The following is a 57,671-nucleotide window of genomic DNA, read 5'->3' on the forward strand; positions in this document are numbered from 1 at the left end:
GGATGCTGCCGACGGCTGCCGAACAGCCCGCGGCGCTCGGGATCGCGATGTTGATCCACCACGTGAGGAGCGTCGCGACCGGGATGAGGATGAACTTGCTGCGCGTGATCACACCCGAGATGGATTCGACGAGATGGCGGTCGCAGGTCGTGATCTTCATGACGTACGAGAAGCCCATGACCGTACAGATGACGGGCACGAGCGAGCCGTGCACCATCGTCTTGCTGAACGTCGCGACGGCGTTCCCGCCGACGCCGCCGATAAAGCACATCAGAAATCCCGCGGCGAGCAGCACCATGCGGGTCTCGTATTTCTTGATAATAGCGGCAAAGGCGAGGATGACGATAATTCCTCCGGTGATCGCCAATGTAACAACCTCCTTATAGGGTAGAAAATGATTTTAAGACGGATCCTGTGGGATCCGTTCACATCGCTTGTTTTGCGGTTTAGGGAAGCGCTTCGATCATGGCGGCGAAGGCTTTTTCAAGCGCCTCCGCCGACATGGTCGGGTACTGACTCTCCAGTCCCGTGCGTCCCGCCATCTGTTCGGGCAGGAACGGGATGTGTACGAATCCCGCCGGAATATGCGCTTCGCCCCGCTGCGCGAGCATGTGGAGCACACTGTAGAGCAGATGATTGCAGACGTAAGTGCCGGCCGAGTTCGAGACGCTTGCGGGGATGCCCGCGGCCTTCATATGGTCGACCATCTTCTTGATCGGGAGGGTCGCCCAGTAAGCGATCGGCCCGTCTGCCGCAACGGGCTCGTCGACGGGCTTGTTGCCCTCGTTGTCGGGGATGCGAAAATCGTCGACGTTGATGCCGATGCGCTCGACCGTGATGTCCGGGCGCCCCGCCGCCTGGCCGACGATGATGACGGCGTCGGGGCGGATCTCATCCACCGCGCGGCGAAGAGTCTCGACGGATTCGTACCGAACGACCGGGACCTCGCGCGCGACGAGTTCGTAGCCGTTCACCGCCCTGCCCGCGATGCGTTTCACGATCTCGAGCGAGGGGTTGACGGATTCTCCGTCAAACGGCTGAAAGCCTGTGATCAGAAGTTTTTTCATGTGTCGGTGCGCGGGTGCAACATGTGCCCGCGCAGCCTCCTTTCTACGATTCACCGGGGGAATCCGAGGATATACATGAGGAGGATATTTGCGATGAGGAGCGCGGCAGCGAGCGGGATCTGCGCACGGATGACGCCGTATTTGCTCCGCATCTCAAGGAGGGCTGCGGGAACGATGTTGAAGTTCGCCGCCATCGGCGTCATGAGTGTGCCGCAGTAGCCCGCAAGCATGGCGATCGGCCCGACGATGAGGGGATCGGCTCCGTGCATCGTGATGACGAGAGGGAAACCGATGCCGGCCGTGATGACGGCGAACGCCGCGAAAGCGTTGCCCATAATCACGGTAAAGAGCGCCATGCCGACGCAGTAGGCGACGACGACGGCAAGTCTGCTGTCCGTAGGGATGGCGCCCGCGACAATGCCCGACACGACGGTGCCGACACCCGCCTTCGCAAAGAGTGCGCCGAGTGCCGCGAGGAGCTGCGAGAGGATCGCGGCCCAGCCGATCGCATCGATGAGACGCCGCCCTTCCTGAAAAGTCTGCAGCGGGGCGCCGCGGGTGATGAGGAGGGCGAGGATCAGCGCGGCGATGGAGGCGACGCCGAATGCGATGAGCGCGCCGAGATTGGTCGCCGCGGCGATGATAAATGTGATGACGCCGACCGCAAGGACGGGGACGAGCAGGCGGTTGCCGAGGCGCTCCGACGCCGCCCGTTTCATCTCGGGAGACGATTCCCGGTAGTTGCCGGTACCCATCTGTTTTGCCGCGACAATGACGGCCATGAGGATGACCATCCAGCCCGCATTCTCGTTGCCGAGCGACGCGCCGGCAAAAAACGTAATCCCGTAAACCAGCCAGAAGAGCCCTGTGCCGATCTTCTTTGCATGATGCCTGTCGGCGAACGAGAGCGCTCCGAATACTGTGAGATAGATACCGCAGAGGATGTAGACGTGATCCAGTGTCAGCATAGCGTTTCCCTCCTCATTTACTTTCGGCGCCCTTGCCGCTCGTCTGCTCGGCGGCAATCGCCTTCTCGATAGAGCGGTCAAAGAGGAGGAAGCGAACGGAGGTAAAGATAAAGGCCGCGACGGCGGTCGGGATGCAGTAGAGCGCCATCGTAACGAGGTCGACCGCGCAGCCCTCCTCTTCCAGCACGCCCTTGATGAGGAGCAAACCGCCGGAGGCAATGAAGACCAGCTGCGCGAAGAAATTACCGACGTTCTCGCTCGCGGCCGCCTGGCCGCGGATGCGGTCGAGGATGTCCTTGGAGACCGTGCGCCCCTTGAGTGCCGCGGCCTCGCCCATCGGGGAGATCAACGGGCGGATGAAGGTCGGATGCCCGCTGAGCGCAATTCCGAGCGCGACCGTCACCTGCCGCACTAGGAGGTAGAGGATGAAGATCCGTCCCGCCGTCGCCGCCTTGATCTTGCCGATCAAGTATTCGGCGCGTTCGCGCAGTCCAAAGTGTTCGGAGATGCCGATCACCGGGAGCACGAGGATAAAGAGGGACATATAACGATTTTTGATGAACGCCTCGCCGATGACGGCAACAATCTCCTGCAGCGACATACCGGCTGCAAACCCCGTGACGAAACCTGCGACAATGACGACGAGGAGCGCGTTGAACCGCAGCGCGAGCCCCGCCACCATGACTAAAATACCCGATAGAACAAGCATGCGTTTACCTCCTGACCTTTGCTGCGGAAGCCGATCGTATCCGGCTTTTCCGACCCCTGTGCCCGGGCTGACGGTTTATCCGTTGATCTTGAACGGCCGGTCCAAGATATGCTCGTCAAAGCCGAAGTCCCGAAAACCTGCCCGGCACAGGGCTCTATAGGCGTCGTCGGGCGTACCTTCCGGCATTCCCTCCGCCATGATGTAGAGAAAGGCGTCGACATGAGCCGCTCTGCCGGAGTCCCGCGTCTTGAGGCGCACGCGGACGGTTTCCTTGCGGTAGAGCGCCGGATGGTCCTCGTAGCGGTCCAGTGCCGCCTCATCCCGTGCCGTTACCGCCCAGATGCCGAGAGGAATACCGCCGCCCGCCTGCGGTTCGAGCGTTAGAAAGACCCGCGGCGGCAGGCCTTTGCAGACGAGCGCATAGTTCTTGAGCTCCGCTGTGCCGGCGATTTCGGCTTCGGGACAACGGCGGCGCATAGCAGCGATATTTAGGTTGCTCCCGTAGGCGGCATAGTATTTCTTCGTCATATGCCTCGGCTCCTCTCACATAAAATAAATTATACCATAAAATCATCATTTCGACATAATTTACAGAAAAAACAATTTAGGAATGAAAGGGGAAAGCGCATCTTATGATGCGGTCTCATGCTCATTATACGGAGAGTAAAACAAAAAAAGGACAGCCGCAGGCCGGAGCCTGTGACTGTCCTCTTCGATGATGGAGATGCGTTGCGCCGAGGGGCGCGCCTCTCAGTGGATCTCGATCTGCTTGCGCGCGGGTTCGCCGGCGGCCTTCGGCAGGGTTACCTGCAGCACGCCGTCCTTGAACTCCGCGCGGATCTTCGCGTCGTCGATGCCGTCGATGTAGAACGAGCGGCTCACTTCTCCGGTGTGACGCTCGCGGCGTATGTAATTGCCCGCGTCGTCCTTCTCGTCCTTCGACTCGCTGCGCGTCGCCGCGATGGTAAGGTAGCCGTTCTCGTAGTGGAGGTTGATGTCCTCCTTCGTCACGCCCGGCAGATCCGCGGTCAGCTCATAGTGATCCTTTTCATCCTTTACGTCCACCTTGAACGACGAGGCGCCCCAGTTCGCGGCGGGGAACCCATCGTGGAAGAAAGAATCGCGCATCGCGTCGAAAAGAGCGAAGGGATTCGCGTTATCGCTGCGGCTGAGACCGCGCCGCCCGGCAAAAGGTACCAATCCAAACATGATAATCAACTCCTTATGGTTGTTTTATTCCGATGCGCGGCTGTTTGGCGGCCGGCACACCGTTCATTGTCTATCGGTGAGGAGGGCTTTCATTGCCCACCTTCTGATTGTTATTATACAACGAAAAGTCAAAAAGTCAATAGGTCAAAAAGAAAAATATTGAAAAATTTTTGCGCGCCTGTATAATGAAGTGGAATCGCCGAAGGATGAGGGCGATACGGGAACATTGACCGCGACGGCGCGGAGATATTTTCGTTAGAGGAGGAAAATATATGGCGAAGAAAATTTTATTCATCGGCTACCCAAAGTGCTCGACCTGCCAAAAGGCGGAGAAGTTCCTGCGCGCGCACGGCTGCGACGCGCCGATGCGGGACATCAAGGCGCAGCCGCCGACGGCGGACGAGCTGCGCGCGTGGCATGGTCGGAGCGGTCTGCCGCTGAAGCGCTTTTTTAATACGAGCGGGATGCTTTATAAGGAACTCGGGCTCAAGGACAAACTCCCCGCGATGACCGAGGACGAGCAGTACGCGCTGCTCGCGACGGACGGCATGCTCGTCAAGCGGCCGCTGCTCGTGACGCCTTCGCGGATTCTCACGGGATTCCGCGAAGCGGAGTGGGCGGAGCTGTTTGCGTGACGGCGCTTCTCAACGGAAAGGTTTTCGGATGAAACGGGAAGATTGGAAGGGCGTCCTCTATACGCTTGTCTTTGCGATTGCCGCCTACGTGCTCGGGAGCTATTTCCCCATCGTCGGCGGCCCCGTGTTCGGCATTCTCATCGGGATGCTGTTCGCGCGGCGGCGCAGGCCGAAGTCGGTGGAGAGCGGGATTCGCTTTACGGGCAAGAAGATTTTGCAGTACGCCATCATCCTGCTCGGCTTTGAGATGGATCTCTTTCATGTCGCCGAAGTGGGCGCGCAGTCGCTCTATGTCATGATATTCACGCTGATCGCCGCGTTCGGCGCGGCGTTCCTCATGGGGAAAGCACTCGGTCTCGACCGCGATATGACGGCGCTCGTCGGGGCGGGGACCGCCATCTGCGGCGGCTCCGCGATTGCGGCCGTCGCGCCCGTCATCGGCGCGAAGGATAGGGATGTCGTGATCTCGATTGCGACGATTTTCTTCTTCAATGTGCTCGCGGTCTTTATTTTCCCCGCCGTCGGACACAGCTACGGCATGACGGACGCGGGCTTCGGCATGTGGGCGGGGACTGCTATCAACGACACCTCGTCCGTCGTCGCGGCGGGCTATGCCTATAGTCATGAGGCGGGCGCGTATGCGACCATAGTGAAACTCACGCGCACGCTGATGATCGTGCCGGTCTGCCTTTTCTTCGCGCTTCTCGTTTCGCGGCGCAAGGAGGCGCGCGAGGGCTTCTCCCTGCGGCGCATCTTCCCGATGTTTGTGCTCTACTTCGTCGCCGCCTGCGTCGCGAATACGAGCGGCCTCCTGCCGGCGGAGGTCTCGCATGCGCTTGGGGCGCTCGGCAAGTTCGCCATTGTCATGGCGATGAGCGCCATCGGGCTGAACACCGACCTCGCTTCTCTCGTGAAGAACGGTCTGCGCCCGCTTGCCCTCGGGCTCGTCTGCTGGATCGCCGTCGCGGGGACGTCCATCATTGTACAGCGCGCGCTCGGACTGCTTTGATATGAGCGGCGAATTTTGTGCTTGTCAGGGGGCTTCTAAACTGTTATAATAGAAACGGAAAGAACGCCCCCGGGCGGCATCTTTCCAAAATTACAGGTTATTTTTATTTAACCGCTCAAATGGAAGATGGGCGGTTATTTCTTTTTGATTACGAGTAGGTAACCGGTCGCTGCAATCAGTAGTATGATCGCGTCCGCTATGGTCATTGCTGCTCATCCCCTTTCGGGGGAAAGATACCGCCGGTGTCCGGGGAACGTTCCAATGATATTATAGCGAACGTTTGTGTTGTATGCAATAGTTGAGGTGAAACAAAGTGGAAGATATGACGCACGAAGTCGAGCTGCGCCCTTTTCCGCCGTTCCTGCCGAAACATGCGACGGTCATGATGATGGGGAGCTTCCCGCCGCGCGAGGAAAAACGAGCGATGGCGTTCCACTATCCGAACTTCCAAAACGATATGTGGCGCGTCTACGGACTGGTTTTCTTCGGCGACGCGCAGCATTTTCAAGCGGAGGGTGCAAAGGCATTCGATGCCGACCGCATCAAGGCGTTTCTCACGGAGAAGGGCATCGCCTCCTGCCCGACGGTGAAGCGTGCCGTCCGTCGGCACGGCAACGCCTCCGACGCATTCCTTGACGTTGTGGAGACGGTTGACATCACTGAGGTATTGGGGGATATTCCGCAATGCCGCCGCATCTGCACGACGGGCGGCAAGGCAACGGAGATTCTGCTGTCTCTGCTCGACGCCGAGGTCAAGGCAAAGGACGTCAAGACGGGCGAGACGATCCCCGCGCGCTGCGGCGACCGCGATCTTCTCGTCACGCGCCTGCCGTCCACCTCGCGCGCCTACCCGATGAAGCTCGAGAAGAAGGCGGAATACTATCGGGCGTTCTTTGAGGAAGCGGGATTATTGGGGACACCGTGATACGATAAAATCAACATAATAGAAAAAGAGCCGCTCTGTACCGATGCGATTTGAAACTCGGTGCGGAGCGGTTCTTTTTGTTTAGGGGCGGGGGATGAGACACCGGAAAGACTGCCGGGAGAAAGGTGCGTGTCACGCGTGGGAAGCCCCCTCACAGCCTGCGCGGAGCAGTCGCGCGACCGCCTCCTGCAGCTGCGCGACGCTGTGGCGGCGGCTGCGCGCGCAGTCCTGCGCCTGTCTGCCACAGAGGAGACAGCGGCGCGGGATGGGACGCGCGATTTTTTCGCCCGCCGCATCGAGGACATCCATGTCGAACAGTCTGCCGAGCGGGTGCGTCTCCTCCAGGGTCACGGCGACAGACTTGATTTCCTCGGGCGCGGCGCGGAGCGCTAGGATGGCTTCGTCGCCCGTCGCCTCGTGCCGCTCTTCCCGCGCGATGCACGGGATGTTTTGCTCCGCCAGCGCCGCGTTGAGCGCGTCGAGCCCTATGTCAAAGGCGCGGCGAATGGCCGCGGAGGTCTTGACGGGGCCGGGAATGTTGAGCGTGTAGGAGAGCAGCGGCGCGTGAAAGCGCGCCGAGAGATCCCGCTGACGCAGGGCGCGCGCTTCGCGTGCGGCGAGCATAGCGGCGAGGTCGACGGGGGTGCCGTGCAGCATAGGCGTTCCTTTCTCTATATCGGCGTCCGGGCGGGCCGCGGCGCGGATTCAGTAATGCGCGACGTCTTCTGACTGCGCGATGGCACGGCGCACGGGGGCGCTCTCCTCCGACTGCAGATAGGCGAGGGTGGCCGGCGGAACGAGCGCGGCCAGCGCGGAGAGGTTCCCGTCCTTGATACGGCTGCGCACGGTCGACGCGCTGATCGGCATTCCCGCATACTCCTTGCGCGGGATGATTTCGCATGCAATGCCCGCCTGCGGAAGGAGCGTCCGCATGGTCTCGTTGTAAAGGCTTGTCACGCGGCTTGCGCGCTCCGCTCCGACATAGCGGCGCGCGATGCGGAGCGCCGCGGCGATTTTTGTAAAGACGGCGAGATCCAGCCGCGCGTGCCCGCGGATCGCATCGTCCTCATCTTTTTGGAAATAGCTCGGAAAGGTCGCTTGACTGACGATATACGAGCCGCTCTCGTGCAGGACGACGTTCGGCAGGTGCGCGGTCCCTTCGCGCACGAGCCGCATGCGCACATCGTGCGGGAAAAAACTCGTGTCCTCGCTGACGATGAAGAGGTGCACGCGGTCGTTCTCCTGTGCGGCGCGCTCCGCGAGGTATTGGTGCCCGAGGGTAAAGGGGTTCGCGTTCATGACAATGGCGGCGACGCGCGCCGCATCCCCCGCAGGCGTTTCCGCCTGCAATCTTTTTAGATAATCGGAAAAGCCCCAGCGGGTGTTTTCCATAAAGACGACGTGATCCGGCACGCGTGCGATCTCGTAAAAGCCGAGGTCGCCGAAAAAACGGGCGGACGCGCATTTGGTATAGAGAAAGACGTGGCTGTTGCCGCGCGCCTGCTGCACGTCGAGGAGATGGGTCAGCAGCGCGTTCAGCAGACCCTCGCCCTGCCGGGCGCCGTCCACGGCGAGACAGCGCAGCGTATTTCCCGCGCAGCTGCCCGTCGCAATGGCGGCACGGTGCTCGTCGTAGACGGCGCAGGTATAGTCGAGCCGCGGGTCGAGACGCAGACCCTCTTTTGCGAGCAGGGCGCGGACGGCGGCGATGCCCACGCGGTCGGCGGGATAGACGACGGAGATGTCGGGCATATCGGACTCCTTTGCGGATCAGCGGAACATATCGATGAAGGCGCGCACCTGCGGCAGTTCCTCCGCCTGGGCGGTGTAAAAGAGGTAGGTGGCACGCATGAGCGGCGTGCCGTCGGCAAAGTACATCGGGCGGACGCAGCCGTCAAACCGCGCAAGGCAGATCTGCGGCACGATGCTCCATCCGAGCCCCTGCCGCACCATCTCCATGCAGGTGGCCGTGCTGTTCGCGGCGATATGGCTTTTCGCCGGAGGAATGTGGTTTTCTTTCATCCACTGGGTGATGTCGCGCGCCATTTCGATGTCCGTATGGCGCGTGACCTGGCTGAATTCGCGCAGCGGGCGGTTCGCGTCCTCCTTGCTTGTGATGACGCAGATCGGCTCGCGCCCGAGGAGCATGCGCGGTCCGGTCCAGTCGGAGTGCTCGCCGCGCAGGATAGCGACCTCGTCCTTTCCCGCGAGGAACCGCGAAAAAACGTCTTGGCTCGACAGCGTGACGAACTGCGTCTGTACGAGCGGATAGCGGCTCCGGTAGAGCCGCAGCTGGGCGGGCAGGCGGTACACGGCATAGTTGATGGAGACGCCGACGCGCAGCGTGCCGGACACGACGCCCTGCCGGTCCTTGAGCGCGCGGTGCATCGTGTTGACTTCGTGCAGGACGGTGCGCGCGTGACCGAGGACGATTTCGCCCGCGGGCGTGAACTGGATGCCCTGCCGGGAGCGCAGGAGGAGAACGATGCCGAGTTCCTTTTCGATGTGCCGCACGCGCTTGGAGACCGAGGACTGCGTGATGAAAAACTCCTCCGCCGCGTGCGTGATATTGCGTGTGCGTGCAAGCGTTACGAGCAGACTGAAATCCTGAACATCCATACGATCCCCCTCTTCGGCGGCATGACGCGGCGATCTTCGGCTCCGGCACCGCGGTTTACGGGGCGGATGCCCCCGCGTTTTCCTTCATTATACCGCTCGCTCTGACAAAACGCCATAGAAACATTCCAAAAAGGAATGGCGCGAACAGAAAAAGAGAACTTTTACAAGCGCGGGGGATTCGTGGTTTAATGGTATCATAAATGAAAGGAGGAAACGCGATGGAGATTCAGAAATCCGCAATCGCCGGCACGCTCGAGTCGAGCGACGCGCAGGTCACGGTCGGGCCCGGAACGGACGGCATCGAGCTGGCCGTCGAGAGCAGCGTCATGAACCAATACGGGCGCGCGATCCGCCGTACGGTTCTCGCGACGCTCGAACGCCTCGGCGTCACGGCGGCGCGCGTGCAGGTCGTCGATAAGGGAGCCCTCGACTGCACGATCAAGGCGCGCGTGGAGTGCGCCGTCTTCCGCAGCGCGGGCGCATCGGCCAAAGACGTTCCGTGGGGAGGTGTCGTCAGATGATCCCGAGACCGAGACCGCAGCGGTTCCGCCTGCGCCGCACGATGCTCTTCATGAACGCGCAGAAGCCGGGCCTCATCAAGGACGCCTACATCTACGGCGCCGACAGCATCATCCTCGACCTGGAGGACGCGGTCGCGGAGAACCAGAAGGATGCGGCGCGGTTCTCGCTCTACCATGCGCTCAAAAGCGTCGATTACGGCGATACCGAAGTGATTGTGCGCATGAACGGGCTCGAGACGCCGCATTGGCGGGAGGACATCCGCGTGAGCGTCGCGGCCGGCGCGGATGGCGTGCGCATCGCCAAATGCGAGAGCGCGGCGGACGTGCGCCTCGTCGAGGAGCATGTGCGCGCGGCTGAGGAGGAATTCGGCGCAGAGGCCGGCCGCACGCTCCTCATGGCGGCGCTTGAAAGCCCGAAAGGCATCCTCAACGCGGCCGAGATCTGCGCGGCGTCGGAGCGCATGCTCGGCGTCGCCATCTCGGGCGGCGATTTCCGGAAAAGCATGCATGTCCGTCCCGTGCCCGGCGGCGTCGAGATCAACACGGCGCGCAGCCTCATGCTCCTCGCGGCGCGTGCGGCGGGCATCCAGTGCTTTGACACTGTGTTCACGGCGCTCGACGACGAGGAGGGCTTCCGCGCCGAGGTGCGGCTCGATCACGAGATGGGATTTGACGGCAAGAGCCTCATCAACCCGCGTCAGATCGCCTACGTCCACGAGACCTTCGCGCCCACGCCCAAGGAGATCGCGACGGCGGAGCTCTACGTCCGCAGCTACGAGGAACAGTCCAAGCGGGGCGTCGGCGTCTATACGGTCAACGGGAAAATGGTCGATATTCCCTTCATTGAGGACGCGCAGCGCGTTATCGCCCTCGCGAAGGTGTGCGGCGTCTATCACGGCGATTTGTAAAGGAGGCGATTCGATGAAAAACGCAGTGGGCAGAGAGATCCCGGACGCGCTGCTGACGGACGGCAAAGAGGTCTACCGGGGGAAATATCATAAGGACGGCCAATATTTCCGCAGGGCCGGGCCGCGCGTGTGCCGCGCGGAGCGGCCGCAGGCGTCGAAGGTCGTCGGCTCGATCCGCGAAGCATGCGAGAAATGCGGCGCGCGCGACGGGATGACCGTCTCGTTCCATCATTCCTTTCGCAACGGCGACTATGTGACGAGCATGGTCATGAAGGTGCTCGTGGAGGAGATGGGTCTGAAGGATCTGACCGTCGCGACGACTTCGCTCGGCAGCGCGCAGGACCTCCTCGCGGACTACATCGAGCAGGGGAAGATCATCGGCGTGCAGTCCTCCGGCGTACGCGGCCGCATCGGCGAGGTGATCTCCGCCGGAAGCCTCAGGACGCCCGCGATCATCCGCAGTCACGGCGGGCGTCCGCGCGCGATTGAGACGGGCGAGCTCAGCATCGATATCAGCTTCATCGCCGCGTCCGCAGCCGACGACTACGGCAACGCGAACGGCACGGGCGGAAAGAACAACTGCGGTACGCTCGGCTATGCGGTCGCCGATGCGCGCTATGCCGACCGCGTCGTCGTCGTCACGGATACGCTCGTCCCGTTTCCTAATTCGCCCGCGCCGATCGCGGCGATCGACGTGGACTGTGTCGTGGTCGTGGACGAAATCGGCGATCCGAAGAAAATCGGCACGAAAGAGGCGCGCGTTACGGAGGACCCGCGCAATCTGATGATGGCGGAGAACTGCGCGAGGATCATCGCGGCAACCCCGTATTTTAAGGACGGGTTCTCCTTCCAGACCGGCGTCGGCGGGCCGTCGCTCGCGGTCAACCGCTATCTCGAGTCCTATATGCGCGAACGCGGCATTGTGATGGGCTTTGCGCTCGGCGGCATGGGGGGCAACGTCTGCGATCTCATGGACAAGGGGCTCGTGCGCAAACTCCTCGATACCCAGGATTTTGACACAAAGGCAATCGAACATCTCGCGGCGCACCCGGACAAACACCTTGAGATCTCCACGAGCGAGTACGCGAACCCCGCGAATAAGGGGGCGTATGTGAACAAGCTGGACTTCGTCGTGCTCGCGGCGCTCGAAGTCGACACGGATTTCAACGTCAACGTACTGACCGGCTCGGACGGCGTGCTGCGCGGCGCGCCCGGCGGACACCCGGACACGGCTGCGGGGAGCAAGTGCTGCATCATCGTCACGCCGCTCGTGCGCGGGCGCATGGCGACGGTCTGCAAGAAAGTCGTTACGGTGACGACGCCCGGCGACTGTGTGGACGTCGTCGTGACGGATTACGGCATCGCGGTCAATCCCATGCGCGGAGATCTCGTCGCCTGCCTCGACGCCGCGGGCATCGCGCACACGACGATCGAGGCGCTGCAGGAAAAAGCGTACAGTCTCGTCGGCACGCCCGACGAACTCGAATGGGAGGACCGGGTCATCGCCGTGCTCGAGGCGCGCGACGGAACGATCCTCGACGTCGTGCGCAAAATCAAGCCGCTGCAGATCTAAGGATTGCTCGGCGGGGGATGTGCCCGCGGGGGACACGCCGCCGCCAAAGGGGGGCGGCGAGACGCCCTCTCGGCGCAAGCACGGCGTATGTCGGATCAGTTTTCCGGTATCAAGGGAGAGCGAGGTGGCGAAAGGATGGACCGAGCCGCGCAAATCGCGTCGCTCGCGCTCGAGGCCCTGCTCGCGGAGGCGGCGGCAACGCCGAAACCGGGGCTCGTCGACCGCGCGAACTGCGGCGCGCATGCGGACATGGACTTCTTCACCTTTCAGCGGTCGGCGGCGGCGATCGCGCCGTTCCTGCCCGTCTTCGTCCGCACGGGCATAGACCATACGGGCGACGCGTCCGCGCTGCTCGCTCTGCTCCGGCCCGTCGGCATGGAAGCGGAGCGCGCGATGTTCGCGCGTACCGGCGGCGTCAATACGCACAAGGGAGCGATCTTCAGCTTCGGCGTGCTCCTCGGCGCCGCAGGGCTGGCGCTGCGGCGGGATGAAAAATGCACGGCGGAGCACGTACTCGATCTTGTCAAAGAGATCTGTGCGGGAATCTGCCGCCGTCATTTTGACAGCCTGGATACGTGCGGCCCCAAGACGAAAGGAGACGCGGCGTATCTCGCCTGCGGGGCGACGGGCGCGCGCGGGACGGCGGAGGCCGGGTTCCCGCTGGTGAGTCGTATCGCTCTGCCCCTCTATCGCGCGCTGCTGGATAAGGGCATGTCCGTGAACGATGCGCTCGTCGACGTCCTCATCGCGCTCATCGGGCTCAACGACGATACGAACATCCTCAGCCGCCATCACCTCGGCGTCCTGCACAGCGCGCAGGCGACGGCCCGCCGCGCCGAAGCGCTTGGCGGAATGGCGGCGCCCGAAGGCCGCGCGGCGATCTTGCGGATGGACGCGGACTTTATTGAAGAGTGGATCAGTCCGGGCGGATCGGCGGATCTCCTCGCCGTCACACATTTTCTCTATGCGCTCGAACGCGCGGAGGGATAACGTTCCCGCGCGCTGATGAAATACGTAAAAGGAGGGACTTTTATGCTGTTGGCCATCACCGGTTTCGTTATGATTTTCCTGATCATCTACTGCCTGCTGCAAACGAAGGCGCATCCGACGCCCGTGTTTGTCATCGTGCCGCTCGTCTGTGCCGTCGTCTGCGGGTTCGATTTCAAACAGATCGCGGAGTTCGTCAAGAGCGGCGTGACGACGACCATGCCGGTCGCCGTGCTCTTCATCTTCTCCATCGTCTATTTCTCCATCATGTCGGAGGTCGGGCTGTTCGACCCGCTCGTCGACTTCCTCGTAAAACACGCGGGCTCGAACGTCGTTCTCGTCACGGTGGCGACGGCGTGTATCGCCACGATCGCACACCTCGACGGCGCGCTCGCCGCAACGCTGCTCGTGACGATCCCCGCGATGCTGCCGATCTACAAACGCCTGCATATCCGTCCCGTCGTCCTCTGCGTCATCATCGGCGCGGCGATGAGTATCATGAACCTGCTGCCGTGGGGCGGCCCCGTCGCGCGGGTCGGCGTGATCCTCGATACGGATGTCAACGCGCTCTGGCACACGTTGATCCCGCTGCAGATCGTCGGCGTCGGCATGGTGCTCGTCTTCGCCGCGTTCATGGGCGTCTTGGAAAAGCGGCGCGGCGCGGGCGCCGTGCCGACGGGCAAGGCTGCCCGGCTCGACGAGGACGCCTCGTCCGCCAAGCAGGTCACCGCGGAGGAAGCCGCGGCGCTCAAGCGGCCGAAACTCTTTTGGTTCAACCTTATCCTTACGGTCGGCGTGATCGCGCTGCTCTGCTTTACGAAGATCCAGCTGTACGCCGCCTTTATGATCGGTCTTTCGCTCGCGCTTATCGTGAACTTTCCCGACCCGAAGATGCAGGCGGCGCGCATCCGCGCGCACGCGGGCGAGGCGCTCGGCGTGCCGATGATTCTCCTCGCGTCGGGCGTGTTCCTCGGCGTGCTGACGGGCAGCAAGATGCTCGAGGCGATGGCCGAGACGCTCGTCATGATCATCCCGGGCTTTCTCGGCCCGTACTTCCATATCGTCATGGGCATATTGGCCGTTCCCATCGGCATGATGCTCGGGACGAGCCCGTATTTCTTCGGGCTCCTGCCGCTTGCGATCGGCGTCGGCGAGCAGTACGGCATCTCCCCCGAGAACATGTCGCACGCCATGCTGATCGGCAAGAACTTTGCCGTCCTTGTCACGCCGCACGCGGCGACGACGTTTCTCTGCTGCGGCCTTGCGGGCATCTCCATCAAGGACCTCCTGCGGTTCTGCACGCCGTGGCTCTGGCTGCTCTCCATCATTTCTCTGTTCTTTGCCATTCTGCTCGGGATCGTTACGGTTTAGGCAGCGTGCAAATCTATAACGAAGACAAAAACGGCACAGCAGGTGTATGGATTCCTGCTGTGCCGTTTTTCTATGTGCCGCGGTTGTTAGAACAACTTCTCCGCGAGCACAATCGTCTGTTCGCGCGAGGGGCCGACGGAGACGATGCCGAGGGCGATGCTCGTGACCTCCGCCATGCGCGCGAGGTAGCGGCGCGCGTTCTCTGGGAGCGCGTCATAGCTGCGGATGCCGGAGATGTCGGTCTGCCAGCCCGGGAAGGTCTCGTAGATCGGCTCGACCTCGGCGAGGACATTCAGGCTTGCGGGGACGCCTTTGAGGACTTCGCCCTTGTACCGGTAGCCCATGCAGATCTTGATCTCGTCGAATCCGTCGAGGATGTCGAGACGCGTGACCGCCATGTAGTCAATGCCCGAGAGCATCCCCGCGTGGCGGACAACGACGGCATCGAGCCAGCCTGTGCGGCGCGGACGCCCCGTTACTGTGCCGAACTCATGTCCTGCGCGGCGCAGTTCCTCGCCGATGTCGTTCAGCTGCTCGGTGGGGAAAGGTCCCTCGCCGACGCGCGTGCAGTACGCCTTCACGACGCCGACGACGGTGTCGATCCTCTTCGGCGCAACGCCCGCGCCGATGGTGACGCCGCCCGAGATGGGATGCGAGGCGGTGACGTACGGATAGGTGCCGTAATCGATGTCGAGCATCGTTGCCTGTGCGCCCTCGAAGAGGATCTTGCGCCCCTCTGCGATCTCCTCGTTGACGAGGGGGATCGTGTCGGTGACGAAGGGGCGCAGACGCTCGGCGTAGCCCTTGTATTCGGCGAGCAGATCCTCGTAGACGAGCGGCGCGTGGTCGTACGCCGCCGCGAGCTCCGCGTTCTTGCGTTCGAGGTTCTTTTTGAGTTTTTTTGCAAACTCGTCGCCGTCCATGAGATCGCAGACGCGAATGCCGACGCGGTCGTCGCGGTCCATATAGCAGGGACCGATGCCGCGCCCCGTCGTGCCGATCTTGTCCGCGCCGCGCTGCGCGTCGCCGATGCCGTCCATCAGACGGTGATAGGGCATGACGACGTGCGCCCGGTCGGAGATGCGAATATTCGACGCGTCGATGCCGCGCGCCGCGAGGGCGTCCATTTCCTGTAAACATACCTCGGGATCAAAGGCAACGCCGTTCGCGATGATGTTGTGCGTCCCCTTGTAGAGGATGCCGGACGGCAGCAGGCGCAGCTTGTACTCCTCGCCGGCCGCAACGACCGTGTGCCCCGCGTTGCAGCCGCCCTGATAGCGGACGACGGTGTCGGCGCGCTCCGCGAGGTAATCGACGATCTTTCCTTTTCCTTCGTCGCCCCATTGTGTGCCCGTGATAACGATGGTTGACATGATCTCAGTCCCCTTTTTCTAAAAACCCGTTCCCTTACAGGTCAAAACGCTTGAAGATTTCATCCACGTTGCGGAGAAAATACTTATAATCAAAGCAGTCGTCTATCTCCTGCACTGTCAAATACGAGGAGATGTCCGCGTCGTGTTCGATGTTCGTGCGGAAATCCTCTTTTTCGAGCCAGCGTTTCATGGCGTTGCGCTGTACCCATACATACGCGGTCTGGCGCATGACGCCCTTATTCACGAGCGCCGTGAGGATGCGCTGACTGTAGATGAGCCCGCCCGTGCGCCCCATATTGTGGAGCATGGCGTCGGGATAGACGAGGAGCTTGTCGACGATGCCCGTGAGCTTTGCGAGGCAGTAGTCCACGTTGATCGTGCTGTCCGGCAGGATGACGCGTTCGACGGAGGAGTGCGAGATGTCGCGCTCATGCCAGAGCGTCATGTCCTCGAGCGCCGCGACGGCGTTGCCGCGTACGAGACGCGCCATGCCTGAGACGCGCTCGCAGTTGATGGGGTTGCGCTTGTGCGGCATCGCGGACGAGCCCTTTTGCCCCGCCTTGAAGAACTCCTCCGCTTCGCGGATGTCCGTGCGCTGGAGATTGCGGATCTCGGTCGCGATTTTCTCCATCGTGCCCGCGATGATGGCAAGCGTCGTGACGAGCTCGGCATGGCGGTCGCGCTGGATGACCTGCGTCGCGAGGCGGACGGGCATGAGGCCGAGCCGTTTGCAGGTCAGCGCCTCGATGCGCATGTCGATGTTGGAGTAGGTGCCGACCGCGCCCGAGAGCTTGCCGACGGAGACGATCTCCTGCGCGCGCGTCAGCCGTTCGATGTCGCGTTCGATTTCCGCGCTCCAAAGGAGGAGTTTTAGCCCGAACGTCATCGGCTCCGCGTGGATGCCGTGGGTACGCCCGATGCACGGCGTATGGCGGAACTCGTCCGCACGGCGGCGGAGGACGGTGCGGAACTCCCGGAGTCCTTTGAGAATCAGCCCGGCGGCGTCGCGCATCATGATGCAGTACGCCGTGTCCTTCACGTCGCTTGAGGTCAGGCCTTTGTGGATGTATTTGGAGTCTTCGCCGACATTCTCCTCAAGGTTCGTGAGGAAGGCGATGATGTCGTGGTCGGTCGTCTTTTCGATCTCGTTGATGCGGGCGACGTCGAACTTCGCCGTGCGGCGGATGTTCTCCACGGCCGCGGCGGGAATCTCCCCGAGTTCCGCCATCGCCTCGCACGCCGCGATCTCGACGTTCAGGATGGTCTGCCACTCGTTCTCGATCGACCAGAGACGCCCCATCTCCGGCCGCGTATAGCGCTTGATCATCAAAATCCTCCTGCGCGCATGCGCATAGACATAAAACAACACTTATATCATATATCCCCATGCGGCGAATGTCAACGGGCGCGGCGCTCCGTGGGGACGATTTTACAGGAATACGGGCGTAGCCGGCGTTCCATTTCTATTTCAGACGTTCTGCGGTATAATAGAAAAAGAAAGGAGGCGTGTGCGATGGCATTTCGGCGGATCTTAGCCGTGGGGGATGTGCACGGCGACGCGGCGCGGCTGCGGGCGCTGTGGAACGAGATTTCATTTGACGACGCGCAGGATCTGCTCGTCTTTCTCGGGGACTATATCGACCGCGGCCCCGCGCCTGCAGAGGCGCTTGCCTTTGTGCGTATGCAGACGGAGCGGAACGAGAACGTGCACGCCCTCATCGGCAATCATGAGGCGATGATGCTCGCGTATCTCGCCGAGAACGGGATCGACGGTTTCGCCCCGACGCATCTTTGGCAGTGCAACGGCGGCGATGCGACGCTCCGCAGGCTTGCCGCGCTGCCGCGCGCGGAGGCGGAGGAACTGATCCGTTTTGTCAAGGGGCTGCCGCTCTATTTCAGGATGAGCTATGAGGGGCGGAGCATCCTCTTCGTTCACGCGGGCATCGATCCCGCGCGTGAGAAACAGCGCGAACGGGATCTGCTCTGGATCCGGGACGTTTTTTTTGAGCGTTATGCCGGCGAGGAACTCATCGTCGTGGGGCACACGCCGACACAGTTCCTCGGCGCGCGGCGAGATCTTACGCGCACGGCGCCGATCTTCTTTCCGAACAACATCGTCGCCTGCGATACGGGCGGCTTCCTCCCGGGCGGGCGCATCAGCTGCGTGGACGTGCGGCGGTATCTGGATCTGCGCGCACGCGGCGGGATGCCGACGGCGGACGAGATCGCCTCCTGTTATGTGCAGAGCGCGGCAAAAGGCGCCGCCCACACGGCGAAAAATACTTGACTTGGAGCGCACGCGAGGGGGTATCATGTAAATTCGCACGACGCTCGAATCTATCTCTACAGAAAGGAAAACGATATGGGAGATCATCAGCCTATCAGCCGCCGCACATTCATCAAAGCCGCCGCCGTGGTGACCGGCGTAATCGCGGCAGGCGGCGCGGCGGTTCTGCGTCTGGGGGCATTCGGGCGCGTCTTGGATACGGCGCCGCACGAACTGCCGGGGTCGCTCTATGTGGAACGCCTGCGCCAGATCGTCACGCAGGATCCGGGACATACGCGCGTCATTATGTGGGAAGCCGCGCGTGCAGAGGGCCTCGTCGTAGAGGTGTGCGAGGAGGGGGCGGCAGAGGGAAATGCGCGCAGGTTCCCCGCATCCGCGGCCTATTTTTCAGACGACGGCATCGATGTGCGTCAGTATACCGCGGCGGTGGAGGGCCTCTCGCCGGGCACATCCTACCGGTACCGCGTTGCCGCGGGCGATACGGCGACGAACTGGCAGCCGCTTTTTGCGCCCGCCCGGGATGAGACGTATAAAATGCTCATCTTTCCGGATTCGCAGTCGAGCGACTATTCCGATTGGATACGGATGGCGCATCTCGCATGGGCGCGGAACACGGACGCGCAGATCTTCTGCAATATGGGGGATCTGGTGGACAACGGCGAAGACCGTGCGCAGTGGGTCGCTTTTTTCTCCGGGATCGACGAGATGCAGCGTGCGATACCGTTTGTGCCCGTCATGGGGAACCACGAAACGTATGACCGCAGCTGGAAGGTGCGCCTCCCCGCGGCATATCTCAATTATTTTGACGTGCCGAAAAACGGGAGCATGCAGTTCGAGCGCTATTATTATTCCTTTGATTACGGCGACGTGCATTACGTCGTCCTCTGCACGCAGCAGCAGGAGATCGGGGACTTCAAAGACGGACTCGTGGAGGAACAGCTCGCGTGGATCCGCCGGGACATCAATGCGCGGCGCAGGAAATGGAACGTCGTCCTCATGCATAAGGACGTCCTGCAGTACCGTATCAACGGGCGTCCCGAACGAACCGAGGGGTTCAGCGAGGACGGGAATATATGGATGCCGGTCTTTGATGAACTCGGAATCGACATTGTATTTACAGCGCATTTACATACCTACCGCAATCGCGGGCATATCTTTCACTTTGCTAAGACGCCGGACAAGAAGGGACCGCTGTACATCATCACGGGCGTCGCGGGCAACGTCCGCTACCCGAACCTCTGGGTCGATCATGCGATGGACGAGGCGACGCTCCCGCAGCCCGAGACCGACAACTACCTCACGATGGAGGTCGGGGCGGATGCCGTCGAGATCGCGTGCTTCCTGCCCGACGGCACCGAGATGGATCGCGTGCGGGTGGAGAAAAATAAATCGTTGAAAAAACGAGACGGCCGGCAGCGAGGCACGTCTCATTTTTAGCGTTTCGGGATAGAAAAACCGCCCCATCATGGCCGTGAAACCATGATGGGGCGGTTCGTTTTGAGAGACTTGCGTTTAGAAACTCCACCGAACGCCGGCATCCATACGCCAGTCGGTCTTGATGTCTCCGCCGAAGGTTTTCTCGAAATTACCGTAGAGACTCGTCTTGTCGCTGAGCTTCAAGGTACCGCCGAGCTGCGCGCCGACCCACGTATCCTTAAAGTCCTGATGCGTGTGCTTCCACGGATTGATCCCGTCGGAATAATCGGTATGCAGACTGCCGGAGAAGGCGTGGTAGAGCGATACTTTCGCAAACCATGTGCTCCGATTCGTCTCGCGGCCGAATCCGATGCCGAGCCGGCCGATGAGGCTGTTGAACGCGCCCTGCCGCACGTACATCTTCTGGTATACGCCGCCGACCATGTAATCGGTGCTGCCCGCATAATTCGCGCCGTTCAGATGCGTGTAGATCAGTTCGGCCTGCGGCTCGATGAAGCCGCTGTTCTTCGCGCGAATACGCTTGCCGTATTCCGCGGAGAGCGATCCGCCCCATGCGCCGTAGTCGCCTTTGACATAGTGTCCGAAATCGTTGTAGACGGAGTATTCGTTCGTGAGACGCCCCACCTTTGCGATGAGGTCGACATACTGCCCGCCCTTGCCCGTCCACGTGCCATAGACGCCGAGGTTGCCCTCTTTGTTCTTGCCGCTGCCGCTCGCATAGCTCGAAGAGCCCTTCATATAGCTGCCGGCAAGACCGACGCGCCAAGCGGGGGAGACCTTCCAATCGTGCCCGACCTGGATCGTCGTATAGTTCATGTGGAAGTCCGCACGGTCCTTGTCGCTGCTCGCCTTGCCGCGGTAGAAACGCACCCATGTGCCGAGTTTCTCCGGGGAGAGGCGCAGATCGCCGAGACGCTTCATGAGGTCGTTCGATTCCGCGCGCCATGCCATCGTCGAGGCCGTCATCGCCGATTTAACCCCGCTCATGAGCTTCGTCTCGTAGTCGCCGTACTGGATATCCGAGAGCGCAACGCGCGTGACGCCTTGGCTCAGACCGTTGGCACCCAAACGCACGCGATAGGTCTTTGCCGATGTCGTCATGCCGTCGGCGATCGCGGCGTTGAGCCGCAGGCCCTTGACCCCTTCGTTTTCGATATTGCCGCTGTCGCCGCTGTAAACGAACCGCTTTGCGAGTGTCTCGGCGACTTTTTCATCGCCTGCGTCGTTGCCGCTGAACGCGTCGGTCGCAAGCGTCAGAGAATTGTTGGCGCCGATGATGTTTTGAACGGTGAATCGCCCGGTGTTCCCAAGGGTCAGTACGCCGTCGGACGTCGCCGTTCCGCGGTACAGGACTTTAGCGGTCCCTTCGTAGTCGCCGATGCGGACTTCCTGATTCGACTGCTGTACGATGGTGCCTTGTGCGGAGAGTTTCGTCAGATCCGAAGCGCCCGTCACATTCCATACCGCCGTGCGGCCGAGCGTCAGCTCCCGCGTCCCGGTCGGCACTCCCGCGCGGTAGAAGGATGCGCCGCTCTTTGCCGCAGCACCGATACTTCCGGTGAACACGGTGCCCTCGCCGTCGAGGGTGACGGCCAGATTGCCGCCCTTGCTGATAATATCGCTCTTCAGCACGGAGTTCTTGCCGGTCATTCTGAGATTGAACGTCCCGTCATTCTGCGTGATATTGCCGACGAGCGAACTTGTCTTGCCTGTGCCGTCCAGCTTGACGGTGCCGCCGTTGTTCTCGATGGCGCCTTTGATGTCAAAGCCGGAGAGAAGCGTTACGGAGGACCCTGCCGCGGCACGGATGCTGCGGCTGTCTTTCCCGCCCGTTGCATTGATGGCCATGCGGTCGCCTGTGATGTCCACCTTGCTGTTCGCGCCGGCGTCAATGCCGTAGTTCTTGGCATTGATGGTGAGCTTCGTACCGGAGCCGCCCGTGATGTCGATGGGCTTTCCTTGGCTTGCCGTGATGCCGCTGTCCGCGGTGATGTCGGTCGTCTTGCTGAAGTAGTATTTGCCGTTTTTCAACACGCCGCCCGTCGCATAGACTTCATCCTGATCCGCATCGCCGGTGATCCCCTGTGTGAATGCGGTCGTCACCTGCGTATCCGGAATATCGATCGAGGGCTTATAGGCGTAACCGCCTTGTCCCGTCGTCTCGTTGAATGTGATGTTCTCCGAGTGGCTCACGGACGATGTCGTGAGACCTTCGGCGATCTCCGTCTTGCCCGTGAGGTTGCGCTCGCCCGTCGTATACGCTGTGTAGTAGAGTTTGTTCGCAAGGGCGTTCAGCGTTGCGCTGACGAGGTTCCGATCGGCCGCTTTGGTTGAGGCCGTATTGAGACCGTTGCTGTCTGTGCGCAGGGTGATCGTGCTGCCCGCCGCCGCCTTGTTGATCTTGACGCTGCCGCCGTAGATCTTGGTGGGGAAGGCGGCGTCATGCCCGTAGAACACGCGCGTATGACCGCTGTAGTTATCGATCGTGATGTCCTTGTCGTTCTTTTGGAAGATCAGGCCCGCATGCGCCGCGTCATGTCCGCCCGTGAGCTTTGCGAGGCGGCTGCCCGTGAAGCCGTTGGGCATACTGCCGTATGCTTCGTTCGTCCATGCCGCACCATTCTGCAGCCAGAGATTGACGGAGCCGGCGCCGGAGGCAAGTCCCTTCCAGTACGAATTCGTGCCCGTCAGCGCGGCGTCCACACGGCTTACCGCATCCTTTGCGGTAATGCTGCCGTCCAAGGTGACATTGCCGCTGCCGACAGCGCTGTCCTTGACATTGACGCTGATGCGGCCGTCCTTGTCGGCAAAGAGCGCTGCGGATTCCGCCGCGCCTGCCGCGGTCTTTGCATGCAGTCCTTCCAGCGAAATGGTGCCGCCGGAGGCCTGTACCGCTTTGCTGTTCTTCGTGCCGGCGACATCGATCTCCGTCATGCCTGCGATCGTCGTCGTGCCGCCGATATTCCAGATGCCCCATGCGGATTCCGCCGCGGCGTCGTTCGCCAGGAGACGCAGGGTCCCGGCCTTGATGTCAAGGGCCTTTCCGGCGGAACTCTTGATCGCGGCGATTTCCTTGACGCTTGCCGTTTTGCCGCTCGTATTCACGGTCAGCGTGCGGCCCGAGGCGTCAATCTTGACGTCGTGATTCGGCGCGATCGCACCCGCGTTCATGTTTGATCCGCTCTGGTAGTTGATCGTCGAATCCTTCGTGAAGCGGTAGGTGCCGTCGGCCTGCTTGACATGTGCGTCGACATATTCCTGATCCGTCGAGCCGAATATGCGCTTTGTGAACTCGGTCTTGGACTGTTCCTCGGGCTCATCCTGCGCGGGCGTGTAGACGTACCCGCCCTTGCCGGTCGCGCTGTCGAATGTGATATTCTCGACGCGCTTGCTGGCCGACGAAGCGGTCAGCCCCTCGGCAATTTCCACCTTGCCGAGCAGGTTGCGTTCGCCGGAGACGTAGCCCGTGTACCAGAGCTTATTCGCGAGGGCGTTCAGCGTCGCGCTGACGAGGTTCTTGTTCGCAGCCTTTGCCGACTCTGTGTTCAGCCCCGCGTTGTCCGTGACCATCGTAACGCCGCTGTCCACAGTCGCCTTAGCGATCTTTAAATTACCGCCGCTGATCGTCGTGGGGGAGGCGGCATCATGCCCGTAGAACACGCGCGTATGCCCGCTGTAATTGTCGATCGCGATGTCCTTGTCGTTCTTTTGGAAAATCACGCCTGCATGCGCCGCATCGCTGCCGCCTGTGAGCTTTGCGAGGCGGCTGCCTGTGAAGCCGGTCGGCGCGGTGCCGTACGCTTCATTCGTCCATGCAGCGCCGTTTTGCAGCCACAGATTGACGGAGCCGTCGCCGGAGGAAATACCTTTCCAGTACGAATTCGCGCCCGTCAGCGCGGCGTCCACGCGGCTTGCCGCGTCCTTTGCGGTAATGTTGCCGTCCAAAGTGACACTGCAGCTGCCGACAGTATCGTCTTTGACATTGACGTTGATGCGGCCGTCCTTGCCGGCAAAGAGGGCTGCGGATTCCGCCGCGCCCGCCGCAGTCTTTGCATGAAGGCCTTCCAGCGAAATGCTGCCGCCGGAAGCCTGTACTGCCTTGCTGTTCTGGGTGCCGGCGACATCGATCTCCGTCATGCCGGCAATCGTCGTCGTGCCGCCGATATTCCAAACGCCCCATGCGGATTCCGCCGCGGCGTCGTTCGCCAGGAGACGCAGCGTCCCGGCCTTGATGTCAAGGGTCTTGCCGTTCGCACTCTTGATCGCGGCGATTTCCTTGACATTTGCCGTTTTGCCGCTCGTATTCACGGTCAGCGTACGGCCCGAGGCGTCGATTTTGGTATCGTAGTTCGGCGCGATCGCACCCGCATTCATGTTCGATCCGCTCTGGTAGTTGATCGTCGAATCCTTTGTGAAGCGGTAGGTGCCGTCGGCCTGCTTGACATGCGCGTCGACATATTCCTGATCGGTCGAGCCGAATATACGCTTCGTAAACGCGGTCTTGGACTGCTCCTCGGGTTCGTCCTGCGCGGGCGTATAGACGTAGCCGCCTTGACCGCTCGTTTCGTTGAATGTGATACTCTCCACACGCTTGCTCGCCGACGAGGTCGTGAGCCCTTCGGCGATCTCCGCTTTGCCGAGCAGGTTGCGTTCGCCGGAGACGTAGCCCGTGTACCAGAGCTTGTTCGCGAGGGCGTTCAGCGTCGCGCTGACGAGGTTCTTGTCCGCGGCCTTCTTTGACTCCGTATTCAGGCCGATATTGTCCGTGCGCATCGTGACGGAGCTGCCTGCGGCCGCCTTGTTGATCGTGGTCCTGCCGCCGTAGATCGTCGTCGGCGCCGCTGCGTCGTGACGATAGTTGATCGTCGTGCTGCCGCTGAAATTGTCGATTTCGAGGTCGCCCGTCTCGCCGAGGCCCTTTTCTGTGATGGAGGAGCATTTGCTTTGTACCGCCGCGCCGGGGACGCCCGTTTGATCGAGGCTGTTGCCCTCGCCGAGGAAACGGTTCGTTCCCGTCATGTCGATGAACCCGCCGCTGCCGCTGAAGTCTTTGACCCTGCTGATGGCGTCGACGCCCTTCCAGCCCTTCTGTTCCGGCGTGATCGCGTTGTACCACGTCGCGCCGTCATTGAGGCTGAGCTTCAAGCTCTTTTCAACATTAAAACCGATCCACCGCGTATTCGCGCCGGACATCTCGACGTTCATGACGCCGATGGAGAAGCCCTTCCAGTAGGCGCCGTTCTTCATAAAGAGATTGACGACGCCGTCCTGTCCCTGCGTCACGCCGTAGCCGTGCGAATCGACATAGTTGCCGAGCCAGTACGATCCCGCGGTCGAGAGGCCGACGTTGATGCGGCCCTTTGTGCCCATGCCGCCGTTTGTGGAGAAATCGCCCTCGATGACCGCGCGGTTCGTTCCGGCGCCGGTAGCGACGCCGTTCGCGTCCTTCGTAACGTTGAAGTTGACCACGCCCGTATTCTGCGTGACAAACTCGCCGTAGGCGCGGATGGCCGCCCATGCGTCGCCGACCGCCTTGATCGTGCCGCCGCCGATGTCGATCGTCGAGGCGACGGCGCTCACGGCTTCGTTCGCCCCTTTCTTTGTCCCTTTGGCCCCGCCGTCCGCCAGGACGTCAACGAGGCCGTCGATCGTGATGTTGGACCGGGCGCCCGGCACACCGTTCATCGTCTTGATGACGGCGACGTTTGTCTTGCCGTCTGCATTGTTGGCGCGCACCTTGAGCACCTTGGATTCGAGGTCGCCGCCGCCGTTCTTGATGTGCACCTTGCCGCCGCTGTTGGCATAGACCGCGGCCGTTTGGGAGCTGCTCGTGTTTTCCGCATTGACGGTGATCGCGCCGGCGTTCTCGATGTTCAGCTGTGCGCCGTTGCCGATCGCCGTGATCCCCACCGTGCTCATGTCGGTCTTCGTATTGACGGTCAGGTTCCGTCCTCTGAGATCGATGTTCACAGGATTCTTTATGTCAGAATTCGAGACTGCCGCACTAAATGTTCCGAGCCATGCGCCCGCCTTGATTTCGGTGACGCCGGGGGCGATCACGGTGTCCTTTGTAAAGACATAGCTGCCGTCTTCCTGGCGTACGCCGGCTTCCGTATACTCGGCGTCGTGCGCCGCTTCGCCCACGATGCCTGTGGTGAACGTGGTCTTGGTCTGCTCCGTCACGGTCGGCGTGCCGTAGGTGCCCTTGCCGGTCTCCGCATCGAACGTGATGTTTTCGATGCGCTTGCTCGCTGAAGAACCCGTGAGTCCTTCGGCGATTTCCACCTTGCCCGTGAGGTTCCGTTCGCCGTCCTTGTACGCGCGGTACCACAGCTTATTTGCCAGTGCGCCGAGCGTCTCGTCCACGAGCTTCTTCTCGGCCGCCGAGGCTGCGGCGTCCGTATTCAGTCCCGTATTGTCCGTCGCCACGGTGACGCCGCTGCCCGCCGCCGCGTGGTTGATCAGCAGCGCGCCGCCGATGATCTTTTTCGGCACGGCGGCATCATGCTTGTAGAAGACCCGCGTGTAGCCGCTGTACTGATCCGCCACGATGGGATTGGCCTCGTTCTGGAAGATCAGACCGGCGCGGTCCGGCGAGGAGCCGCCGACGAGAGAGGCGACCCGGCTGCCCCAATATCCCTGCGGAGATGCCGCGGCCCCGTTGATGTTGTTCCATGCGGCGCCGTTCTGCAGCCACATGTTGATCGTGCCGTCGCCAAAGGCGAGCCCCTTGAGATACGAAGAAGGCCCTGTGAAAGCGACGTCGATCCGGCCCTGCGCATCCTTCGAGACCACATTGCCGTCCAGTCGGACCGCGCTGTCGCTCGCCGTGCCGTTCTTGACGTTGACGTTGATTCGCCCATAGCAGGCATAGAGCGCGGCGGAGTCCTTCGCGGCGGTATTCACCTTTGCGCTGAGGCCGTCCAGCGTCATCGTGTCGTCATAGGCGTGGACGCCGTGACTGATCTCCGTGCCGCCGACCTCGATTTCCGTCATGCCCGCAATGGACAGCGTCCCCTTATAACCCCGGATGCCGTATGCATTTTCCAAATGGTCCTTGGAATTTTTATCGGTCACCAACAGGCGGAGCGTACCGGCTTTGATATTGAGCTTGTGCGTTGGCGCCAGCATGATGCCTGCGGCTTCTGTGGCCCGTTCCTCTGCGCCGTCAGTTGTGATCGTCAGCACGCGGCCCGAGGCGTCGATGTCCAGGCCCTTTTTGGGCCTGATCACACCATCTCTTGAATTCTTTTGATAGGTGATCGTCGTGTCCTTTGTGAAGCGGTAGCTGCCGTCGTCCTGACGGACCTGCGCATCGACATATTCTTCATCGGCGTCGGCATCACCCGTGAGGGGGGTGGTGAATTCCGTCGCCGTCTGTCCGGGCTGTGCGGGGGTGTAGACATAGCCGCCCCTGCCGGTCGCGCTGTCGAACGTGATGTTCTCGACGCGCTTGCTCGCCGACGAAGCGGTCAGCCCCTCGGCAATTTCCACCTTGCCGAGGAGATTGCGCTCGCCGGAGACGTAGCCCGTGTACCAGAGCTTGTTCGCGAGGGCGTTCAGCGTCGCGCTGACGAGGTTCTTGTCTGCCGCTGTTTCCGACGCCGTATTCAGCCCCGTGTTGTCCGTGACCATCGTGACGCCGCTGTCCGCCGCAGCTTTGTTAATTCTCAGATCGCCGCCGCTGATCGCGGTGGGGGAGTCGGCGTCATGTGCGTAGAACACGCGCGTATGGCCGCTGTAATTGTCGATCGTGATGTCCTTGTCGTTCTTCTGGAAGATCAGGCCCGCATGCGCCGCGTCGGCGCCGCCCGCGAGCTTTGCGAGGCGGCTGCCCTGCCAGCTGGCGTCGGCCGAGGATTTGAGCTCGTTCGTCCACGCCGCACCGTTGGCAAGCGTCAGATTGAATTGCCCGACATCGTGCGCCGTAAAGCCGCCCGTGCCTAAATCCTTGCGGTCGACGGCATAGAGCGCCGCACCGTGCCAGGAGGAATCCGCGGTCGTCAAAGAAGCGGAAAGCGTGCCGCCCGACGAGAAGTCGACCAGCTTGCCGCCGCTGTACTCGGCGACCTTCTTGCCATACTCCCGCGTGAGGTACATGTCGCCCGTGATATTCGTCTTTTTATCGCCGGCCGCGTTGATGTTCACCGTGCCCTTTGTCGCGTGCACGGCGTAGTACTGCTTCGTATGGTCGGCATCCTCCGCCGCGGAGATCGTGCCGCCGCCGACATCGATCACGCTGTCCGCGCCGACCGTCTGCAGTACGCTGCCCTTGATATTCTGAATATCGACATTGCCCTTGACTGTGATCTTAGTCTCATTGCCTGTCGTTTTGAGCGCAGCCAGATTGCGCCCGTCATCCGCCGTATGTTTCGGATCCACGCGATCAGCCCGTATGGACTGCACAGTGAGATCGCCGTCGATCGTGACATCGCTCGGGGAACCAATGGTACCGGATGTCTGAATCGCCGTCGCATTGTATCCCTTTGCATGAACATCCTCGATGACGACAGGTCCCTGAATATAGATATGGGAATTTGCATCCGACTGGATGCCGGTAGCCGCACGCGTATCCGTATTCGATGCCTTGATGGTCAGCGCCTTTTCTTCGCCGCTGTTCACAATTCGGATGCTCTTGTTGTTGCCGCCGTAAATTGCGCTGGAAATCTGGTTCTTACTGTTTGCCTCAAGGTGCAGACTATGACCGTTCATATCGACGACCATCGGATGCTGCTTATCGTATGCAGTATTATCCGTGTAGAGCGCGGAGACAATGCGGTTGCCCTTGGTATTCGGCTGTGTAGCAATCGCCTGGCGATCATAGGTCAGTGTCTCGGATTCCGTAATCGGATCAGTCGTTACTTCCGAAGCCGGCGTATAGACATAGCTGCCCTGTCCGCTTGCCGTATCAAACGTGATGTCCTCGATGCGCTTGCTTGCAGCGGACGTCGTCAAGCCTTCGGCGATCTCCGCCTTGCCCGTGAGATTCCTCTCTCCCGTCGTATAGGCCGTGTACCAGAGCTTGTTGGCGAGCGCATTGAGCGTCGCGCTGACACGGTTCTTATCCACCGCCTTCGTCGATTCCGTATTGAGACCGACGCTGTCCGTCGTCAGCGTAATGGCGCTTCCTGCTGCCGCGTTCTTGATCCGGAAGTCTCCGCCGATCATCGTCGTCGGCGTCGCAGCATCATGCGCATAGAATACGCGCGTATGGCCGCTGTAATTGTCAATCGTGATGTCCTTGGCGTTCTTCTGGAAGATCGCGCCTGCATTGTTGGCATTACTGCCACCCTTCAAAGAGGCAAGACGGCTGCCGGCAAAGGTATAATCATAGTCATACCCAAGCTGGTTATCCTCTTTATCCGGCACGGTGCCGCCATATTGTTCGTTGTTCCAAACAGCACCGTTCTGCAGCCAGAAGTTGATCTTTCCCTTGCCAAAGGCAAGACCGTTCACTCCTGAATCCTTATTCACCATAGCGACATCGATACGGCTCGCTTCGCCCATAGCTCCAACATTGCCATCAAGCTTTACCGTATGGCTGCCTGCGGAACCGTCTTTGGCGTTGACATAAATCTGCCCTGTTGAGCCGGTGAAAAGCGCCGTTGCATCATCGTAGGTCGCCACCTTTGCTTTCAGCCCTTCAAGCGTTACCGTTCCTTCGGTCGCTTCCACAGCACGACTCGATTCATATCCGGTTGCATCTATTTCTGTCAATCCCGAAACATTAGTTGTTCCACTCTCATTCAGGATTCCCCAAGAATTCAAAGCATCGCTCACTTCATTTTTGTTCGTGAGCAATCGGAGCGTATCTGCTGTAATATTGAGTTTTTTACCTGTATTCTTGATGGCTGCCGCTTTTTGCGCCCCGTGCACCTTTGTTTCAACGGTAAGCGTATGAGTTGATGCATCGAGTCTCACATCTTCCGTAGGAGTGATGACTCCGGCATCTTCGTTATCCGTATTGGCATAGCTGATGGTCGAATCCTTCGTAAAGCGATATGTGTCATCTGCCTGCCGGACATGTGCGTCCACATATGCTTTGTCCTTGGATTCGCTCCCGAATAGACGTGTGGTGAACTCCGTCTCCGTCTGTTCCTCGGGCGGCGGGGGAGGAGTTTCGCCATTGCGCGGGTCGTTCGGGTCATATGCTCCTTTTACAGAATTGAACGTGATGTATTGGTTTATCGCCGAGGTCGTTGCGCCCTCTGCAATTTGCAGTTTCCCCGTGAGCTTGTTGTCCTTATAGCTTTTATAGGTCAGCTTTTTCGCAAGTGCGCTGAGGACATCCAACTGATTGGCGGCGGTCACGCCCGCGTGATCCGTGCGCAGCGTCACAAAAGATCCGTCGGCAGCACGGTTAATGATGGTATCGCCCGAAGAGAATGCCGTCGGTGTCGCCGCATCATGCGCATAGTCGATGTTCAGATACCCGCCGTTGTAGTTTTCGATGGTGAGCTGATTGGTATCGTTCTGTCGGATAATGCCGGCTTTGGCCGCATCCTTTCCGCCGGTGAGCGATGCGAGCGTACTCCCCATGAAGGTTGCGTCGCTGAGCGCTTTGTTTGTCGCATTATAGTCCGCATTGTTCCAGACGGCGCCGTTTGCGAGCGTCAGATTGACGCCGCGGGCGGCGCCACTTCGCATGAGAGCCGATGCCGGTGCGGAGTAGAACGCGTCGTATTCGTCATCTTCTTCTTCCGGTACCGCTTGATGAATAACGCCGTTGAGAACGGAGTTCTCCGTCGTCAGCGTCAGGTTCGTATGGCTCTCGGGACCGCTGTAGATATTGCCGTTCAGGATGACGTCGCCCTTGCCGCGCTCGTTCACCGTGATGGTTCCGTCATTGTTGTAAACGGACCATGCGGCGGCGGCATCTTTATTGATATTGACCTCAACGCCGTCGGTCTCAATGGCCGCGCCCCGCGAGGCAAACAAGCCCTGCCCCGTCAGCTTCGCGTTGATGTTCAGCACGAGATTCCCGTTGACGCGAACGGTCGATCCGGACTGGTTGTTCCAGATGCCGTAGGCGCGGAAATTATCGCTGGCTGCATTGACCCGCAGGCGATTCGCCGTAATCGTAATGCCGCCGTCGCTGCTGTTTTTGATGCCGGTTCTTAGGTTTTGCCCGCGCACCGATACGTCCAGATTGTGCCCGCCGGCATCAACGACAAGACCGCTGCCGTCGGTGCTGTTATTGCCGATGCCCTCCCGATCCTTGTCCTTCGTGAGGTTAACCGTTGTATCCTTGGTAAATTTATAGTGATTCCCCGCTTGCGCCACATGATCGTCCACATATTCCTGCCCCGCCTCATGGGTGATCGGTGTGGTAAACTCCGTCTTCGTCTGCTCGTTTGCCGGCGGCTTTGGCTGCGGTTCCTCGCCCTTGTTGCGCGGGTCGCTCGGGTCGTAGGCGCCCTTTTCGCCGCCGAAGGTGATGTACTGGTTGATGGACGACATGGTCAGCCCCTCGCCGATCGCGAGCTTGCCCGTGAGCCTGCCGTCCGTGTAGTTTTTGTACGTCAGCTTGTTGGCGAGCGCGCCGAGCACGTCCTTTTGATTGTCCTTCGTCACGCCGTCCACATCGGTAAAGAGTGTGAACACGTTCTCCGTGCCGACGGCTTTGCCCACGACAATATCCCCGCCGCGGATCACGGTGGGGGAGGCGGCGTCATGCGCATAGATCGCCGCGGTATGGCCGCTGTAGTTGTCGATGGTGAGCGCGTCCGCATCCTTTTGATAAATGATGCCGCGCGACGCCTCGTCCGCGCCGCCGTAGAAGTTCGTTACGCGGCTCCGGCCGACATAGTTCGCCGCGGCACGGGACTTGACCATCGTGCCCGCGCCCATGTCCTCGTTGTCCTGATAGTAGCGCGCGTTGCGGCCTTCGTTGAGCCACTTTGCGCCGTTCTGCAGGTAGAGGTTCGCCGTACCGCCGCTGTCGACGAGACCGTGCAGATATGAATTGTTCGTTGTGAGCGCGACGTTCAGCTTGCCCGTGGACAGCGCAAAAAGATCGCCGTCGAGCCGCACATCCCGCGTCCCCGGCGTCTTGCCGTCCGTGCCCGTATTCATGCTGATCGCGCCCTGGTAGGCGGCGAGCGCATAGTAGCTGTACGCCATGCCTGCGGGCACCTGAATGCTGCCGCCGCCGATATGGACGGTGCTATCCTTCGCATTGGTCGTCACGCCGTTGCCGTAGACGGTCATATCCACATTCCCGTTCACGGTCACGTTGCTCTTTTCGACCTGCGTGAGGATGCCCGCATTGTTAAAGCGCGAGAATACGTTCTCACGGTTGATGGGGATGCCCCATTCGTCCGTGCGCGCGCCCGCGATCTTCAGATCGCCGTTGATAAGGATATTCGAATGGGCGCTCGCTTCGTAGGATTTCTCGCCGAGGCGGTCGCTCTTTTGCACGGCGACGCCGTTGCCGCCGTAGCCGCCCGACATGGAGATGTTGACGGGGGCGTTGATCGTGATCTGCCCGGCCTTGTTCTTCGCTGCGTCGAGCTGGATCGCGTTCGTCAGCGTGTTGCCGTTCTTCCAGCCGCGCGTGATGATGTTGACCTCGGACGCGTTCACGGTGACGTTTTTGCCCTTGCCGGCGTAGATGCCCGTCGGGTTGCCTACGGTGTTCTCCGTCTGCAGCTGCAGGCGGTGGCCCGCGGCGTTGATGTCGATGTTCTTCCCGGCGGCGTAGATACCCGCGAGGACATTCGTCGATGCGTTGCCGATCCGGTCCCTGCCGATATTGATGAGCGTATCGGCACTGTAGTTTTGTGACGCTGTCACGGGAGCCGTCGCGCTGCCGTTCTGCCAAACGGCATGCGGATTCGCCGCCGGTGTGGCCGTGGTGCCGCCAAGCTCTGCGGGCAGGGCGAGGACGACGGACGCCGTCGGGCCGTAGACGTGATCCGGTTCGAGCATGGTGATCTTGTTAAACCTGCTGAACGATTTGTTTTCAGAAAAATCCTTGGCCTGCCATTTGTATTTCTCCACGGCGTCGCCGTCCGTATAGGCACGCAGTGTGTCGCCGAGTTCCAGCCAGAGGCGCTTCGTATAGTACTCGGCGTTGAGCTTGCCGAACCAGCCTTCTTCCTGCGTGACGGAGACGATCTCTGTCCAGTCCTCCGGATGGTCGGAGAGCAGGTTGGATACGGTCGTCTGATAGACCTTCGCGTCGATCTGACTGCCGTTCGGGTTCAGATTGTACGTCATCACATATGCCGTGCCGTTCGGCAGCGTCTTGACGTCACGGAAATCCTGTCCCGTCGCCTTGACCTGATCCGGCACGTTGATGCGGCGCTGCGCCGTGCTCGTCAGCTTGCCGTTCTCATCGACCTGCGCCACGTTGACCGCGGTATAATGGACGTTGCCCTTCCCGTCGTAATGCTGATAGCCGCCGATGCAGGAGACCATGATGTAGTCGTTGAACTTGTTCAGCCGCCCCTGATCGATGTTGCGGCTGATGCGCGTATAGCTGCCGAACTTCAGGCTGCCGTCGTCCTGGATGTCGTACTGCATGAGGAAGCCGTCGTCGTAGGGATCGTAGTTCGCAAGCGGATTGACGGATGTCGCCACATAGAGCTTGCGTCCCACGACGAGCAAAGCCTCGCCGTGCACCCGCGCGAGGTTCGGATCGCCCGTATAGGTCTTGTCGTCGTCCTCGTTGCGGAACGTCTCGTTGAAGTTGTAGCCGCAGTATTTCTTGATATCCTCCTTGAGGTCGACGGCGGCACGTTTGTTTTCCCTCAGGACAGCGCCCCGTTGTTGGGCAACACCGATCTTGCCGAGATCGTAGCCCGTCACATAGATATAGTTGTCGCTCGCCGCCGCGGCGTGGGCATTCGGTACCGCCTCGATCTTACCCGCCGCCTCCATTGCAGCCGCACCTGAGGAATTCGGGTCGAGCAGCATATTCGCCTCGAGCTCGGTCGTACTGTATGTATATTGCCGCATAAAGATTTTGCTCTTGCCGCGCTGGTGGAAATTAAACGAGGCAGGGTCGCGGTTCAGCCCCTTGTACACGCCGACCATCGGCGTGCCGTCAATCTCCGTCGTCACGCGCGAGCCGTTGACCGCGCCCATCTCGCTGTTCCCGTAGTCCGAAGGAATGGTCGAGACGAGCGCCGCCGCCCCCGCGGTCGCGCTCCAGAGGAGACTGCCGAAGACCAGGGCACTGAGCCGCAGCCGGCGTCCCTTACTGAAATAGCTGTTCATCATGTTCCATCCTTTCTCTAAAACTCATAGCGGAAACTCATATAGTAGCTGCGTCCCTGCAGCGGGTACTCAATATTGACGGCGCCGGGGTGACTGCCGAATGCCTGCAGGCTGTTCACTTTCAGCTTCGGCCCGCGGTCGAACACGTCGTTGCAGCCGAGGGTAAGCGTCATATCCTTGCGCGGCGACCACTTCAGCCCCATATTGAAGGTCATATACGGTTCTGTCGGGCGTCCGCTCAGCTCCGGTTCCGAAAAGTCAATCATGTAATGCGTATAGTATTTCGACATATAATGTCCCTCGCCGAAGAACAGCCAGCGCTCCGTCGGGCGGTAGGTCAGACGCAGATTGCCCTCCCATTCCGGCTGGTACGTCGGGTGAACGTCGTACCATGGGTAGTGAACGCCCGGTGAGGAATCCTGCCGCTGCACGGCGATCTTGAGGTGTGTTCCTTCAAGATCAAGGTCAAACTTCTTCCAGTGGAAATTTGTCTGCAGCTCGAACCCGTGTACCTTGCCGCGCACGTCGTTGAAGAACGAACTGTAGGTCAGACCCGCGCGGTAGAGCTGCAGCATGCGCTGTGTGTCCCGCCAGAAATAAGTGATTGTCGTGCGGTTGGTCGCGCCGAGGAATTTCCCGTCCCAGATCGCGCTGAGGTCGAACTGGTTGCCGTACTCCGGCTGCGGGAACACGGATTCCTTGGCCACCCAATTCCGCGGCCGCGGCAGGATGCCCGCGCCGTCGCCCGCAATCTCGTACATGTTGAGCAGGCGGAAATAGGTGCCGCCCGTCATGCGCATGGAGAACCGGTCGTTGAACACGCGCTTGAGGGCGAGCTGCCATGTGACTTTTTGATCCACTTGACTGTCCTTCGGATGGATCCAATGATAGGTCTTGCGCGGGTCGAATCGGCCGAACTGACTGTATCCTATGATCTTCGATCGGTTAAAGCGGACGCTCGGCGTCAGCTGCCAGGAACCCCGGTCGTCGAATGTGATCGTGTCCTGCAGCTGCGCGTTGAAGATTTCCTGATCATACTGATTGCGCATCTGTGCGTAAAAGTTCAGGTATCCGGTCGCGACGTCTTGAATTACCTTATCCAGCCCGTCGCCGTCGATCTTCATGCGTTCGTGCGAGTAGTTCATCTGGAAGTCGAGCAGGTTCCGATTGCTGATCTGGTAGCTGCCGTCGATCTGCATGTTGTACTTATCGGAGTTGTAGCGGCTCCATTCGCGCATAGGAACCATTTCCCAGAATCGGTCGTTGTTGATGTGCTCGGCACGGTAATCTTTATTCTGGTGCAGGTAGTCGAGCATCCAGCCCCAGTCGAGTCGTCCGTGCGAATGCCGGTTCTCCACCATCAGTTCCGAGGCGTTGATCGTTTGATGGCGGCTGTCGAATCTGTATAGATCTCTGTCTAGATCTACCAAGAGCCCGGGGTCGATCAGATCGTGGTAGCTGTTTTGGTAAATCCACAAGCTGTTCGGCAGATGGCGGTTGATGGTCTTGTACGTGCCTTTGATCATCCAGTTCTTGTTCTGCCATTTCAGCATCGCGTCCGTATTTTTGTAATCGTTGTACTTGCGCCAACGCCGTGAATCGTTCGCCGCATCCGCTTTATGTTTATAGTGGGTGTTGATCTCATCCCACCAGTCTGCATAATCCTGCTCCCATGTGAGTCCAAAGTGCGTTGCCGGCCAATTCGCACGTTCCGACGGCGTCGCTTTCTCCATTTCCCTTATGATATTCATTCGCTCTTGGTAGCCTCTGCCGTCGACACTGTTATCCATCCACTGCTCCGCCGCGTAGCTGCGATACGGGAAATCCCCGTCGCGCGACTCGTGGTTGAACCCAAAGAGGAGACTGCCGCTGCCGACGGGCGCGGTGATCTCGACCGACGCCTTCTTCGAGCCGAACGAACCGGGGCCGACCTCCGCCGAGCCGTGCGTGCCCTGCGGCTTTTTCGTCACGATATTCACGACGCCGCCGATGAACGTCCCGCCGAACCGCGCGGGGATGTAGCCGCGGTAGACCTCGATGCGCTCGACGTTGCGGATGGGGATCGCGGAGAGATCGACCGCCGCGTCGCCGCCGAGATTCGTCAGGACGCCGTCGATGAAGACGCCGACCTGCGCCGCCGTCGAGCCGCGCACCGTGACCGTCGTGTACTGTCCCTTGCCGTTGACCTCGCGCACATGTACGCCCGGCACCATCTGGAGGAAGTCGGGCAGGGACTTCTGCTCGCCCTTGAACTCCTCGGGGCGGATGACCGTCACGGTGCCGGGGGAGAGACTCTCCTCCCAGTCGGGCCGCTTTGCCTCGACGGTGATGTCCGGGGTGGTATATTCCTGCGGCGGGTTCGCGGACGGCGCATCTGCGGGCGCGGCATACGCCGTCCGCGTTGCCGCGGCGGCAAGCAGCATCCACAGAACGCCCGCGGTCAATCGTTTTGTGTTCCGATGCTTCGACATGAAAGAGCCTCCAGTCTTTTTAGAAATACAGTGGTATCTTCAAAAAATATAGACAATAGATCCTATACCGAATCCCTTTCCCCAAATAAAAATCCGTCTGTGCCAAACGATCGGCACAGACGGATGTCATGCATATGAAAAGAATATCCGGCGCAGAAAAAATTCCGGCCGGAGACACGTATTCCTTAGGTCATAGACGTGATCCCCTACCCATCGCTCGCAGGTACCGGCTCTTGAAACGGTTCAAAAAACCGACGGTGATGCTGAAACGGGCAAGTCTCCCGGCTCGGAATCATCGCGCGGCTGCGCCTTCCCGGGGGGATTCTCCCCAGTGGCGTTTTTGCAGCGTTGCTCCTCCTTACGGTGGCGGGACCGCTTCGGCTTATACCGAATTCCTTATGAAGTCTTCCGACACCCGTTTCCTTCCATATTTATTTTTTATTCTTATATTAACATCCCGAGTATTATTTCGTCAACAGGAATATAGATTATATTCCGACGATGAAAGAAGCAATATAAATCATGACGGCATGATAAGAGCCCGCCGCATATTTTTACGCGGCGATTGACGGATGAACGGATACACGTTATGGTGTCTATGAGCAAAAAGTGCGGCATGGAACATAAATTGTTCGCAGCAGGGTGAAAGCATGGAAATTAAAAGAGACGATGATATCGATGCGCTGATTCGGAAGAAAGACAACGGGCGCGTTAAAATTATTACGGGCGTCAGGCGGTGTGGGAAGTCGTACTTACTGTTTCATCTATATCAGCGCTATTTACTGGACCACGGAATCCAAGAACATCAAATTATCCATATGCCGCTCGATGAGATTGTAAATATCCGTTATCGCAATCCGTTCGAGCTGAACGATTTTATCGAGGCTAAGATCGCGGACTAGTCGGTACGCTACTATGTCTTTATCGATGAAATACAGTTATCTGCGGAGCTGCCGAATCCGTATGTGGATGACCCGAATGAAAAGATTACGTTCATCGATACTGTGCTTGGGTTGATGAAACGTAAGAATGTGGATATTTATGTCACGGGAAGCAACTCTAAAATGCTGTCAAGGGAAGTGCTGACACAGTTTCGGGACAGAGGCGACGAGATTCATGTGTTCCCATTGTCATTTCGTGAGTTCCTTGCGGCGTACGAAGAAATTCACGCGTCGGGGAATTTTATGGGCGGTACACGCAAAAAAAATGCGTGGCGGGACTACTGTATTTATGGAGGTATGCCGTACGTGCTTTCGCTCAAGACAGCGGAAGAAAAGAGCCGGTACTTAAAAAATCTATTTGAGGAGACGTATCTCAAGGACATCATCGAACGCAATGTAATCCGCAATGACAAGGAAGTTCTGGGGATTTTACTGGATTTTGTTTCCTTCGCGATCGGATCGCTCACCAATCCGCTAAAATTGGCGAACCGATTTCGATCGGAAAAAAAGATCAGCATATCACACAGCACGATTATGAGGTATTTGGAGTATTTTGAAGAAAGCTATATCATTGGCAGCGCGCATCGATATGATATCAAAGGTGCGGCATACTTTGAAACGCCTTTGAAATATTATTTTTCAGACCTTGGGCTTCGAAATACACGGCTGAATTTCAGGCAGATCGAAGAAACGCACATCATGGAGAATATCATTTACAACGAGTTGGTGCGGCGCGGATACAATGTCGATGTCGGCGTCGTTCCATACAGCGGGCGAGAAAGAACCGCAAACGGGCGGGAGAAAAAGATACGCGGCCAACTTGAGGTGGATTTTGTTGTCAACCGAGGGAATCGGAGATACTATATTCAATCGACACTACATATCGATGATCTGCAGAAGAGGGCACAGGAAGTGCAGTCTCTTTGCCGTATTGACGATTCGTTTCAAAAAATCGTCGTGGTGTGGGATGATATTATTCCATGGCTGGATGAGAAGGGGATCCAATATATTGGGGTGGAAGAATTTTTGTTGGATGCGGATGCAATCGATTGGGGGGGGAAATGAAAAGTTTGCGCCGTGAAATATGCGGTTTTTTTCCGATGTACGGGAAACGCCGTGCTGTTGCGTGAGATTCAGGTTCGATGTTATAATAATTACATTGAAATTCATGAAAAGAATCGGAGGACGCGGCGGATGGATGAGTTTGCATGGCGGGTGCGGCTGGCGAGGCGAAGGCGCCGAAACCGCCGGAAGTTCCGCTTTGCGGCGGGCATCATCATTGCGACCGTCGCTCTGCTGGCATGGTACCTCGGCTACTATATTCAGCGTCCCGCCTATGCGCTCGCACAGGCGGCGGAGGCGCTGGAACGGCATGATACGGAGCTCTTCCTGCGGCGCGTGAATTTGACGGAGGTCTGTGACGCGGGCTATGACGACCTCACCTATGTCCTCTTTTCACGCGATACGAATCTAAAAGAAAAGGAGCGTACGGCTTCCGGAAAGTTTTATGAAAATATCAAAGGCTCCGTAGCGGCGGGACTGGCACACTCGATAGAGGAGGGGCTGCGGAGCGGCGCTTGGCCGGATCCGCAGGGCGCCGATGTGCTGAAGGGGCGCTCGCTGGGCATCGATTACGAGTATCTGATGGAGTGCAGTCACCTGCGCGACACATCGCTGCTCGGCATTGGAGAGGTTATACGCGAGGGGAGCGCCGCAACGGCGCATATCACGGTGCGGGATGAGGGGACTGGGCTGGAGTTCCCGTTGGAACTGCGTATGGAGCGCGGTGCGCGCGGCTGGCAGGTCGTTCGTGTGACGAACTATCGTGCGTATCTCGAAGCCGTCCAGAGTGCGGCGAGCGCGGATCTCTCACGCTATATCGAGGCGACGCGTCCGATTGTCGACCGTTACAACGGCGTCTTCCGTTCAACGCAGCGTGCATTCCGGAATCTCACGGAGAGCGCGTATGGGACATATACGACGGAGTACCGCACCGCGCTCATCCGTTTGCTCCGAGAGGATATGATCCCGCTGCTGCGGAAATATCGGAGCGAGCTGGATGCCGTGGAGGTGCCTCTCGGCGCGCAGTATCTCGCGGCGCAGCGCAAGGCATCGGTCGACGCGACCGTCGCCGCGTATGAAAGTTTCGTCCGCGGGCTTGACGACGGACTGCCGGAGGAGTTCGTCCGAGCCGAGACGCTGCATAAGATCGCGCTCACCTACGATCTGCGTGTCGGCGATATGATCCGCCGCGGGGCGGTGAGCAAGGAGACGCCCGCGACGCCGTGAGGGGAAGGAGAGCCGGTGTGCAGCGATGACGCAGATCAAACGATTGGATCACTTTGTCTTAACCACCGCCCGATTGGACGAGTGTCTGCATTTTTACGCGGACGTTTTGGGGATGCGGGTCAGTCATGAAAACGGACGCTATGCGCTGTTCTTCGGCCGACAGAAAATCAACATCCACACGCGGCCGACAGAGTTCCTGCCCGCGGCGGCGTGCCCGCAGCCCGGCGCGCTCGACCTCTGCTTCGTCGTTGACGGCCCGATCGAGGAGGCACGGCGCATGCTGCGCGCGCGGGGGATCGTGCCGGAGACCGAGATTGTAAAGCGCCGCGGGGCGCTCGGGGATATGCGCAGCATCTACCTGCGCGACCCCGACGGGAATCTTGTCGAGTTGTGCAGTTATGAAACCGGGGCAAATGAAAACGCCTGAGCGAGCGCTCGGGCGTTTTGTCGTTTTGAGGGGATATTCCTCCGATCACAGTCGGCCCTCTATGTTCTTACGCCGAGTTTCCGCCGCAGTCCCCGTTTCCACCCCAGGCAGAGCAGGGCGATCATGACGAGGAAGCTTGCGTTGTACGCGTTGTAGACGACGAGCATGGAGTGGATGCCGACGAGATCCCAGGCGTAGCACCACGCGACGCGGAAGATGGAATAGGCGGCGAGCGACGTCAGCATGGGATAGAACGTGTCGCCGAGGCCGCGGATGGCACCGATGTAGACTTGATTGATGCCGTAGAGCCAGTAGAAGGGCATCGTCCAGTAGACCGCCTCGAGACTGTTGCGGACAGTGGCGGCATCGTTGGTAAAGAGCGCGATCAGCTGCGGCGCAAAAAACGACGCGATCGCCGCCATGAGGGCCGATCCTCCCACGACCGCGCGCAGGCTTGCCCGAACGCCCCGGCGCACGCGGTCGAACTGTGCCGCGCCGACATTTTGCCCGATGAAACTCGTGAGCGCGATGCCGAACGCGAACAGCGGATAGTAGAGGAACCCCTCGACGCGCGCATAGACCGTCATGCCCGCCATCGCCGCGTACCCGAACGAGTTGATGTAGCCTTGGATGACGAGGGAGGAGACGCTCATAAAGACGGCCTGCATCCCCGCGGGGATGCTCATGCGGACGATCGGGGCGAGATAGCCCGCGTGAAAGAGCGGGCGGCGCACCGTGAACCGCCACGCGCCGTGCAGGTGAAAGATCTTATGCAGAACGAGCGCGGCGGCGGCATACTGGGAGACGACGGTCGCGATTGCCGCGCCTTTGATGCCGAGCGGGAATACGATGAGGAGCAGAACGTCGAGCGCGATATTGAGGACGACGGCGATGAAGAGATAGCGGAGCGCGCTGGTCGTGTTGCCGAGCGCGCGCAGGATCGCCGTCGCCGTGTTGTAGAAGAGCTGCGCGAGCATACCGAGGAAAGAGACGCCGAGATAGGCCGCGGCGAGCGGCACGATATCCTCCGGCGTATTGAGTCCCGCGAGCATGGCGGGGATTGCCGCCAGCCCGCCGAACGTAAAAAAGATAGAAAAGACGAGGACAACGACAAAGATGGTCTGCACCAGCGTGTTCAGTTTTTCATAGGAATGCGCGCCGTACAGATGCGAGACGAGCACGCTCAGTCCCGCCGAGCAGCCGATGAAGAAATTGACGATGACCGAGAGGATGAGACCGGCCGTGCCGACCGCAGCGAGGGACTCCGCGCCGAGCGTTTGCCCGACGATTGCCGTGTCCGCGATCGTGTAGAACTGCTGCAGCAGCTGCGTGAGTAAAATAGGGAACATGAATACAAGCAGCTGCCGCAGGATCGGGCCGCTCGTAAAATCCTGCTGATCCGCACTCTCAAAGAGCAGAACGTGCAGGTGATGCAGATTGTGATGCAAAAAGTCGTAGGCGAGGGGATTGTGGATGCCGTAGATGCGCTCCTTGCGTTTCATTGCGCATAGGCGATTCTTCATCGTCCGGATGTTCATAATGAAATATTTTAACACAGAAATAGATTCGTTGAAAGAAAAAAGACTGGGGCACGAACGCATTTCAGCGTCGGTGCCTCGGCCCGTTATCATACGCCGGCACGTGTCTGTGCCGTATGCCGATCTTCGATCGCGCGGCAATCGCACGGCGATGCGCCAAAATCCCGTACATAGAACCGTAACCTGAGTGACAGTCAAGCCTCCCTGCACGGCTAGGAATTAGGAGGGCACAAGGGAGTCGTAGTTGTTCGCTACGTCGACCGCAGTATCCGACGCAATGACACCGCCGTGCGCCAAGATTGGCTGTCACGCCGCCGCAGCCCCTCTGACGCGGAAGTTTCGATGCATAGCTAGGAATGAGGAGAATGCGAGCGACGGCGTAGTAAAAAGCTACTCCTAGCGAAGCATTCTCCGAAATGACAACGCTAGGCGCGAAAATCCCGCGTCAGAATCTATAGGTTACCTGCATCCGGAAATAATCCCCCAGTCGGAAGTGTTCGGGCGTGTAGAGCGTGTCGCGCATCTGCGTGCTGCGCGCGCCGAAAGTATACATCGCCTCAAGCATGAGGTCACGCGCGGGGACGAAGGCAATGCCCGTGGTAAAGGAGCGGATGCCGTCGAGGTAGCGGTCGGGCAGATCTGCGCCCGTGCCGCCGAGGAATGCGCCGTGCTCAAAGTTCTTGTAGTCGAGGTAGACACCCCAGCTGCCGGGAATATCCATGTCGGGAATGCCGAAGTCCAGACGCATGACCCAGAAGTACGGCACAGAGCCGCCGCCCGTATAGCGTCCGTAGATGTCCCTGCCGCCGTGGAAGTAACGTCCCGTCGCAGCGCGGTTGATGCCGTAGTCGAAGGAGAACATCGTGCGCGGTCCCAGGACTGCGCGTGCGCCGATGCCGATGACATTCGCGATGGGGAGTTTCTCGCCCTTCACATCCATGCCGTGTCCGAAGGAGTGCAGCGTCCACAGCTCCGCACCGAGGCGGCTGCCGAACTGATGGCGTACCTTGAGGAAGCCCGCACGCTCCATCTTTGGAATCACGTCGTGTTTCAGCAGGAAGCCGGGCTGGCGGAAGGCGATGGGGGCACCGGGGAGAGGGATGGGGGCTCCGTTTACAGGATTAAACTGGACAGAGTTGCTAAGCCTCTCCAAGAAATGAGAAACTCCATTATATGTATGATTTGATCCTGCGTCTGTGCCGCGGATGGTTGCCGTCTCCCCAACGAAATCCGTGAACATACGGTCGATTGCCTGCGCACGCGTCAGCGGCTGCCCGTCCTCCGTCTCGTAGGTGCTGCCTGCATCTTCGACAGACTTTAGGATGTCGTCCATCATCGTCCGGATATTCTCGGAGCGCATCAGCCCCTCGACACCACCATATTTGGGATTATCGAGCAAACTCTGATCGAGTGAATTGTGTGCAGAGACATATTTCAATGCCTCTCTGCTATTATCCCGATAGAGGTCTCGAACAACGCCGTCGCCGCGCCGTACAACAACGCGTGCGCGGTAGAATGTGGTATAGGCACTGGATACCTTGCCGCGACTAGGACCTTCTTCCACGAATTTGTTCCATTGGTTTTCATAGTGTCCGCCCGGCTCGGCATTGGCACGGCGCTGCATCTCTGTATCGATAGATTTGAGGATGCCGACCAGTTCGCGGATGACTTCGAGCTTCTTCTCAGCAATCTGCACATCCGAGAGTGCGGGATCGCGCACCCAGTTGCCATTCGCATCTTGAATCTTGCCCGCGTTGTTATACTTCTCGCGGAAGTTCGCCGGTGCATTCGGGTCGTAGTTCATGGGATAGAGGTGTGCGTTCGTATTGTCGTTCGTATGGGTATAGTAGCCAAGCAGTTCGTTGAGCGTTGGGGCGCGGCGGATGATTGTTGCCTCCTTGTGACTGTAGGCGCTGTCGTAGACACCTGTCGTGCGGGAGAAGTCGCCAAAGCCGGCGGCGACCTGCGTACGGTCCTTCGTATAGAGGACGCGTGCGCCGTCGTACTCCTTGCCGAACCAATAGCCCGTTACGCCCATTGGCTCGTGGATGCGCCCGAACGTCCAGTCCCAGCGTCCCGGGCTGCCCGTGACCTCGGCGCGTTCGATGTGAACACCGCCGAGCCCCTTATTTTCATCTACGGGATTCGCCGCATCGTTTGCCTTGCCCGTTGCGAGCACAGCCTTGACCCCGAGCTTGTCGTCAATGCGGTAGTCCGCGCCGATGCGCAGACGCTGCCCGAAGCCGTGTCCCGGGCGGTCAGCGTAGTTGCGTGCCGCCGCTTCGTCCGCCTGCGTCTCCTTCGTCTCGCGCATCTCCACACGGTCGTAGCCGCGATAGGTGCTCGTACGCATACGGTAGTCGCCGAAGAAGTCGAGGCTGCCCTTTGCCCTGCCGTCCGTCGCAGTCTCGGGACGGCGCAGGAAGAAGTCGTCTCCGTAGAAGTTTTTCAGCGGCACACCGTCCCGATCAACGAGTACGCCGTCCGCATTGCGATGAATTCCCGTGCCGAGGAACGAGCCGAAATCGTCGAATTTCATATTCACGCCGAAGCGGAACGTGCGGTCATGATAGGCGCGATCGTCGTCCTGATGGTTGAAGAGGTTGTCCACCCCTGCGTAGACGGTGAAGTCCTTGCGGATGTCCTTCTCGACGAGCAGGTTCCAAATGCCGAAACTCTTTTCACGGTACTCGCCGCGCTTGCGGGTGTAGTTGCCCGAGCCATCCTTTTCAAACAGGTTGTCTGTCTTAACGGAGTTGCTGTCGAGCATCCGGCTGAAGAAGCTGCCCCAGAATGCCGCACGCCAGCCGTGTGCATCGTCCTTGTAGTTGACACCGACATCGAATTTATGCGTCGGGCGATCGAGCAGGCGGCGCGGCAGCTCGTCGTCGCTCGCGTTGATTGCGTGCAGGTAGGTATAGCCGAGCTTTGCACTCCAGTTCTTGTTGAACTTGTGCTGGACCTCTGCCTCGATCCCCGTGAGCTTTGCCTTGCCGATGTTGCGGAAGCTGTAGATGCGGTCGGGGACGTTGCGGAAACTCTTGCCGTGGAAGTTGAAGTCCACGAGCTGACCCGTGAAGTAGTGGGTCATATAGTCCGAGATCTCGTTGTGGAACACACCGACCTTGCCGTAGGTGTGTTCGTTCTCTCCCTCGAGTGCGAGATCGATGTTGAACGATTTCTCGGGCTTCAGATTCGGATTGCCGATCCAGTACCAGCCGAGATGATTTGCACCCGTACCGCCGTACATCTCCCAGTTGTAGAACAGCTCGCCGAGCCCCGGCTCGCCGTAGCCCGTGCCGATGTTCGCCTTGAGCCGTCGGTGTTTCGCAAGCATGTGTGTCATGCCGAGGTTAAACGTTGCGTGCGACCCGAAGCGGTTGCTGTGATCGATGCGCAGGATGGGCGTGAGGATGGTCTTCGGCGTGACCTGCCAGCTGTCCTGTACATAGGCGTAGGTCTTTGTGAGATCTGCTTCGCCGATCAACAGCTGGTTTTTACGCTCCTCGAACACCTGTCCGTAATATTTCCCGTTGAATGTGATGTTTTTGTCCTGTTTGTAGGCGGGATTCGATCCGTCGTACAACAGCCCGTAGTATCCCAGTGTAGGAGCGTATTTATACATCATGGGCAGGTTATTGAATTTGGGATCGCTGAAATCGTTCTGCGCATTCAAGAGATCGTTGAACGCATTGAATTTATCTTCTAAATCAGGATCGGAGAAGCCGCTTTCAGCGTAAGCTTTTGCTTCCTCGTACGTCATTGGCGGCTTTTCCGAACCGTAGTATTCACCGTTCTTGTCCCAGATAAAGCCGTTCTCGTTGCGGAGAAATTTATAGTTGTGGACATACGAGTCCGGCTCATCGTCCTTCCCCGCCGTATTGTCCTCGACCGCGAGCGACTTATCATAGTCCCACGGGTTGATCCTTTTCGTGTAACTCTTTGGTGCATTGCGCAGACGTGAGCCCTCGGCGTACTCCTTTTGCCAGCCGAAGCCGTAGCTGAGATAGTGCGCGTCGTTTACGGCGGTGTTGAAGTGCAGGTCGACGTTCGTCTGCGTGTGGTCAAGATAGTCCACACCTGCGAGACTGTTCTTGCCCGAGTATTTGTCACGCCCGCTGCTGTAGTAAGTGAGGAGGGTCGAGTCGTCCTCACGCAGCTTGCCGTAGCCGTAGTTCAGCGTGAAGTCCGTATTCTTGCCGATGCGGCCCTCGTAGCTGAGACTGTACGTGTCACGCTTGCGGTCGCGCTGGTACACCTGCATCGGCTCGAAGAACGAACCGAGCGGGTAGAGTTCGCCCTTGTTGCGCCGCTGCATATTCTCGCGCTCTGTCGTGAAGCGGAAGGAGAGCTTGTTCGCATCATCAAAGCTGTAGGAACCGCTCACGCCGTCGTTCTTGATCGAGCCGTAGAAGCGCAGCGACGGTTTGAAATCCTCGTACCAGTTCTCGCCTGCGATGAACTGTTTGCCGTCGGAGTAGACGGGCATCACCTCACGCTTTGATGTCCACCCGCTGAGGTTCAGCTTGCCCATGTCACCCGAATCCGCACGCAGGTAGAAGTTCGCGGGCAGGGTGTTCGTCTCCGTGCCGCTATGACCGCGGGAGCTGTGATAGCGTCCTTCGATGTTCAGCGAGACGGACGGATTCTTCACGCCCTGCTTCGTGATGACGTGGATCACGCCGCCGATGGCATCCGCGCCGTACTTTGCGCTCGCTGCACCGCGGATGATCTCAATGCGCTCGATGTTCTCCGCACCGATGCGCAGCAGCTCGTCGCCGTTGCCGTTGTATTTCGCTTCGCCGCCGAGCACGCGCTGCCCATCCACGAGCAGCAGCGTGTGGCGCGGGTCACCTCCGCGGATTGATACGCCGACGTTGCCCATGGCGTCAATCGTGCGCGTAACGCCGACTTCGTTGAAGATCACGTCTTCGACGGACTTTGCCTGCTTGCGCGCGATGTCGTCCTTTGTGATGATCGTCGTCGACTGGGACTCGTACTTCGCGTCTTCCTTCGCGGCGTCCGCCTCCACGTGAACGTCGGCGGTAGAAACGCTGTTCTCATGCGGCGAGCCGTCATCCGCCCATGCGGTACAGACAGGCGCGGCAAGCCATGCGCAGACTGCGCAGGTGAGGAGGCGTTTTTGACCTCGTTTGGTCATCATTGTGGTTCTCCTTTGAGGGTATGGATATTTATTGTATCTCTTTGGAATAGAATGAGAATACATATCAAATTATACGATGAATAAAATAAAATGTCCATATGTTTATGAAAAAAATATTATTATGTTCAATATTAGAGAAAATACAATTTATATTAGAACCATCAGAATCATTTCTAAATAAGATACAGGAGAATCGTTCGCGCGTTGATTTATGGGATCGCGGCCAAATAAAAAACCGCCCTTACGAGCGGTTTCCTGTCCTGTGCCGGAGTTCTCAGAACGCCGGAATGATGGCGCCTTTGTACTTGTCGTTGATGAAGTTCTTTACGGTATCGGAGTGAAGCGCTTTGAGGAGCGCCTTGATCTCGGGACGGTTCTCGTCACCCGCGCGGATGGCGATGATATTGACGTACGGAGAGGTTTTGTCCTCCATGAAGAGGGCGTCGCGGGTCGGAATGAGATCCGCCTGCATTGCCCAGTTCGTGTTGATGACGGAAATGTCGACGTCGTCAAGCGTGCGCGGGAGCTGCGGCGCTTCGATCTCCTTGAAGTTCAGCTTCTTCGGGTTCTCGGCAATATCCGCGATAGTTGCGGTTTCGCCGACGCCGTCCTTCAGCTTAATGAGACCCGCGCGCTGGAGGAGCAGGAGGGAGCGGCCGCCGTTCGTGGGATCGCTCGGGATGGAGACCTGTGCGCCGTCCTTGATCTCGTCGAGTTTCTTGATCTTGTGCGAGTAGATGCCCATCGGTTCGACGTGGACGCCGAGGACGTTGATGAGTTTGACTTCCGGATGTTCCTGCATAAAGTTCTTCAGATAGGGCTCATGCTGGAAGAAGTTCGCGTCGATCTCTTTGTCGTTCGTCGCGAGGTTCGGCTGCACGTAGTCGTTGAATTCGGCGATCTCGAGTTTGACGCCTTCCTTTTCGAGTTCGGGCTTGATCGCTTCGAGGATCTCGGCGTGGGGGACGGGAGAGGCGCCGACCTTGACGACCTTCTCCGATTTGGCGTTATTGTCCGCGCCGCCGCAGCCGACAAGAGCGAGCGCGGCAATCGCGAGGACGAGCGTGAATATTTTTTTCATAAGGGACCTCCTTGTGGAACCAAAACTATCTTTTATTCAGACGTGCGGCAAGGGTGTTGCCCGCGAGCTGCACGAGCTGGACGAGAATAATGAGAATGACGACCGTCGCGATCATGATGTCGGGGCGGAACCGCTGATAGCCGTAGCGGATCGCGAGATCGCCGAGGCCGCCGCCGCCGATGGCGCCTGCCATTGCGGACTCGCCGACGAGGGCGATGACGACGGTCGTGAGCTGGCTGACGATGCCCGGCATGGACTCCGGCAGGAGGACACGCGTCACAATCTGCATCGGCGTCGCGCCCATGGCGAGTGCAGCCTCGACGAGACCGTGCGGCACCTCCCGCAGGGATGTCTCGACCTGCCGCCCGATGAAGGGGACGGAGGCGATGACGAGCGGCACCATCGCGGCGGTCGTGCCGATGGCGGAGCCGACGATGAGGCGCGTGAGCGGGATGATCGCCACCATTAAGATAATGAAGGGAACGGAGCGCACGGCGTTGACGGCAGCGCCGACGGTGCGGTTCACGGCGGGAGAATCGAGAATCTCGCCCTTTGCCGTGACGTGCAGGAGCACGCCGAGCGGGATGCCGAGCGCGCTCGCGACGATCATGCTCAGGACGACCATATAGACGGTTTCGCCCAGCGCCTTAGTCAGCAGAGGAATCATTTCGGCGGACATAGCCGATCACCTCCTGTTTCAAATGCTGTGCGGAAAGATATGAGATTGCCGTGTCGATTTCCGAAGGTTCGCCGCGCAGGCCGATGATCATGCGGCCGAAGGGCATACCCTTCATCTGGTCGAGGGTGCCGAAGAGCATCGTCACCTCAATGTCCGGGAAGAGGCGGATCATATCGGCGAGCACGGGATCGTCGGCGTTCTTTCCGAGAAAGGTGAGGCGCAGGAGCATATAGCTGCCGGGACTCGGCTCCCGTTCGATCGAATTGCCGCGGAACGCCGTCGGCAGGTCGTTCGAGAGCAGGACGCTGATAAACTCTTTGGTAATCGGCTGCTGCGGCTCCGTAAAGACGTCCACGACGTCGCCCTCTTCGGCGATGATACCGCCGTCGATGACGGCGACGCGGTCGCAGATGTCCTTGATCACCTGCATCTCGTGCGTGATGACGACGACGGTTAGTCCCATCCGCCGGTTGATGTCGCGGATGAGCGCAAGGATGGATTTTGTCGTCTGCGGATCGAGCGCCGAGGTCGCCTCGTCGCAGAGAAGCACCTTCGGATTGTTCGCAAGCGCCCGGGCGATGCCGACGCGCTGTTTCTGCCCGCCCGAGAGGTGGCTCGGGTAGGCGTCCGCCTTATCCGCGAGCCCCACAAGCGTGAGGAGTTCCGTCACCTTCGGCCGGATCTCGTCGGCGGGGCGCCCCGCGAGGCGCAGAGGGAAGGCGACGTTGTCGTAGACGGTCGCCGAGGAGAGCAGGTTGAAGTGCTGAAAGATCATGCCGATGTGCCGCCGCTCTTCGCGCAGCTCGCTCTCGCTCATCCGCATCATGTCGCGTCCGTCGATGAGCACCTCTCCGCTCGTCGGACGCTCGAGCATGTTGATGCAGCGGATGAGCGTGGACTTGCCCGCCCCCGAGAGACCGACGATGCCGTAGACCGTGCCGCGCTCGATACGCAGGTTGATGCCGCGCAGCGCGTGCACGTCGGAGTCGTATGTTTTAATGATATTTTTCAGCTGTATCATTATGGAAACTTCCTTTGTGCAATGTTAGGAACAAACGTAGCACACGCGCGGGCGTTTGTCAATGTTTTCGGCCAAACGACATAATGCCCTCGGCGGAGCCCGTTCAAGTTTTGCGTTTCGAGGGGCGCACATACCGGAAAAAGATTTGTATGAACTATTGACATGAAAATTAGGATGTAGTATTATATGATGACCTATTGACTTAAGTATGGGGTTCGTGCGCCTTTTTTGGCTTTTTTAGAAAGGATTTGGGGGAGTGCCCGGCAGCGGGCGCTTCCATAGGAGCAAGGGATCGAACGGTTGCCTTGTTCTTTTTGTGTCCTTATAGAAAAGTGTCCGCGTCCGGATTCCATCAATAATAATCCAGCGAAAGGGTGACAGCGTTCATGTTCAATCCTGTGTCGGTCGGCCGTCGCACCCGGTATAGCTATGCGCGCATCAAGGAAGTTATGGAGATGCCGCATCTGCTCGATATTCAACGGTCGAGCTACCGGTGGTTCCTCGATGTGGGACTCGGGGAGATTTTCCACGATATCTCGCCCATTCAGGACTTCTCGGGGAATCTCATCCTTTCCTTCGAGTCGTTTGCGCTCGGCGAGCCGAAGTATGATCTCGACGAGTGTAAAGAGCGTGACGTAACGTATGCCGCGCCGCTTCGCGTGAACGTACGGCTCGTCAACCGCGAGACGGGGGAGATCAAGGAACAGGAAGTGTTCATGGGCGATTTCCCGCTCATGACCGATACGGGCACGTTCATCATCAACGGCGCGGAGCGCGTTATCGTCAGCCAGCTCGTGCGCTCGCCCGGCGCGTATTACGGTGTGGAAATCGATACGACGGGCAAGGAACTCTATAACGCGACGATCATCCCGAACCGTGGCGCGTGGATCGAGCTCGAGACGGATGCGAACGACGTTGTGTCCGTGCGCATCGACCGTACGCGCAAAATGCCCGTCACCTACCTCATCCGTGCGCTCGGTTACGAGACGGACGGAGAGATTCGCGCGCTCTTCGGCGACGATCCGCGTATCCTCGCGACGATTGAGCGCGATACCGACGAGGTGAAGTCCCGCGGCAAGTCGGTGATCGAGATCTACCGGCGCCTGCGTCCGGGGGAACCCGCGAACGAGGACAACGCGCGGCAGCTCCTCGAGGTGCTGTTCTTTGACTCGCGGCGTTATGATCTTGCGACGGTCGGGCGCTATAAACTCACGAAAAAGCTCGGCTGGCGCCGCCGCCTGCTCGGCAAGGTGCTCGCGGAACCCGTTGTGGATAAAGAGACGGGGGAAATCGTGTTCCCGAAAGGCGAGGCGATTACGCCGGAGATGGTGGACGCCGTGAGCGAGGAGCGCGAGACGGCGCTCTTTGGCGAGGGCGAGCTTGTCGTGCTCAACGTGCAGAAGCCGGACGGGGGGATTTACCGTATGCTCTGTACGCCGACACGCGACTATCAGTACCGCACGATCACGCGCGAGGATGTGATGGCGTCGATCAGCTATCTGCTCGGCCTCATGGACGGGTTCGGCAATACGGACGACATCGACCATCTCGGCAACCGCCGCGTGCGTGCGGTCGGGGAACTGCTGCAGAACCAGTTCCGCATCGGCCTCTCGCGTATGGAACGCGTCGTGCGCGAGCGCATGACGATCCAAGAGACGGACAGCATTACGCCGCAGGGGCTCATCAACATCCGCCCCGTCGTGGCGGCGGTGAAGGAGTTCTTCGGCTCCTCGCAGCTCTCGCAGTTCATGGATCAGCACAATCCGCTCTCGGAGCTGACGCATAAGCGCCGCCTCTCGGCGCTCGGCCCCGGCGGCCTTTCGCGCGAACGCGCGGGATTCGAGGTGCGCGACGTCCACAACTCGCACTACGGCCGCATGTGTCCGGTCGAGTCGCCGGAAGGTCCGAATATCGGCCTGATCGGCTCGCTCGCGAACTATGCGCGCGTCAACCGGTTCGGGTTCATGGAGACCCCGTACCGCCGCGTGGACAAGGAAAACCGGCGCGTGACGGACGAGGTGCGTTACCTCACGGCGGACGAGGAGGACGAACTCATCATCGCGCAGGCGAACGAGCCGCTCGATGAGAACGAATACTTTGCAAACGAGCGCGTCACGGCGCGGTTCCACGAGGAAACGGGGCTGCACGCGCGCGACCGCGTGGACTATATGGACGTTTCGCCGCGTCAGGTTTTTTCGATCGCGACGGCGATGATCCCGTTCCTGGAGAATGACGATGCGAACCGCGCGCTCATGGGCGCAAACATGCAGCGTCAGGCCGTGCCGCTCCTGCGGACACAGGCGCCGCTCATCGGCACGGGCATGGAGTACAAGGCCGCCTGCGACTCGGGCGTCATGGTGCTCGCGCGCCGCGGCGGCGAGGTGACGGAAGTTGCGGCGGACGCGATTACCATCCGTTCGGATGAAGGTACGTTTGATACCTATAAACTGCAGAAATTTGTCCGCTCGAACCAGGCGACCTGCATCAACCAGCGTCCGCTGGTCTATGCGGGGGAGAAGATCGCGGAAGGGCAGCCCATTGCGGACGGCCCGTCGACGGACAACGGCGAGCTCGCGCTCGGCTACAACATCATCGTCGCCTATATGCCGTGGGAAGGCTATAACTACGAGGACGCGATTCTCCTCAGCGAGAATCTCGTCAAGCAGGATCTCTACACCTCGATCCACATCGAGGAATATGAATGCGACGCGCGCGATACGAAGCTCGGCCCCGAGGAGATCACGCGCGATATCCCGAACGTCGCCGAGGAAGCGCTGAAGGACCTCGACGAGGAGGGCATCGTCTCCATCGGCGCGGATGTGCGTCCCGGGGACATCCTGGTCGGCAAGGTCACGCCGAAGGGCGAGACGGAACTGACGGCGGAGGAGAGGCTCCTGCGCGCGATCTTCGGGGAGAAGGCGCGCGAGGTGCGCGATACCTCGCTGCGCGTGCCGCACGGCGAGGGCGGGAAGATCATCGACGTGAAGATCTTCACGCGTGAGAACAATGACGAACTGCCGCCGGGGGTCAACCGCCTCGTGCGCGTCTACATCGCGCAGAAGCGCAAGATCTCGGTCGGCGATAAGATGTCCGGCCGCCACGGGAACAAAGGCGTCGTCTCGCGCATCATGCGCCAGGAGGATATGCCGTTCCTGCCGGACGGCACCCCCGTCGACATTGTTCTGAACCCGCTCGGCGTGCCGTCGCGTATGAACATCGGGCAGGTGCTCGAGACGCATCTCGGTATGGCGTGCCGCGTGCTCGGCCGGCGTATTAAAGACGGTGACCCGACGGTGGAGGGAGACCTCCGTAAGGCCGGCTATAACTTTGACGTGAACGGGATGCCGAAGCCGGATGAGGCGGGCATTCACATCGCGACCCCGGTCTTTGACGGCGCGGGAGACGACGACGTGTTCGGCACGATCCGCGCGGCGGGACTGCCGGAGGACGGCAAGACCGTGCTCTATGACGGACGCACGGGAGAGCCGTTCGAGAACCGCGTTACGGTCGGCTGCGTCTACATGCTGAAACTGCATCATCTTGTGGACGATAAGATCCACGCGCGTTCCACAGGACCGTATTCCCTCGTCACGCAGCAGCCGCTCGGCGGCAAGGCGCAGTTCGGCGGTCAGCGTTTCGGCGAGATGGAGGTCTGGGCGCTCGAGGCCTACGGCGCGGCATATACGCTGCAGGAGATCCTGACGGTGAAGTCCGACGATGTTGTCGGACGCGTCAAAGCGTACGAATCCATCGTCAAGGGCGACAACATCCCCGAACCCGGCGTTCCCGAGTCCTTTAAGGTGCTCATCAAGGAACTGCAGGCGATCGGTCTCGATATCAAGGTGCTCAACGAGGATGCGAAGGAAATTGCCATCCGCGACGAAGAAGACGAGGATATCAACGAGAAGGCGCGTTCCCTCGATCTCGATGTGGAGGGCGTCGACGAAAACGGCGCCGCGCCCCCGCCTCCGACTTACGAGGAGGGGGATGAGCCGGAGAGCGAAGGCGATGTGACGGATGACGACATTATCGCGCATATCGACGGCGCGGACGAAGAACTCGAAGGCGATATGGATGAGATCTTAAGCGACGGTCTCGAGAGCATCGACACGCCGAACGAGGACGATCCGGAATTCTGATTCATAGGAAGGGAGTGGCATCTGTTGCTGGATGTAAACAATTTTGACTCAATGCGGATTGGACTCGCTTCCCCCGATAAAATTCGTGAGTGGTCGCACGGCGAGGTGAAAAAGCCCGAGACCATCAACTACCGTACGCTCAAACCTGAGCGCGATGGTCTCTTCTGCGAGCGCATTTTCGGGCCGACACGCGACTGGGAATGCCACTGCGGCAAGTACAAGCGCATCCGTTACAAGGGCGTCGTCTGCGACCGCTGCGGCGTCGAGGTGACGCGCGCGAAGGTGCGCCGCGAGCGCATGGGGCATATCGAACTCGCCGCGCCCGTCTCGCATATCTGGTATTTCAAGGGCATTCCGAGCCGCATGGGGCTGATTCTCGACATTTCGCCCCGGTCGCTCGAAAAGGTCCTCTATTTCGCATATTACATTGTCGTGGATCCGGGTGAAACGGATCTCAAGAAAAAGGAACTGCTTTCCGAGCGCGAATATCACGACGCCCTCGAGAAGTACGGCAATACCTTCCGCGTCGGCATGGGCGCGGAGGCGGTCAAGGAACTGCTCGAGGAACTCGATCTCGAGACCATGAGCGAACAGCTGAGGAACGACGTGCGGACAACGTCTGGACAGAAGAAAGTGCGCGCGATCCGCCGCCTCGAGGTGGTCGAGGCGTTCCGGAAATCCGGCAATCGCCCGTCGTGGATGATCATGGACGTCGTGCCGGTCATTCCGCCCGATCTGCGCCCGATGGTGCAGCTTGACGGCGGCCGTTTCGCGACCTCCGATCTCAACGACCTCTACCGACGCGTCATCAACCGCAACAACCGCCTGCGGCGCCTGCTCGACCTCGGCGCGCCCGACATCATCGTGCGCAACGAGAAGCGCATGCTGCAGGAAGCGGTGGACGCGCTCATCGACAACGGCCGCCGCGGCCGCCCCGTGACGGGACCCGGCAACCGCGCGCTCAAGTCCCTCTCGGACATGCTCAAGGGCAAGCAGGGGCGGTTCCGTCAGAACCTGCTCGGCAAGCGCGTGGACTACTCCGGGCGCTCCGTTATCGTCGTCGGGCCGGAGTTGAAACTCCATCAGTGCGGCCTGCCGAAGGAGATGGCGCTCGAACTCTTCAAGCCGTTCGTCATGAAAAAACTGCAGGCGGACGGCGCGGCGCACAACATCAAGTCGGCCAAACGCATGGTTGAGCGCGCGCGTCCCGAGGTCTGGGACGTGCTCGAGGATGTCATCAAAGAGCATCCCGTGCTTCTCAACCGTGCGCCGACGCTGCACCGCCTCGGCATTCAGGCCTTCGAACCGGTGCTGACCGAGGGGCGCGCGCTGAAACTGCACCCGCTCGCGTGTACGGCGTACAACGCGGACTTTGACGGCGACCAGATGGCGATCCATCTGCCGCTCTCGGCAGAGGCGCAGACCGAGGCGCGCGTGCTCATGCTCGCGGCGAACCACATCCTTGCGCCGAAGGACGGCAAGCCCATCATCGTTCCCTCACAGGACATGGTGCTCGGCTCTTATTACCTCACGAAGCTCAAACCGGGCGCGAAGGGCGAGGGCAAGGTCTTTACGGGCACATCGGAAGCCCTGCTTGCTTATCAGCAGAAGAGCCTCGATCTGCAGGCGGAGATCCGTGTGCGCGTCGAGGGTTACGGCCTCGTTCGGAGTTCCCTCGGCCGCCTTATTTTCAGCGAGATCCTGCCCGAGGAATTGCGTCAGTACCGCCGGGATCCGGAGACGGGCGAGTGGAGCCTCGGCGTGCTCATGAACAAGAAGGAACTCGGCAAGCTTGTTGCAAACTGCTACGATCACTTCGGCGCGACCAAGACCGCCGAGGTCATCGACCATGTGAAGAATCTCGGCTACCACTATGCCTGCATCGCGGGCATGACGGTCGCCGTTTCAGACGTCATCGTTCCGCCGAAGAAGAAGGACATCATTGCAGCCACACAGGCGAGCGTCAACAAGGTGGAGCGCCAGTTCGGACGCGGTCTCATCACCGAGGACGAACGTTACAAGAAGGTTGTCCAGCTGTGGACGAAGGCAACGGACGATGTGGCGGACGCCATGATGGAAAACATGGATCCGTTCAATCCCATCTTCATGATGGCGGACTCCGGCGCGCGCGGCAACAAGCAGCAGATGCGCCAGCTCGCGGGCATGCGCGGCCTCATGGCCGACCCCTCGGGCAAGATCATCGACCTGCCGATTACGGCGAACTTCCGCGAGGGACTCACCGTTTCCGATTACTTTATCTCGTCGCACGGCGCGCGCAAAGGGCTTGCCGACACGGCGCTGCGTACGGCGGACTCGGGCTACCTCACGCGCCGTCTCGTGGACGTCGCGCAGGATGTCATCGTTCGCGAAGAGGACTGCGACGTCTCCGCAATCAACCTCATGCAGGTGCGCGCGCGGCTTGCGGAATCCGCGTTCGACGCGCTGGAACTCCTTGTGGAGAGCCTGATGGGGCGTCTGCTGGCAGCGCCGATCTATCATCCTGAGACGAAAGAACTCCTCTATCCGAGCGACACCGTGCTCAGCGACGAGGTCCTTGAGACCGTCGGCGAGCTCGACATCCGCGAGATTATGGTGCGCGGCTCCTCAGTCAACGTGGAGGGTGCCGTCAGCAATGCGATGATTACCGAGAGCATCACGCTCGGCGAACCCGATGCGAAGAAACGCAAGAAAGCCCATGCGGCCGTCGTGCGTGAACTCAGCCGAAAGGAAGTCGTGCGGGATGTGATCCTGGACGACGGCACCGTGCTTGCGGCAGAGGGAACCATGCTCACGGATAAGCTGGTCGACGCCGTGCTCGACTCCGAGGTGCATGAACTCTACATCCGCAACAACAATGTCCGCGGTATCGAGGTCGAGGCCATCACCGAAGGCGCGGGCGTTATCGAGTCGCTCGCCGACCGCATCGTCGGACGCGTCCTCGCGGAGGACATCGTAGACGAGGCAACGGGCGAGAAGATCGCCTCCGTCAACGACCCTGTGGACGAAGCGCTTGCAAAACGCATCGAAGGCGTACGCAAACGCGTCTCCATCCGCAGCGTTTTGACATGCAAATCGCAGTTCGGCGTCTGCATGAAGTGCTACGGACGCGACCTTGCCAACCAGGCCGAGGTCGAGATCGGCGAAGCCGTCGGCATCATTGCCGCACAGTCCATCGGCGAACCGGGCACGCAGCTTACGATGCGTACGTTCCACTCGGGCGGCGTCGCGGGCGACGATATCACCCAAGGTCTGCCGCGCGTTGAGGAGCTCTTCGAAGCGCGCAAGCCCAAACACAACGCGATCATCGCGGAAAACGAGGGCGTCGTGACCGTCGAGGATACGGGCAAGGGGATGCGCACCGTTACGATTACGTCTGCGGACGGCGTGACGCGCGAATACACGGTGCCGTTCGGCGCGCGCATGGCCGTGCGCGACGGTGCGGAACTAAAACCGGGCGATAAGATCACGGAGGGCTCCATCAACCCGCACGATATCCTGCGCGTCTGCGGTCTGCAGGCGACCCAGCGCTACCTCGTCTACGAGGTGCAGAAGGTCTACAAGTCGCAGGGCGTTGAGATCAACGACAAGCACATTGAGGTCATGGTGCGGCAGATGCTGCACAAGGTCAAGATCGAGGAGGCCGGCACGACCGACTTCCTCCCGGGCGAATACATCGAGATCAACGCGTTCGAGGCGGCCAATACCAAGGCCATCGAGGAGGACGGCGAACCCGCCGTGGCAAAGCCCATCCTGCTCGGCATCACGAAGGCTTCGCTCGCGACGGATTCCTTCCTTTCGGCGGCCTCCTTCCAGGAGACGACCCGCGTCCTCACGGATGCGGCGATCAAAGGGAAAATCGACCCGCTCGTCGGGCTCAAGGAGAACGTCATCATTGGCAAACTCATCCCCGCAGGCACGGGTATGACCCGGTACCGCAACCTCGACATCATCGACCACGCGCCGCAGCCTGTGGCGGAGGAGATCGAAGAAGAGGAAGAGGTATACGAAGAGGTGGATTTGTCGCGGCTGGAGCATCTGAGTAATTAACAAGGTGACGCGGGATTTTCGCGCCTAGCATCGTCATTATCGCCGAACGCTTC

The 57,671-nt window shown here is 59.9% G+C and carries 33 protein-coding genes, 1 pseudogene and 1 riboswitch (1 of these 35 cut by a window edge); of the genes and pseudogenes, 16 read left to right on the forward strand and 18 right to left on the reverse strand.

Annotated features, from left to right (window positions below):
• From dcuC to HMPREF9161_RS07385, 6 genes are all read right to left on the reverse strand, one after another.
• Window positions 1-367 carry the 5' portion of a C4-dicarboxylate transporter DcuC gene (dcuC, locus tag HMPREF9161_RS07360; protein ID WP_009729044.1) on the reverse strand. Its footprint begins 908 nt before the window's first position, so only the first 367 of its 1,275 coding nucleotides appear in the window; the start codon lies at window positions 365-367; the stop codon falls past the left edge of the window.
• A 79-nt stretch (window positions 368-446) separates the two neighbouring features.
• Window positions 447-1,067 carry a pyroglutamyl-peptidase I gene (gene pcp / locus HMPREF9161_RS07365; protein WP_037348672.1) on the reverse strand — a complete coding sequence of 207 codons (621 nt, stop codon included), beginning with the start codon at window positions 1,065-1,067 and terminating at the stop codon, window positions 447-449.
• Between the two features lie 50 nt (window positions 1,068-1,117).
• Complete coding sequence (locus HMPREF9161_RS07370; protein WP_009729046.1) at window positions 1,118-2,035, reverse strand: DUF979 domain-containing protein; 918 nt, start codon at window positions 2,033-2,035, stop codon at window positions 1,118-1,120.
• Window positions 2,036-2,048: 13 nt separating this feature from the next.
• Window positions 2,049-2,744, reverse strand: a complete 696-nt coding sequence (locus HMPREF9161_RS07375) for a DUF969 domain-containing protein (RefSeq protein ID WP_009729047.1) — start codon at window positions 2,742-2,744, stop codon at window positions 2,049-2,051.
• Window positions 2,745-2,819: 75 nt separating this feature from the next.
• Window positions 2,820-3,272, reverse strand: a complete 453-nt coding sequence (locus HMPREF9161_RS07380) for a gamma-glutamylcyclotransferase family protein (RefSeq protein ID WP_009729048.1) — start codon at window positions 3,270-3,272, stop codon at window positions 2,820-2,822.
• A gap of 222 nt (window positions 3,273-3,494) precedes the next feature.
• Entirely contained in the window at window positions 3,495-3,953 is a 459-nt protein-coding gene (locus tag HMPREF9161_RS07385) for an Hsp20/alpha crystallin family protein (protein ID WP_009729049.1), read from the reverse strand.
• A gap of 272 nt (window positions 3,954-4,225) precedes the next feature.
• Between HMPREF9161_RS07385 and HMPREF9161_RS07390 the strand changes: the two genes are divergently transcribed.
• The 3 genes from HMPREF9161_RS07390 (at window position 4,226) to HMPREF9161_RS07400 (ending at window position 6,522) form a co-directional block, all read left to right on the forward strand.
• Window positions 4,226-4,588, forward strand: a complete 363-nt coding sequence (locus HMPREF9161_RS07390) for an arsenate reductase family protein (RefSeq protein WP_009729050.1) — start codon at window positions 4,226-4,228, stop codon at window positions 4,586-4,588.
• A gap of 28 nt (window positions 4,589-4,616) precedes the next feature.
• Window positions 4,617-5,597, forward strand: a complete 981-nt coding sequence (locus HMPREF9161_RS07395; RefSeq protein ID WP_009729051.1) for a YeiH family protein — start codon at window positions 4,617-4,619, stop codon at window positions 5,595-5,597.
• Between the two features lie 322 nt (window positions 5,598-5,919).
• The gene (locus HMPREF9161_RS07400) at window positions 5,920-6,522 is read left to right on the forward strand and encodes a DNA glycosylase (RefSeq protein ID WP_037348856.1); all 603 of its coding nucleotides are present in this window, start codon (window positions 5,920-5,922) and stop codon (window positions 6,520-6,522) included.
• A gap of 132 nt (window positions 6,523-6,654) precedes the next feature.
• Here HMPREF9161_RS07400 and citX read toward each other — a convergent pair whose 3' ends face one another.
• From citX to HMPREF9161_RS07415, 3 genes are read right to left on the reverse strand one after another with little or no spacing between them, the layout of a single operon-like run.
• The gene (gene citX / locus HMPREF9161_RS07405) at window positions 6,655-7,179 is read right to left on the reverse strand and encodes a citrate lyase holo-[acyl-carrier protein] synthase (RefSeq protein WP_009729053.1); all 525 of its coding nucleotides are present in this window, start codon (window positions 7,177-7,179) and stop codon (window positions 6,655-6,657) included.
• A 48-nt stretch (window positions 7,180-7,227) separates the two neighbouring features.
• Entirely contained in the window at window positions 7,228-8,274 is a 1,047-nt protein-coding gene (gene citC / locus HMPREF9161_RS07410) for a [citrate (pro-3S)-lyase] ligase (protein ID WP_009729054.1), read from the reverse strand.
• An 18-nt stretch (window positions 8,275-8,292) separates the two neighbouring features.
• On the reverse strand, window positions 8,293-9,141 hold the full coding sequence (locus HMPREF9161_RS07415) for a LysR family transcriptional regulator (RefSeq protein ID WP_009729055.1): 849 nt from the start codon (window positions 9,139-9,141) through the stop codon (window positions 8,293-8,295).
• A gap of 218 nt (window positions 9,142-9,359) precedes the next feature.
• Here HMPREF9161_RS07415 and citD point away from each other — a divergent pair, with 218 nt between their 5' ends.
• The 5 genes from citD (at window position 9,360) to HMPREF9161_RS07440 (ending at window position 14,501) form a co-directional block, all read left to right on the forward strand.
• On the forward strand, window positions 9,360-9,662 hold the full coding sequence (citD, locus tag HMPREF9161_RS07420) for a citrate lyase acyl carrier protein (RefSeq protein WP_009729056.1): 303 nt from the start codon (window positions 9,360-9,362) through the stop codon (window positions 9,660-9,662).
• A complete protein-coding gene (locus HMPREF9161_RS07425) occupies window positions 9,659-10,570 on the forward strand; it encodes an aldolase/citrate lyase family protein (protein ID WP_009729057.1) in 912 nt (303 codons plus the stop codon). Before citD ends, HMPREF9161_RS07425 begins: the two co-directional genes overlap by 4 nt.
• Before the next feature lie 13 nt (window positions 10,571-10,583).
• Window positions 10,584-12,143: a citrate lyase subunit alpha gene (citF, locus tag HMPREF9161_RS07430; protein ID WP_009729058.1), complete on the forward strand. Its 1,560-nt coding sequence runs from the start codon at window positions 10,584-10,586 to the stop codon at window positions 12,141-12,143.
• Window positions 12,144-12,278: 135 nt separating this feature from the next.
• Window positions 12,279-13,133, forward strand: coding sequence for a triphosphoribosyl-dephospho-CoA synthase CitG (citG, locus tag HMPREF9161_RS07435; protein WP_009729059.1), 855 nt, complete (start codon window positions 12,279-12,281; stop codon window positions 13,131-13,133).
• A 42-nt stretch (window positions 13,134-13,175) separates the two neighbouring features.
• Window positions 13,176-14,501, forward strand: a complete 1,326-nt coding sequence (locus tag HMPREF9161_RS07440) for a CitMHS family transporter (protein ID WP_009729060.1) — start codon at window positions 13,176-13,178, stop codon at window positions 14,499-14,501.
• Between the two features lie 86 nt (window positions 14,502-14,587).
• On the opposite strand, the gene HMPREF9161_RS07445 is transcribed toward HMPREF9161_RS07440, so the two are convergent.
• Window positions 14,588-15,874, reverse strand: coding sequence for an adenylosuccinate synthase (locus HMPREF9161_RS07445; protein ID WP_009729061.1), 1,287 nt, complete (start codon window positions 15,872-15,874; stop codon window positions 14,588-14,590).
• Between the two features lie 34 nt (window positions 15,875-15,908).
• Entirely contained in the window at window positions 15,909-17,201 is a 1,293-nt protein-coding gene (gene purB, locus HMPREF9161_RS07450; protein WP_009729062.1) for an adenylosuccinate lyase, read from the reverse strand.
• A 186-nt stretch (window positions 17,202-17,387) separates the two neighbouring features.
• Here purB and HMPREF9161_RS07455 point away from each other — a divergent pair, with 186 nt between their 5' ends.
• Window positions 17,388-18,161, forward strand: a complete 774-nt coding sequence (locus tag HMPREF9161_RS07455) for a metallophosphoesterase family protein (RefSeq protein WP_009729063.1) — start codon at window positions 17,388-17,390, stop codon at window positions 18,159-18,161.
• 75 nt (window positions 18,162-18,236) lie between these two features.
• Entirely contained in the window at window positions 18,237-19,598 is a 1,362-nt protein-coding gene (locus HMPREF9161_RS07460; protein WP_009729064.1) for a metallophosphoesterase, read from the forward strand.
• A gap of 75 nt (window positions 19,599-19,673) precedes the next feature.
• Here HMPREF9161_RS07460 and HMPREF9161_RS07465 read toward each other — a convergent pair whose 3' ends face one another.
• Both HMPREF9161_RS07465 and HMPREF9161_RS07470 read right to left on the reverse strand, forming a co-directional pair.
• Window positions 19,674-33,821 (reverse strand): autotransporter outer membrane beta-barrel domain-containing protein, encoded by a 14,148-nt coding sequence (locus tag HMPREF9161_RS07465; protein WP_156804657.1) that lies wholly within the window; start codon window positions 33,819-33,821, stop codon window positions 19,674-19,676.
• 17 nt (window positions 33,822-33,838) lie between these two features.
• A complete protein-coding gene (locus HMPREF9161_RS07470; RefSeq protein ID WP_009729066.1) occupies window positions 33,839-36,292 on the reverse strand; it encodes a TonB-dependent receptor in 2,454 nt (817 codons plus the stop codon).
• A 253-nt stretch (window positions 36,293-36,545) separates the two neighbouring features.
• A riboswitch (cobalamin riboswitch) is annotated at window positions 36,546-36,726 on the reverse strand.
• 216 nt (window positions 36,727-36,942) lie between these two features.
• On the opposite strand from HMPREF9161_RS07470, the pseudogene HMPREF9161_RS10080 reads away from it, so the two are divergent.
• From HMPREF9161_RS10080 to HMPREF9161_RS07485, 4 genes and pseudogenes are all read left to right on the forward strand, one after another.
• Window positions 36,943-37,428 (forward strand): annotated as a pseudogene (locus HMPREF9161_RS10080) (AAA family ATPase); the annotation flags it as partial.
• A gap of 102 nt (window positions 37,429-37,530) precedes the next feature.
• The gene (locus tag HMPREF9161_RS10085; RefSeq protein WP_255344694.1) at window positions 37,531-38,298 is read left to right on the forward strand and encodes an ATP-binding protein; all 768 of its coding nucleotides are present in this window, start codon (window positions 37,531-37,533) and stop codon (window positions 38,296-38,298) included.
• A gap of 129 nt (window positions 38,299-38,427) precedes the next feature.
• The gene (locus HMPREF9161_RS07480; RefSeq protein WP_009729069.1) at window positions 38,428-39,522 is read left to right on the forward strand and encodes a hypothetical protein; all 1,095 of its coding nucleotides are present in this window, start codon (window positions 38,428-38,430) and stop codon (window positions 39,520-39,522) included.
• A gap of 25 nt (window positions 39,523-39,547) precedes the next feature.
• Window positions 39,548-39,949, forward strand: a complete 402-nt coding sequence (locus HMPREF9161_RS07485; RefSeq protein ID WP_009729070.1) for a VOC family protein — start codon at window positions 39,548-39,550, stop codon at window positions 39,947-39,949.
• 59 nt (window positions 39,950-40,008) lie between these two features.
• Here HMPREF9161_RS07485 and HMPREF9161_RS07490 read toward each other — a convergent pair whose 3' ends face one another.
• From HMPREF9161_RS07490 to HMPREF9161_RS07510, 5 genes are all read right to left on the reverse strand, one after another.
• Entirely contained in the window at window positions 40,009-41,487 is a 1,479-nt protein-coding gene (locus HMPREF9161_RS07490; protein ID WP_037348858.1) for an MATE family efflux transporter, read from the reverse strand.
• Between the two features lie 445 nt (window positions 41,488-41,932).
• On the reverse strand, window positions 41,933-46,648 hold the full coding sequence (locus HMPREF9161_RS07495; protein ID WP_009729072.1) for a TonB-dependent siderophore receptor: 4,716 nt from the start codon (window positions 46,646-46,648) through the stop codon (window positions 41,933-41,935).
• 277 nt (window positions 46,649-46,925) lie between these two features.
• On the reverse strand, window positions 46,926-47,732 hold the full coding sequence (locus HMPREF9161_RS07500) for a MetQ/NlpA family ABC transporter substrate-binding protein (protein ID WP_009729073.1): 807 nt from the start codon (window positions 47,730-47,732) through the stop codon (window positions 46,926-46,928).
• Between the two features lie 25 nt (window positions 47,733-47,757).
• Window positions 47,758-48,411: a methionine ABC transporter permease gene (locus HMPREF9161_RS07505; RefSeq protein WP_009729074.1), complete on the reverse strand. Its 654-nt coding sequence runs from the start codon at window positions 48,409-48,411 to the stop codon at window positions 47,758-47,760.
• Window positions 48,380-49,432, reverse strand: a complete 1,053-nt coding sequence (locus HMPREF9161_RS07510; protein ID WP_009729075.1) for a methionine ABC transporter ATP-binding protein — start codon at window positions 49,430-49,432, stop codon at window positions 48,380-48,382. The genes HMPREF9161_RS07505 and HMPREF9161_RS07510 overlap by 32 nt, the downstream gene beginning before the upstream one ends.
• Before the next feature lie 386 nt (window positions 49,433-49,818).
• Between HMPREF9161_RS07510 and rpoB the strand changes: the two genes are divergently transcribed.
• Window positions 49,819-53,571 (forward strand): DNA-directed RNA polymerase subunit beta, encoded by a 3,753-nt coding sequence (gene rpoB, locus HMPREF9161_RS07515; RefSeq protein ID WP_009729076.1) that lies wholly within the window; start codon window positions 49,819-49,821, stop codon window positions 53,569-53,571.
• Window positions 53,572-53,622: 51 nt separating this feature from the next.
• Window positions 53,623-57,618, forward strand: a complete 3,996-nt coding sequence (rpoC, locus tag HMPREF9161_RS07520) for a DNA-directed RNA polymerase subunit beta' (RefSeq protein ID WP_198002163.1) — start codon at window positions 53,623-53,625, stop codon at window positions 57,616-57,618.
• The last annotated feature ends 53 nt before the right edge of the window (window positions 57,619-57,671 follow it).

It is taken from the genome of Selenomonas sp. F0473 (genome assembly GCF_000315545.1).
Lineage (GTDB): Bacteria > Bacillota > Negativicutes > Selenomonadales > Selenomonadaceae > Centipeda.

What these genes read in the sequence shown, in the direction of transcription:
- pcp (WP_037348672.1), bottom strand. Translation starts at nt 1,067, where the DNA reads ATGAAAAAACTTCTGATCACAGGCTTTCAGCCGTTTGACGGAGAATCC.
- HMPREF9161_RS07370 (WP_009729046.1), bottom strand. Translation starts at nt 2,035, where the DNA reads ATGCTGACACTGGATCACGTCTACATCCTCTGCGGTATCTATCTCACA.
- HMPREF9161_RS07375 (WP_009729047.1), bottom strand. Translation starts at nt 2,744, where the DNA reads ATGCTTGTTCTATCGGGTATTTTAGTCATGGTGGCGGGGCTCGCGCTG.
- HMPREF9161_RS07380 (WP_009729048.1), bottom strand. Translation starts at nt 3,272, where the DNA reads ATGACGAAGAAATACTATGCCGCCTACGGGAGCAACCTAAATATCGCT.
- HMPREF9161_RS07385 (WP_009729049.1), bottom strand. Translation starts at nt 3,953, where the DNA reads ATGTTTGGATTGGTACCTTTTGCCGGGCGGCGCGGTCTCAGCCGCAGC.
- HMPREF9161_RS07390 (WP_009729050.1), top strand. Translation starts at nt 4,226, where the DNA reads ATGGCGAAGAAAATTTTATTCATCGGCTACCCAAAGTGCTCGACCTGC.
- HMPREF9161_RS07395 (WP_009729051.1), top strand. Translation starts at nt 4,617, where the DNA reads ATGAAACGGGAAGATTGGAAGGGCGTCCTCTATACGCTTGTCTTTGCG.
- HMPREF9161_RS07400 (WP_037348856.1), top strand. Translation starts at nt 5,920, where the DNA reads ATGACGCACGAAGTCGAGCTGCGCCCTTTTCCGCCGTTCCTGCCGAAA.
- citX (WP_009729053.1), bottom strand. Translation starts at nt 7,179, where the DNA reads ATGCTGCACGGCACCCCCGTCGACCTCGCCGCTATGCTCGCCGCACGC.
- citC (WP_009729054.1), bottom strand. Translation starts at nt 8,274, where the DNA reads ATGCCCGACATCTCCGTCGTCTATCCCGCCGACCGCGTGGGCATCGCC.
- HMPREF9161_RS07415 (WP_009729055.1), bottom strand. Translation starts at nt 9,141, where the DNA reads ATGGATGTTCAGGATTTCAGTCTGCTCGTAACGCTTGCACGCACACGC.
- citD (WP_009729056.1), top strand. Translation starts at nt 9,360, where the DNA reads ATGGAGATTCAGAAATCCGCAATCGCCGGCACGCTCGAGTCGAGCGAC.
- HMPREF9161_RS07425 (WP_009729057.1), top strand. Translation starts at nt 9,659, where the DNA reads ATGATCCCGAGACCGAGACCGCAGCGGTTCCGCCTGCGCCGCACGATG.
- citF (WP_009729058.1), top strand. Translation starts at nt 10,584, where the DNA reads ATGAAAAACGCAGTGGGCAGAGAGATCCCGGACGCGCTGCTGACGGAC.
- citG (WP_009729059.1), top strand. Translation starts at nt 12,279, where the DNA reads ATGGACCGAGCCGCGCAAATCGCGTCGCTCGCGCTCGAGGCCCTGCTC.
- HMPREF9161_RS07440 (WP_009729060.1), top strand. Translation starts at nt 13,176, where the DNA reads ATGCTGTTGGCCATCACCGGTTTCGTTATGATTTTCCTGATCATCTAC.
- HMPREF9161_RS07445 (WP_009729061.1), bottom strand. Translation starts at nt 15,874, where the DNA reads ATGTCAACCATCGTTATCACGGGCACACAATGGGGCGACGAAGGAAAA.
- purB (WP_009729062.1), bottom strand. Translation starts at nt 17,201, where the DNA reads ATGATCAAGCGCTATACGCGGCCGGAGATGGGGCGTCTCTGGTCGATC.
- HMPREF9161_RS07455 (WP_009729063.1), top strand. Translation starts at nt 17,388, where the DNA reads ATGGCATTTCGGCGGATCTTAGCCGTGGGGGATGTGCACGGCGACGCG.
- HMPREF9161_RS07460 (WP_009729064.1), top strand. Translation starts at nt 18,237, where the DNA reads ATGGGAGATCATCAGCCTATCAGCCGCCGCACATTCATCAAAGCCGCC.
- HMPREF9161_RS07465 (WP_156804657.1), bottom strand. Translation starts at nt 33,821, where the DNA reads ATGAACAGCTATTTCAGTAAGGGACGCCGGCTGCGGCTCAGTGCCCTG.
- HMPREF9161_RS07470 (WP_009729066.1), bottom strand. Translation starts at nt 36,292, where the DNA reads ATGTCGAAGCATCGGAACACAAAACGATTGACCGCGGGCGTTCTGTGG.
- HMPREF9161_RS10085 (WP_255344694.1), top strand. Translation starts at nt 37,531, where the DNA reads ATGCCGTACGTGCTTTCGCTCAAGACAGCGGAAGAAAAGAGCCGGTAC.
- HMPREF9161_RS07480 (WP_009729069.1), top strand. Translation starts at nt 38,428, where the DNA reads ATGGATGAGTTTGCATGGCGGGTGCGGCTGGCGAGGCGAAGGCGCCGA.
- HMPREF9161_RS07485 (WP_009729070.1), top strand. Translation starts at nt 39,548, where the DNA reads ATGACGCAGATCAAACGATTGGATCACTTTGTCTTAACCACCGCCCGA.
- HMPREF9161_RS07490 (WP_037348858.1), bottom strand. Translation starts at nt 41,487, where the DNA reads ATGAACATCCGGACGATGAAGAATCGCCTATGCGCAATGAAACGCAAG.
- HMPREF9161_RS07495 (WP_009729072.1), bottom strand. Translation starts at nt 46,648, where the DNA reads ATGACCAAACGAGGTCAAAAACGCCTCCTCACCTGCGCAGTCTGCGCA.
- HMPREF9161_RS07500 (WP_009729073.1), bottom strand. Translation starts at nt 47,732, where the DNA reads ATGAAAAAAATATTCACGCTCGTCCTCGCGATTGCCGCGCTCGCTCTT.
- HMPREF9161_RS07505 (WP_009729074.1), bottom strand. Translation starts at nt 48,411, where the DNA reads ATGTCCGCCGAAATGATTCCTCTGCTGACTAAGGCGCTGGGCGAAACC.
- HMPREF9161_RS07510 (WP_009729075.1), bottom strand. Translation starts at nt 49,432, where the DNA reads ATGATACAGCTGAAAAATATCATTAAAACATACGACTCCGACGTGCAC.
- rpoB (WP_009729076.1), top strand. Translation starts at nt 49,819, where the DNA reads ATGTTCAATCCTGTGTCGGTCGGCCGTCGCACCCGGTATAGCTATGCG.
- rpoC (WP_198002163.1), top strand. Translation starts at nt 53,623, where the DNA reads ATGCGGATTGGACTCGCTTCCCCCGATAAAATTCGTGAGTGGTCGCAC.